We start from the raw sequence: 56912 nt of genomic DNA, 5'->3' as shown, positions 1-56912 counted from the left end.
TTCTAAATCTTTAAGGGTACAAAAACTTGTATTAACTTTTTTATCTTCATAATCCGGTTTTACTGTTTCTAAATCTTTAAGGGTACAAAAACTTGTATTAACTTTTTTATCTTCATAATCCGGTTTTACTGTTTCTAAATCTTTAAGGGTACAAAAACACAGTTGGACCCGTCTTTTTTTATTGAATTGTTTTACTGTTTCTAAATCTTTAAGGGTACAAAAACCGTCTCTCGACAATATCAATATATCACGAAGTTTTACTGTTTCTAAATCTTTAAGGGTACAAAAACTCAACAATTTGTTTATAGTCCATATAAACAGTTTTACTGTTTCTAAATCTTTAAGGGTACAAAAACCTTGTAAGGCTTTTAATTTTTCTGTTGATAGTTTTACTGTTTCTAAATCTTTAAGGGTACAAAAACCTCAAATTCAAAAAATAACTAAATATCTAATTAATCTTTCAAAAATTTGGTCTCCGTACTATTAAGTAAACTACATTCTAAGTTAAACGACGTCTCGTAACCTAAAATCTCATTTACTACTTTCAATAATACCAAATCTTTACTAGATATAAACATCTTTTTACTTGATCCAACAAGTGGAGCAATTCTCCTTATGGCATTTACTGTATCTTCAGGACTCCAATAGAAATCGGCTGGATAATGTAGCTTTATAGTTTCTAGCAAATTCTCAAAAGGTAACATTTGATGAAATTCGTCGGCCGCAATTACAATATTTTCGACATCATGCTCACAGATTGGAATATTCTCTAAGCTGTTGCCGATGACTATTAATTTCATATCGGATTCTGCTGCCATATTTTTTGCCTTCAAAACAAAATTGTACATCTCTTCAGCGGAAACAAAACTTTCTAAATTGTAAAGAATCAACCAAACTGTATGTCCATCATTATCAAGTTTAAATTTAAGGAAATTCAGAAATTCATCTAACAAGGCTTCTGTATCCATGAATTCCAAAGGATAGATACTGTTATCTAACTCATAATTCATCATCAAATTATTTTTCAATAAATCCGAATAAGTTTGCTCTTGAAAAGAAACTTTTAAATTATTAGAATTCTCATCCAAAGTATCTTGTAAATTCAACTCTATTTTTAATAGCTCGTCATTCATTCTTTCCAGATTATGATTGACTTCTATATTATCTGACTGACTATTCAGATAATCAAATAACAAGGAATTCTTTTTATAAATCATTTGGTTATAAATACTTTCTCTACTGTTAATAAAGTAGGTTTCATTATTTTTAACCGACATAGCCTCATCATCAAAAGTAATTTCAATTTTGTCATCACCATAAATATTCGTCGACAATTGTGGAGCTTTATTGAAGTAATAGTACAAACTACGAAAAATTTTCCACATTTGCTTCTGATTAGGACCAGTAATATATACTGATTCATCTAGATCAATATCTAAGAATTTTTGATTTTCTAATTCAATACTCAACATCATATGACTACCAGTTCCTTGTTTCCAACTAATAGCTCTTGCTTACTTCTATTGCCGACAAGCACTTGCATATCACCATATTGTTTCTCACTAACGTACACTAATCTAACCTCACCATGTGGTGGTAAATAGTTCTTTATATCATTTTCATATTTCTTAGCCGCCGCTCGATTTTGGACGGCTCGGCAATAAATTGAATACTGTAACATTGTAAAACCATTCTTCAACAAAGATTTTCGAAAGATTCGATAATTGCGCTTTTCATTTGTAGTTTCCATGGGTAAATCAAACATACACATCATTCTCATATTTTGATATTTCATCCTTTTTCACCTATAAAATTATTTAACGTAATTTTCACTAATAAAGTTGGATCAGTTTGATCGATAGCTGTAACAAAACTATTAACGTATTCTTGCATGGAATTACTGATCGTCATTTTCTTATTATTGACGACAATTTTTTGATTCATAAATTCAATAATCTTCAGTCTTGATTCATAAGTCAAATAGTCTTTATCACTTAGAGCAAACTCATTAACCCAATAATCCATCAATGGACGATATGGTTCCATCAAGTCGTCAGCCAGATTAAAACTATTAAACTCATTACGATGAAATATACCTAACATCGTTATTAATCCATTTCCGACCACAATTCTAGCCATACTAGATCGAATAATCGCATACCCAAAATTCATTGCTCCATTAATTAGACAATCTTCATCCCTTGTGAATGACTTTCCATAAAGTGAATCAAAATAAACTTTAGCAACGTGGCCTTCACGATTAGTAGAATCTCCGATTTCTAGTCCATCAATCAAGTCTTCTATCAATTCGATTCTGTCACTATCCACTCCGCAATATTTGATATATCCTAGTTGGTTATTCATTTTTTGGCCAACTACGGCTTTCCAAAGTATACCTTTTTGTTCAGGAGTCCATCCTGCTTGGTTAATAACCCTTTTAGAACAGTGATGGTACTGTCCGTACGGTAAATACATTCCGACAGGCAAATATTTATCATCACAAATTACTAAGCCAACATTATTCTGGCTTAAGCTGGATAATAGTTTTGTCGTAATTTTAGTTCGATTTCCTTCCAAAACAACCACTGAAATATCACTTAATGGAATATAAACCTTATCCTCCTTTTTACGCACCTCCAAATTATCTAATCTTAATCGTAATTCATCGCCTTCTTTGACATGGACAATTCTCCAAGCCATGATTTAACCTCCAAATTTTGATAAAAAAAAAACCACCTATTTTTTCAAATAGGTGGTAAATTCGGAATAAATCCTTATTTTTGTAGATCCTTAAAGATTTAGAAACAGTAAAACTAAAACTTTAAGCGAATGAATATTCAAACATATAAGGCGTCCCTTACAACTAAGATATTACCATATCAAAAGGATTAATCAAGAATATCTTTTGGATTTTCTCCTTCTTTTTCAAGGTAATATGGATCACCTAAAATATTTGTATTTACTTTCCAAATCTTACAATTTTTCGGAATCATTTTCTTTATAATCTGCCCTTTTGAATGCCCATAAATAGGATAGTCACCATCTTTATTGTCAAATTTATCAATCGGCTTCAATTCCGCATACCCACTACTTACAGCATTACGAGACCAAAACAGCAATTCAACCGATTCATGCGTCCCCAAATTCTCAACTTTAATCCGATCCTTACGATACAAACTAAACATGAATTCTGAAGTATCAGCCACTCCTTCACGTTTTTTAATCTCTAAGTATTTAGCTTTTTTAATTCCGTATCCTTCACCTTTATTGAACTTCAAATCTGAATATTTAATACCCATAATTTCATATTCATTGGTCTCGTGGTTAAAGTAGACATCTGTTCGCCAAGGTTTTAATGATTGTAGAACGACATGCTTATCCTTAGCGCTTTTTGGCGTGATATCAATATGAGAACCGAGCTTCTTATCCAAATATTTAAGTTGTTTAATTACTGGACCGTTATTTTTTTTCGCATATTTACGAACCATACCATGGTCAAGTCGATAACTTTCAAATGGACTGATGTCAAATACTTTAAATTTGCCATTTGCTTGTTCAACTTCTCTTTTATTTGGATAATTTTTCATTATCTCAACCAATTTATCAAAACTTCTTGGATCATATTTGGCTAATAAGAATTTCGTTTCATCTTTATCACAAAGAGCCTTAAATTTCTTATAGCCATCGACACTATAAATATCTTTGATTTTACCTACGACATACTCAGATTCTTGTTTGTCTTTTGCTAATTGACCTTTTCTTGTTGAATAAATCGTCGCATCGCTGACTTTACGATTCATCTTTTTATCAACTTGATGAGAAAACTTGATTCTATCATCTGCGTTATTCAATTCATTGAAGAAACCAGCATAAGGCTCACTGTACATCGTCTTATTAAAATTCTTATCGTCTAAAATTTCACCAGTAGTAATATCGATTGACGACTCACCAACATTTTTAGGGAAAATAGTACTGCCCTTTTTCCACATATTTAAAAATGGTGTTGCGGCAATAATTGAGGCATCAATGGCATGATGATGGAAAGTATCACGTGTCTTATTAATATTCCAGTGCTTACGCATGTTAGAAGTAAATTTTCCACGAATAACTGTCACTTTGGTTCCATCATTTTTTTCTTTGAAGAACTCTTGCAAACTGTTCAAAACTATTCTTGAAGAATATCTTGTATCAACCAAATTACGAGTGATGAATCTCTTTCTAGTATCAATATCATTGACATTTTCTTCAAACAAATAATTATCACGTTTAGCTTTACCGTAATTTTTATTACCTAAAATTATTTTTTTAAATTTATCATAACCGATACCATGACCTTCATTCATAAATTCGAATGGGGTCTTTTGTGCCTTAATCTGATTCATCGAAGCAAAACACAGTGTTTTATTGTTTAAACTATCATCAAAAGAAATCGATTGTGGAATAATGTGGTCAATTTCAAATTTATCTGGATTACTCAATAAATCATCTGGATCGATTAATTTATCACAATATGGATCTTTTTTCTCTTGCAAATACCACAATCGAATTTCAGTTTGTAACTTATGATTCCCGTACAAAGCAGCTTTAACCTTATTCTCATCCCCAATAGCATCAACAAAAGTTATATATGCCTTATCTTTTTGTTGCTTATTTTCCTTTTGGAATTTCTTAATTTGATCTTTTTCTTCATCCAGATTCTTATCTCGAGGCATTTCCACAACTAAATAATCAATTTTGCCATACTTTTTTAGCACGGCATTAACAATTTTTAAAGCTTCACGAACCGCTTTTGATGCAACTGGATTATAAATATCCTTAGCAATTTCTCGATAAGGTAAATATTTATTATTTTCAAAACGATGTTGATTTTTCTTAACCAGTCCTAATTCATTTAGGAGCGTCATCTGTTCAACTGGACGTTCTTCCATAATCGGAATCAATTCCTGCATTGTTTTAACTGAGAAACGATGCCATTTATGATTAGTACTAATTTTAAAGCTTGCTTTATGATCGATAATAAACTGAATTAAATCGTCAGTTAAAAATTTAAATTCAGGCTGCAAGCGATTTTTCAATTGTTTTCTTATTTCACCATTTTCAGTATTAAGCGTCACAATAAAACTCAAACGGTCGAGAAATTCTGCTGGCCAATCAGAGATATCAACTCCATCAGCTAGAAAATCTTTATGGACCTTTCGATAAATACTCATCGAACTTATCTCTGGTTTGTCCTTATCATCAACTCGAAAACCTTTAATATCATCTTTATCACAACCCGTAACTTTTTTAATTAAGTTAACCATTTGCACAGTTTTAACACTAGTTTTCAATTCATGAATAATGGCCTTTTTATTTTCAGTTGTGAGTTTCTGATCCTCTAAACTAAGAATTCGTAAATTATTCAAATCATTCAATAAATTAAACAACTGTGCCGTATAAGAAGCACTCGAGGCCCGTAATTCTTTAGGATGAACTTTGTCATGACCAATCAACTCTTCAAATAAATTATCAAGCGTTCGACCATCAGTTTTATAAATACCATAATCTGTTCGCGATAATTCATTTCCGGGACCTTCAAAGTAGCCTCTTTTACGAGTCAAAATTTTGGAGTATTGTTCAAAGAATTCACTCGTCAAAATTTCCGGATAAAATTGTTTTTGTTCTTCAATAATTTGCTTAGCTTCTTTTTCATAAGCACTAGTTGGAAATACATTTAGTAAAACAGTCTGGTTGTCATCTTCACCAACCACGACTTTTCCACGAACCGCTCCATATTCTTGCAATCTTTGTAATTGGATTTGAGCTGGAGTCATAGTCTTTAACTCATCACTATTGATTTTCAGACTCTTTGAATAATCATTGCCACTATCTTCATCCACATCGGCATCCTTTAAAGCGTAACTAATTCCACGATGCTTAATGATCTGATATAAAGCATAGGCTAATTCAATTTTTGATAATTGCTCACTCAATCCTTTGACCCGAATTTCATAAGGATTCCAGTTTTGATTAAATTCTGAGTCAAATTTAGAATCTTTAGCCAATAAACCAAATTCTTTAAATAGTTTCACTGTATCACTTCGTCTTTGACGATTACGATTTAAGCGTCTTCTGGCACCACGCATACCTCGACGTGTTTGATTTTCTTCAGCAATTTTAGCATTAAAGAGTCGCGAACCCAATTCAACAATTTTTGCTTGATCAATATTCAAGACACTGAAACCAACTGAAGCAACACCGATATCCAAACCTAAACTAATCTTATCTGCCATCTCTACATCCCCTAGGTAGCTCAATAAAAGCTCGTTATTTAATTCACTAGTTTGACTATAGCATATTTTAAACTTCCAAAATATCCAAAAAGACACCTATAAAAAAATAGGTGTCCGTCACTAAAATTATATTTATTAAAAGTCCAAACTAGGGTCAGCATTCAAATCCAAATCGGCAAAATCACCTTTGTCGTATTGAATTTGAGCCATTGCACCGATCATTGCGGCATTGTCTCCACAAAGGCGAAGTGGAGGAAAGACTAATTCCATATCTAAATTACGTTCTTTAATTTCTTGTGCCAAACGTTTTCTCAAACCTTGGTTAGCGGAAACTCCCCCACCTACGATCAATTGCTTAACTGGATGTTGTTTCAAGGCTCTGAAAGTCTTGTTACTTAAAATATCTAAAACTGCAGCTTGAAAACTGGCAGCTAGATCATTCTTATTGAGTTCTTCATGAACTTGATCAGCATGGTGAACGCGATTGATGAAGGCACTCTTCAAACCACTGAAACTAAAGTCTAAGTTATCTTCTTGAACCATGGCACGTGGAAAATCAAAGGTATCTTTACCTTTAGTAGCCATTTGGTCAACTTTTTTACCGGCTGGATAGTTAATGCCAAGAATTCGCCCAATCTTATCATAGGCTTCACCGACGGCGTCATCTCTAGTGTCACCAAGCGTCTGGAAAACTCCTGGAGCGGTAACTAAAACTATTTCAGTGTGACCACCAGATACCAAGAGTGACATGAATGGATATTGTAAATCAGTTACAAAATTTGCTGAATAAATATGTCCTGCCAAATGGTTAACTTTGATCAAAGGCAAATTGTGAGCAAAAGCGACCGTCTTAGCAGCCATGATACCGATCAATAATGAACCGACGAGTCCTGGTCCAAAGGTTACGGCCACGGCATCCAAATCTTGATAGCCAACTTTAGCCTCTTCTAATGCCAAATTGATACAATGGGTGATTTCTTCAACGTGGTGACGACTAGCTACTTCTGGAACTACGCCTCCAAAACGTTGATGACTCCTGATTTGTGTTGCAATTATGTTTGATAATATTTCGTTTCCATTTTTAATAACTGCGACAGAAGTTTCATCACAACTACTTTCAAATGACATGATTAATGTATCTTTTTTCAAAATAATCTCCTTAAAGGTCAACCATCATTTCTAAAGCGTCGTGATGATTTCTAAAATAATACCGTTTATGAACTGTTTTGACTTTGAAACCAAAGGCTTTATACAAAGCAATGGCTGAATCGTTAGTTACATCAACTTCAAGTGACATCTTTTTAAAGTTACGTTTTCGACAATAATGGAAAACTTGATTCAAAAGTAGATGGCCAATTCCTAATTTTTGAAATTCACTGTGAACCGCCAAATTAGTAATGTGTGACTCGACTTTATCGCTCAAGGAAATTCCAATGAAGGCAACTACTCCCTTTTTATTTTCCAATGACAAATAGAGCGCATTCTTATTACCAATTTCCATTTTCACAATATCGATAGGCCATGGTACAGGAATAGGATAAATGGTTTCTTGAATTCGCATGTATTCGATGGCATCTTGCTGGATAGCTTTACGCAAGGTGTATTCTTGTCCGTCAATCGTAACTAACTGCTTATCAAAATCAAACTTTTCCGTTTTACTACTTAAAATACTTTTAAACTTCTTCAACATAGGAAACATTCTTGTCTTCCTTATTACCTTTAGCATACCAGTCATGCTCTGCTTGCGTGAGACGCAAATAGGTTGGGATAAAGTTATCAATATCCTTAACTGCTGGTGTCGTCTCTGCAATTTTACTTAATTTAGCAGCATCTGGCAACGAATCCTCAGTAGAAATTATCGTTGCTTCAGGAAAATGATTTTGAATTAATTCGGTTAATCTTGGTGTTGCATTGATAAATTCCAATTCTTGTGATTCATATTGTTCTAAAGTTTCAAATAAATTTTTCATTGAAGTATGGTGGTCACTGATCACAGTTAATAGACGACCATCCCGATTATTAACGTAAACTCCGGCAAAAGCGTTGTCATTTCTAGCATCCATCAAAGGAACTAAGAGATGTTTCTTATCACCATTAGCAGCTAACAACTTCAAACTAGAAACACCGACTAATTTTTTATTCAAAGTATCCGCTAAAACTTTTGCAACCGTGACAGCAATTCTAACACCAGTATATGAACCAGGTCCTTTAGCAACTGCAATCAAGTCGATATCATCAACAGATAAATTGGCTTTTTCTAAACTTTTTTTAATATCTGGTAAAAGTGAAACACTGTGGGTCTTTTTCTCAGTTGATTCAATATGTGCTAAAACTTCGCCATCAACAACTACCGCAACGGATAATGGCTTATTGGATGTATCAAATGCTAATATTTTCATAATAATCCCTCATTCTTAATAGAATTATTTTAACACATAATTTTTATCCAAAAAAAAAATCGACCTATAGGCCGATTTTATTAAATTTTGAATTATCGATCCATTTAAGAACGATATACAAAAGTCCTGTTTGATAAACCAAACTAAATGCCTCTTTGGCAAGTCTTGGTACCAATAAAGTCATGACCGGTAAATTGGTCATCATCTGAATCCACAAGGTATTCATTGCTGTATTAACAATTACCGTAATCAATAACACGGTGATGAACGTTCTGAGAACTGTTACTTTGTGGTTGTGTAACATGTACCCATAAATCAAACCTGCCACAAGTGCTGACAAGGTGAAACCAAAGAAGAAACTACTACCTGAAGGCAAAACTGTATGACCAATAATATCTGCCAAGACGTTAGCAATTGCAGCCTTGTATGGTCCAAAATAATACCCCATCAAAGCAATTGCAATAAAACTAAAGCCTACCTTCAAAGTATTGCTACCGATTGATAACTTTCCTAAAACCATTTGTAAAGCTATCAACAGTGCCATCCACGTAACTTCTTGAACACTAATTACCTTTGTCCTACTGTTGTTCATAATCCGACATCTCCCAAACGGAGCTGCCACCGCATATAAAAGAGGCCTATATAAAGTGGCGAATGCGGAAACAAGATCGCGAGTAAACTCTTTGTCCGATGTTCACATTCCGTTCCATCAGCACTTAACGCCTTGAATCCTACTCCAAATAATTTTTAGTACCTCAATATAGTAGCACAAATATTTTTGGTTACAAGTGATTAGTTTGGATTTTATTTATTTCCCCACTCAAACTGAGCAGTAACGTTCAGTACGTCACCGTCTTTAATCCAATGAATAGATTTATTATTCGTATTATCAAGTTTTGCATAGGCTACTGGTTGACTATCCAAATTCAATTCTTTTTCGTATTTTATATCCATACTCTTAATTCGATGACTGGCAATAAAATCAGTATCAAGTGTATCGATCATCCAATCGAAATAATATGAATTATTAACATGTTTATTAACATCGATGTTGTAATAGCCAATATGTTGTTTCTGTTTGAAATCATAATCATCTGGAATTTTGATTCGGTTAAAGCGTTGAATCCGATTAACTTCTTCAGCTCCAAATTTGTTATCCAAACGATCCGCTGCACCGACGATTTTCCGTTCTTTAATATCGATCAAAACAAAAGCACTCTGAGCTTTAGCTAAGACGTTTCCATCTAAATCCTCGACCCAGAAGTTACGATAAAAGAAATATTTGTTATAACTCGTTGCTTGAGTCGTCACTTTCAACTTTTGACCCAAGGTAGGCATTTGTAAGATGTCTAAATGATATTGAACCACTACCCAACCTAAGCCATTGTTCTCAACCATCTCAGTACTATCAACATCAGCTTGATGCAACTGCTTTTCAGACGTCAACAGCATGATATCGATCAAAGCCGACAAACGAATATCACCTGTGAAATTTACAAAATAATATGGTACTTCTGTTTCAATTGAAAAGGTTTCTTTAGTCACTTTTCTTCTCCAATTCCATGATAAAGATTATAGACAGCTTGTTTCTTCAAGCCATTAGTCAAGGCAACTTCCTTAATTGCTTTGTTAGGTTTTTTACCAGAGGCAATCAAGTTATCTACTGCTGAGATCAGATCTTGGTCAGAACTTACCGCAACTTCTTCTTCCGGTTTTCCAGCAATTATCAAAACATACTCACCTTTAGGATCGTTGTCTTCGTAATAGGCAGCAACGTCTTTCAAACTTCCCCGTAAAAAGGCTTCGTGAATCTTAGTTAATTCCCGGGCTAAAGCAATCTGCCGGTCATCCCCGAATCGTTCGATCAAATCTTGAATCGTCTTCTTAACTCGATAAGGTGATTCATAGATAATCGTAGTCTCAGAACGCTTTGCCAAATCAGCTAGTGCTTGCGTTCTTTCCTTACCCTTTCGAGGTAAAAAGCCATAGAAGTAAAATGGCTGTGGCTCGATTCCTGAAGCAATCAACGCCGTGATTGAAGCCGTAGCACCTGGCAGCGGAATGACTGGGATCTCTTCTTTGATAGCTGCTTTGACTAATTCCTTACCAGGATCACTGATCGAAGGAGCTCCGGCATCACTAACTTGAGCAATTTTTAAACCGTCATTCATTTTTTCTATTAATTCTGGAATACGTTGCGCAGTATTATGTTCATGAAAACTTATTAATTCTGTTGGTATTTCAAAATGATTCAATAAATTCTTAGTATTACGAGTATCCTCTGCCGCAACCAAGTCTGCTTCTTTTAAAGTGTTGACAGCTCGAAAAGTCATGTCTTCTAAATTACCAATTGGTGTTGGCACTAAAAAAAGGCAGCCCTTCGAATTTTCAACAAAACTTTTTTGTTCCTTCATTCAAATAGCTCCCCTTACTTTTTAACTTTTTTATTCTTCTTCCAGTTCGTTCCGTACAAAACGTTCATACAGAATAAACATTCCTCATCATTATCACGATGAGATCCATAGTACTGTTGGCAAACGTGAAATCCTTTGCGATAAAGTTTTTCCAAATTCAATCGCGAATCAGACAACGCATTGCCATTAAAATCCTTTTCCTCATAGCCAACTTTTTCTAAGTGTTTCCGAAGATTTTGGTTCTCTAACTTAATTTCCTCGTTTTTCTCCAAAGTATCGGACAGTTCCTCTTTCAACAGAGAAACCTTTTTACTTATATCATTTAGTTGATTTGTGATTGTTTCAAATTCATCATATAAATCCTTCTCTGACATGATTTCACCTACTAATCCACAAATTTTAATGACAAATCTTCTAAAATAGCTTGAAAAGATACATTACTTTTCCACATCTGTTCGGCTGTGAATAAGTCATCAGACATTTCAACAATCTTTTTTATCCCCTTGTTGGAAAGTAAATCCTCAGTCGTCAATGTTGATTTTTCTAAATTGTACCTAATTGATAATATATCACTAAAAATCTGATTCAACATGTCGAAAACCAAATGTTGCTGATTTTTATTCTCTACTAAAGGCATGATATCAGTCTGTATATCAATAAAACTATTTATTTTTTGTTTATTAATTTCTCTCAACCAATTGGTGATTGCCGACAACATCGCTTGGTATTTATCACCGGTAATGCTATCCAAATATTTAATATCTGTAAATTTCAAAGCCTTCTGAGCTTGCGGTACTTTGAAACCGACTTCCACCAAACTCTTGATCTCATCTTCATTACTCTTATTCGACAAATGAAAAATCTGCACCCGTGATTGAATCGTTGGCAACAGCTGTTTAGCCGAATCCGCCAACAAAATAATCATCAAGTTACCTTCAGGTTCTTCAATCGTTTTCAACAAATTATTACTAGCTGCGTTAGTCATTTTCTCAGCTTCATCGATAATCAAAATTCGCCTTTTTCCCTGAGTGGCGGTCATATTGGCTTCTTTCTTGAAAAACTTGATATCGTCGACACCAATACTCTGCTTCTCGGTCTCCACTTCTAGGACGTCGGGATTATCACCCAAGGCAATCGTGCGACATTTTTGGCAAGTTTGATCCGGTGCGCCGTCTCGTAAGTTATCACAAAACTGACTTTGAGCTAACCAAATTGCTACCTGTTGGCGTATTTTTGATGATGCGCTATCGATCAAATAAGCGTGCGACAACATGTTTGAAGCAATTATCTTTTTAAATTCCGCAATCACTTTTGGTTGCTCGTCTTGTATTTTCATTTTAGAATCTCACAAATTTTTCCACAGGCAAGATGAAACAAGTTGCTCCACCGACTTGAACTTGAATTGGTTCTGCTAAACTACTTGCTGCTTCTGGCATCAAGAAAGTTGGAGTAACATATTGTGAACGAGTATGACAATTTTTCTTAATAATGCTCAATACATCGTCAACTTTTTCATCTTCAACACCGATAATAAACGTACAATTTCCGGCCTTCAAAAATCCACCAGTTGATGGCAATTTTGTCGCTCTAAAATTACTTTTGACAAGTTTCTCCTGCAATTGTTGACTATCTTTATCTTGAACTATGGCTAAAATTACTTTCATGACTATTCTCCTTTAGCAAAAGTTTTTGGGAATCTCTTAACGATTATATCCAAAACATCTTTGACAACTTGTTCAGGATTTTGATCAGCATTCACGCTTTGGATACGTTCTGGATTATTTTTAACAATTTCTTGATATGAATTATAAACTCTTTCATGGAAACTGAAAGCTGCCTTCTCAAGGCGATCCATTTGTCCCTCATGATCTTTTTTAATTCGAGCCAAACCTATATCAGGTGTGATATCGAAATAAATCGTTAAATCAGGAAAATGACCTTCAATCGCAAAATTATTAATTTCAGCAACTGCTTTAGTTCCAATCTCACGACCGCCACCTTGATAGGCAATCGAACTATCAACAAAACGATCACTGAGCATAATTTTATCTTGTTTAAGCGTTGGTAAAATAACATCAATCAGATGTTGTCGTCTAGCTGCTGCATACAACAAAGCCTCTGTTCGAGCGTCCATTTCTTCATTTTCTTTTTCTAAAATTATTTTTCTTATTTTTTCCGAAATTGGACTACCACCTGGTTCTCTTGACAAGATAACCTCTTTATCGGTTCTTGCTTGTAATAGTGGCATTAATTTTTTTAACGCAGTAGTTTTGCCTGCTCCGTCTGGTCCTTCAAATGAAATAAATATTCCTGACATATAAATAATCTCTCCTAGATGGTTACTACTATTTTACTTGAAATCGGTTATAAATGAAACTTCTTGGAGGTGGTAAATTGTATTTTTGAGGTTTGTTTAGTATGCCGTCCTCCGTACAAGCCCTGTGATTGGCTGGAACGCTGCCGGCACAACTTTGAGCTTTTGCAAAGTGCGCAAAATCTCAAAGATTGGCCTTATCCTAAGTGCTAAAGCACTAAGGATAATTTGGCGGCTGAGCCATCACAGGACTTGTACTCCGGACTGAATTTCATTACTATTGATTATTTGCTTTCCATTTATTTAGGAATACTAATTCTATTCTTATTCTTGACTTGGTATTTTAATGGGTTTATTGTGTTTCTTTATTCTAGATAGTGATAATAACTAGAAAAGTAACCTTGTCATTTTTTTATAAAAAAACCTCTATTCTCAACAGATTTAAAACTTATTAAAGTCTGTTTCAAATAGGGGTTATTCTTTTGTTTTAGAACTATTGTTCTTAGTTTTATAGTCAAAACGAGCTGCACAAGCCAGAAGTACTTACATAGCTACGCTTCCCAAATCGCCCGCAAAGTGCAGCGTGCAATTCGTGAAGCTAGGCTATGTGGTACTTCTAAGCGGCTTGTTACGCTCTCTAAATGAGCTACGTAAGGACAACTCCCTACAAGATAGAGGAACTAACCGTCCTTACTCCGCTCTCTGGTCTACCAATGTTTCTCCGCTCTACTAGGTTGCTTCAAAAATGTATCTTCGTCTCCGAAGATAATATTCGTTGTGGCCTTTGCAGTAGCTTTTCTTCTTCTTGCTTCTAAATACAAGAATTGATACTTCAACTGATCTAGTTTCAGTCTAATTCTAGTTTCGTCGTCTACGTCCACTGAATTGTTGATCATTCTTTGTGTATTACCGATTCGTTTTTGAATTTGGTGAATATTATCTAAAAGGCGATCATCTTCCATTTTTTGAACGGATACTTTATTTCTACCAAACATGTTAAATCTCCCTGCGACCTAGTACCGCACTCTTCAAAGTCATTTCGTCTGCATATTCGATATCAGATCCAACAGCTAGTCCGTGTGCTAGTCTAGTTACTTTTATTCCAGCTGGCTTAACTAATTTGGCTAAATATTGGGCAGTTGCTTCTCCTTCTGGGGTCGCATTTGTGGCAATTATCAACTCTTTTACGTGTTGATTTTCCTTTAAACGATTCAGTAACAGCTTAATATTTAAATCTTCTGGGCCAACTCCATCTACTGGTGATAAGACCCCTCCTAGCACGTGATATAAGCCATTGTAGCCATTCATATCGTCAAGCGACATGATGTCCTTAGCCTGTTCAACTACTAAAATAGTCGATTGATCACGACTCTTATCTTTACATATATTGCAAATATCCTCAGTGGTAATATTTCCACAAATTCGACAACTCTTTAAATCTGTTTTTGCGGAAATTAAATTATCAGCAAATTCTTGCACTTGATCTTTATCCATTCCAAGTGTAAAAAAGGCCATTCTGGTTGCAGTCTTACGACCGATTCCTGGTAACATCATGTAACTATCAATTAATTTTGATATTGGTTCTGGATATTTCATAAACTACATCAACCCGTTTGTGTATTTACCTAATTTAGCTTGTTTATCATTGTCAACGGCTTCAAAGGCATTATTTAAAGCATCGATTAACATATCTTGTAATGTATCTGGATCATCTGGATCGATAATCTTTTCACTGATTGTCATATCAGCGATTTTCTTGTCACCGGTAACTTTAACTGTGACAAAGTCATCAACTGACTTACCTGTGTATTCTGTCTTGTTCAATTCTTCAGTTGTTGCTTGAACTTCTTTTTGCATCTTTTGAGCTTGGCGCATGATGTTGGCCATGTTGCCACCCATTCCGCCCATATTTGGCATTCCTTTACTCATGAAAAAATCCTCCTAGTCATTTTTTATATCAACTATATCGTCACCAAATAATTTTACTGCTTCATCAACGGTGGGATCAGTTTTCTTTTTTGGTTCTTGCTTAGATTCTACTTTACCTTGATTGTTTAAATCAATATTGTTGTCGATATATTCTTTTCGAATCTTAGGCCAATCAGCTTTAGGAACAAGAACTATTTGACAGTCCTTCTTCAAAAGCCGACCAGCATTATTACTTAATTCAGTTAAAAATTCGGTATCATCTTGAGCTTGTTCAAACCACATTTCATAATCAAAAGCTACGACGATACCATCTTTTGAGGCCGCTACTGGTTCAGCGACTTTCATCATAGCACGTTGGGTGATTGAAAGCATACTCATTAAATCGGGCCAAATATCTCGAGCTTCCGACAAGTCCGACTTAGTGGCACTACCGAGGACTTTGTAAATAGCTGTCTTATTGAGACGAGTGTTATTCTTCGTCCGACGATGAGTCTTTTTAACGACCGGTTTTTTAACTTCACCAGTTGCTAAATCCTTCACTTCATTTTGCAAGTGTGACACTTCATCACGAAGTTTATCGATCACCTCATTGTCCATAGCAGCACTTGGTTCTTGAAGATTTGCTTGGGTTTGTGCCTGGGCAATTTTGGGTTCAGAAATCTTAACGGTCAAAATTTCCATATAAATGTCAGTTTGATTGGAATTCTTGAGATTCTTTTGGGTCGCACTGACTTGATCGACGATGTAAAACAAGCGCGCATTATCGAATTTATCAGCAATTGCCAACAATTCTTTGGTCATAACTGACTTATCCATTTTTTCGGACAAATCAGAATCCGAATTATACAAAATTAGGTTTCGACATACCCGAATGATCATCTCGGTGAATCTCAAAGCTGAGCGGCCACTGGCTAAAATTTGGTACAAACTAGTCAACGCTTCAGCGGGATTATTATCAGCGATAGCCTGCATGTACGAAGTGATTTGTTCATTACTCAAAGCACCGGTAACTTCTTGAGCATTCTTCAAGGTCAATTCGTCATCACCATATGATAAGGCTTGATCCAAAATACTCAAAGCATCACGCATTCCACCTTCAGCAGAGGCAGCAATGATATTCAGTGCCTCTTCATCAAAATCAATTTGTTTATCTTTTAAAATAAATTCCATTCGTTGCAAAATATCTTGTTTGGAAATTCTGCGGAAATTAAAACTCTGCGTCCGAGAAATAATTGTAGCGGGAATCTTTTGCGGTTCAGTTGTCGCTAAAATGAACATGACGTTCTCAGGTGGCTCTTCCAAAGTTTTCAACAAGGCATTAAAAGCACCTTGAGAAAGCATATGAACTTCATCAATAATATAGACTTTGAACTTAGCTTCTGTTGGTGCGTACTTAACTTTGTCACGAATATCACGGATCTCTTCAACACCATTGTTTGAAGCAGCATCGATTTCAATCACATCATTTAAACGATTCTCATTGGCAGCTTTACAAATCTCACATTCATTGCAAGGTTCACCGTCATGTGGATTAAGGCAATTCACCGCTTTGGCTAAAATTTTGGCACAAGATGTTTTCCCAGTACCACGGGGACCACTGAATAAATACGCGTGACTCGTCATGTGACTGGCGACCGCATTTCTCAAGGTTTGCGTGATGACATCTTGGCCGATTACATCAGAAAAAGTTTGGGGACGCCAAACTCGATAAAGTGCTTGATATGCCATATTTTCTCCTTTAAAAATCTAATATCTAAATTTTACCACAAGACTTTTGCCAAAGACCGTCTGGAAAAAATTACGCAAAATTTTTTGAGTAATCAAAAAAACTCCTAACCAAATTTGGTTAGGAGGCTAATATACATAACAAAAGGCACATGACACACCTTACTTAGTGCTGCTTCCTTCCGGATCTGACACGATTTGTAAGAGCACCATTGCCCTAAGGCCTTGCGGCAATAACTATGATACTATAAATAAAACATTTTTGCTACTTTTTCCGACGAATTTCCCGAAAGAAATTGCGTAATAAGTCGCCTGTTTCTTCTGCCTTAACGCCACCTAAAACCTCTGGTTGGTGATTGTAAGCCGTCTCAGCTAACAAATTATTGATTGAACCGACTGATCCAGCTTTCGGGTCACTCGCTCCAAAAATAACTTCTTCGATTCGACTGTTGATGATGGCCCCAGCACACATCGGGCAAGGCTCCAAAGTCACAAATAAACTCGTATGTTCCAATCGCCAGCTACCAATCTTTTCACAGGCAGCCTCAATGGCAATGATCTCAGCATGCTTGATAGCATTTTGAGTCTCTTCACGTTCATTGGAACCAACGGAAATAACTTCACCAGTGGTATTATCAACGATCACACAACCAATCGGCACTTCTCTTCTAGTCTCGGCCTTCTTGGCTTCGGCAATCGCTAGATCCATATATTGATTAATTTCTGTTTCTGAAAATATCATTTTAACTAATTAAATTGGTTACTTTCTTTTCTAAATATTGGGGAATGTTAGGAGATTTCAATTTCAATTGCTCTCTTTGTCTTTGTAATGAGTCAAGAATTTCAACCAATTCACGAACTTGACTATCAGACAAAGTTCCCACGAATTCCATTAATTTATCGTTACCGTGCAAATATTTATCAACCATTGCTTCTAATTTTTCACGGTCTTTTTTAATTGATTGGTCCTTTAAAAAATGAATTAATGCATAAATTGCTAAAAATAGTCCTGCTGAAACTACAGATAAAATTGATACGATCAAAATTTTCTTCTTCATATGTAAACGCCTCCAACAAGAATATAACATACTGCGCAAATTTTTAAATCAATTTACTTTTTAAAATATAATAACCCTTTGCCCGCGTGACGATTTCAACGTTTCCAAAAGTTTCATCCATCAACTTTTTAGCTGAAGGTGCACCTTGCTTCTTCTGTAGTACGATCCACAATTCACCGTTTTTGAGCAAGTGATCTTTCGCTTGTTGCAAAATAGCCGTCACAACTGCTTTACCAGCGCGGACTGGCGGATTTGATACAACTAGAGCATAGTTTGCTTGAACATTTTTGTAAACATCCGATTCGAAAATATCGACATTCTTAATATTGTTATTTTCAGCATTTTGCTTAGCTAAATCCAACGCTCTTAAATTAACATCAACCATCGTTACCGTCCGACTAGTTTGTTCCTTAGCCAAGGCTAAACCGATTGGTCCATATCCACAACCGACATCTAAAATATCGCCTTCAGGAACGTTTTGAAAATCAATTGCGTCGATCAAAACTCTAGAGCCGTAATCAATGGTTTGGCGTGAGAAAACTCCACTGTCAGAAATAAAATGTAAATTATGCTTTCTCAAAGTGAAATCGAATTTTTTTAACTCATGTTCTAGATCAGGCGTATTGTCAAAATATTGATTAGCCATAAGTTTCCCCTTTCCTCTATTTGAGGGTAAAAAAAAATCCTCTTACGAGGATTAATTTTAACATAAAGTTATTACTTCAATGTAACTGTTGCACCAACAGCTTCAAGTTTAGCCTTCATGTCGTCAGCGTCAGCCTTAGCAACGCCTTCCTTGATAACCTTAGGAGCACCATCAACAAGGTCCTTTGAGTCCTTCAAGCCAAGTCCTGTGATACCACGAACTTCCTTGATAACCTTAACCTTTTCTTGACCTGCTTCTGTAAGTTCAACATCAAATGAGTCTTTTTCAGCAGCAGCGTCTCCACCAGCAGCACCGGCAGCAGCAACTGGAGCAGCAGCCTTAACATCAAATTCTTCTTCAATAGCCTTAACAAGGTCGTTAAGTTCTAGAATTGAAGCATCTTTTAAATCATCAATAATCTTTTGTGTATCTAAAGCCATTATTGTATCCTCCAAATATTATGAGTTTTTTTTAAATTAAATTAAGCTTCTTGGCCTTCGTCTTCTTTATCTGCGATTGCCTTAACAACCATAGCAAAGTCACGAACAGGAGCTTGTAATACAGATACCAACATAGATAGCAAGCCATCTCTGTCTGGTAGTGTTGCAAGTTCTTGAATTTCTTCAAGAGAAGCAGCTTTACCTTCGATGATTCCACCCTTGATTTCAACGGATTCAACATCTTTGGCAAACTTAGCAGCTACTTTAGCAGGTCCAACAGGATCTTCTTCAGAATAAGCGATAGCTGTTGGTCCAACGAAGAACTTCTCTAGACCTTCAACACCAGCTTTTTCAGCTGCACGTCTCAAGATTGTATTCTTAACAACTTGCATAGTAGCATTTTGTTCACGTAATTCGGCACGCATTTCTGTTGCTTGTTCAACAGTTAGACCCAAGTAGTCAACAACGATAACTGACTTTGCGCCTGTAAGTTGCTTAGCAATTTCATCAACTTGTGCTTGTTTTTGTGCTAATACTTCTTGCTTCATTATTACGTTTCACCTCCACAATTTTTTAGTTAATATCTACAAATTAGGCTTAAAAATAATAAAATCTCTGTGCCCAAAGGACACAGAGATTAAGTGAAATAATCTTCTGGCCTCGGCAGGATATTAAGACTTTCATCACCTGAGTCTTCGGTAGAAATCAACTATATTAATCTATCATTATTTTGGTTATTAGTCAACATTAAGCGTTAATTTTTAGACCAGGTCCAAATGTAGATGTCAAGTTAACACTTGTTACATAATTACCTTTAAGTGATGCTGGACGGGCTTTAACAATAGCACCGTAGAAGGCATCAAAGTTTTGTGTGATCTTTTCTGTATCGAATGACAACTTACCAATTGGTGCGTGAATCAAACCATTTGGATCTACACGGTATGTAACTTGTCCGGCTTTAATATCATTAACAGCCTTTGTAACATCCATTGTAACTGTACCTGTCTTAGGGTTTGGCATCAAACCTTTAGGTCCAAGAACACGACCTAGACGACCAACTTTAGCCATCATAGGTGGTGTAGCAACGGCAACATCAAAGTCTAGCCAACCGTCTTGGATCTTTTCAACAAGATCATCTGAACCAACAACATCAGCGCCGGCTGCTTCTGCATCCTTTGCTTGTTGTCCTTCAGCGAAGACGATAACCTTTTGTGACTTACCTGTACCGTTAGGTAGGACAAGAGCACCACGAATTTGTTGATCAGCTTGCTTAGGATCTACATCCAAGTTGATGGCAACTTCAACAGTTGCATCAAATTTGGCATAGTTAACCTTCTTAAGTAAGTCAACAGCTTCTTCTGCAGTGTACTTCTTGTTTTTATCAACTTGTTTCATTGCTTCTAAATATTTTTTTCCATGCTTAGCCATGCTAAGTTCCTCCTTGCTTTGTGGTCTTTGCGAAGAATTTAAATTTTCTCCTCCCACTTGTTAAGAATGCTTTCACATTCTTTGTAAACTGCTCAATCTAGTCTTTTACTTTACTTCAAAGCCCATACTTCTTGCAGTACCAGCAACCATACGCATTGCAGCTTCAACGTCTGCAGCATTTAGGTCTTTCATCTTGGTTTCAGCAATTTCGCGAACTTGGTCTTCAGTAACAGTGGCAACCTTGTTTGTGTTAGGTTCGCCAGAGCCCTTTTCAACGCCAGCAGCTTTCTTCAATAGAACAGCAGCTGGTGGTGTCTTAGTAACGAAATCGAATGAACGATCTTCATATACTGAGATAACAACAGGGATAATCATACCCTTTTGATCTTGTGTACGCGCATTGAAGTCCTTTGTAAAGGCAACAATGTTAATTCCAGCTTGTCCTAGTGCAGGACCAACTGGAGGAGCTGGAGTAGCCTGTCCAGCAGGGATTTGTAATTTTACTACGTTAGCAACTTTTTTAGCCACGGTGCATACCTCCTTGTTCCGTGATGTGGTCATGATGAGAATGAAAATTTTCTCTCCCACATGTATGTGTCAAAAACATACCGTTATATAGTAGCACGGTCTACTAGTCTTAGCAATAACTATTTTTGCTTTTCAACTGATGTGAAGTCAACTTCAGCAGAAGTCATTCGACCAAACATATCAACGTCAACTTTAAGTTTTCTGTGTTCGTCATCAATTTCAGTGATTTTACCAGTTGTATCAGTAAAGGCACCGTCAGTGATCTTAACAGTTTCGCCAATTTCGAAGTCAGATGGTTTGTTTGCGCTCATACCATATTGCTTCATGATGTTGTCAATTTCTTCAGGTAATAATGGTGCAGGTTTACTACCAGAACCGTGACTGCCGACAAATCCGGTAACACCTGGTGTATTACGAACGATAAACCATGATTCATCACTCATAACCATTTGTACTAAAACGTAACCAGGGAAAGTTTTTTCCATTTCTTTCTTTTCTTTACCGTTCTTCATTTTTGTTTCTTCTTCTTCAGGAACAACTGCTTGGAAAATGTAATCTTCCATACCCATGGATTGGGCACGTGATTCGAGATTTTCCTTAACTTTATTTTCATATCCTGAATAGGTATGTAAAACATACCATTGTTTTTCGCCAGCTTCAGCCATAATTTCCTCCAAAAAAATCAAAATAAAAAAACTCCGAACCACAGTCGAAGTTTTCCCTATTGCTATTATCATAGCAAATTTTTTACACACTTACAAACTATTTACCACCCATGATAAATTTCTGTAGTAATGTAAGTAATCCCCAGTCAACTAATGCAAAGAAGACTGCGTACATTAATGATGTAGCGATAACTATCCATGTATCGCGTCTGTTTTCTTTAAATGTAGGCCAAACAACTAATTTCATTTCTTTTTTGACACTACCAAAAAATTTAAATAACTTCATGTATTCCTCCGCGATTATCTAGTTTCTTTATGTAATGTATGCTTACCACAATGCTTACAGAACTTCTTTACTTCTAAGCGCTCTGTTCTATTGGGGTTTTCAGTAATTGTGTAGTTACGTGAACCACAAACTGTACAAGCTAGTGCAACTTTTCTTAATCCCATGTTTATCTCCAAACGCAATTAATATCTTAATCTTATTAATTGTAAACTCTCAAACAGGAATTGTCCATTGCAAACTCATGACAAATATTTATCTAGTTTCCTTCTTGATCTTCTAATTTTCTTAATTTACTTTTACAACGTGCGATTGCGCGTTTAAGTTTTTGTTTTTCAAGTTTAGTTTTCTTACGGACCGTCTCAGCAGAGATGCCTCCTAATTCCACTTGAAACCCAATTAGTTCAAGGTGACTGAATTTAGGAATAGCCTTTTTTATTTCACTAATAAGTTCAACTGAATTATCTTCCGGAACTTTCAACTTATCAAGTTTCCCACTTCTAACTACAGTCTCAATACTTGTAGTTTGCTGATTAGCTTTTCGCTTAGCCGCATTTTCTTTTCTAATCAAATCAATCATATGATTCGTAAATCTCATTTTATAAAAGCTGCCGAACTTGGAACCATTACTGCCATCGTAATTTAGACATGTTACAAAACAAACTGAATAAGCTTCTTGATACCAATCGCTGCGCTCAAAACCTTCGATAAAGTATTGGCTATACAAGTTATCGATCATTGGTCGATACTTTTGAACCAATAAATTTAGTGCATCTGAATCTCGATATAGTTTAACTTGTTTAATCCATTCTGCTTCGGCTGTCATTCAAATGTTTAGATAATAACTTTGCACTTTGAAAATACCATATAAATCAGTTGCTTTTAAGCGAACGTATGTTTACAACAAATTAAATAGCCTAACGAAAGATAATTCGTTAGGCTATTATTTATAATTTTTATACTTTAATTATTGCGTGACGCAAATGCTTGATACAACAGGATTCCAGTTGCTACAGAGGCATTTAGACTTTGGACATGTCCAACCATCGGAATATTCAAAGTTTGGTCAGCTTGTTTCAAAACTAGTGGTGAAATTCCTTTACCTTCGTTACCAATGATTAGAGCGACTGCTCCTTTGGCGTTCCAGTTACGGTAATTGTCGCCTTCCATAGCAGTTCCAAAGACCCAAACGTTACGTTTCTTCAAGTCTTTGATGGTATTTACTAAATTAGTTACGCGCACAACTGGCACGTGTTCAATTGCACCTGTCGATGTTTTAGCAACAGTTGAAGTTAAACCAGTTGAACGATGCTTAGGTACGATGATTCCATCCACACCCACGGCATCAGCTGTCCGCATGATTGAACCGAGGTTATGAGGATCTTCAATTTTATCCAAAATCAAAATGAATGGATCAGTCCCCTTCTTTTCAGCACTCTTGAAGATATCTTCCATTTCGGCGTATTGATAAGGAGCCACATAAGCAGCCATCCCTTGATGGTTACCACCGTTACTAATATCATCCAATTTATTCTTAGGCACCTCTTGAACGATCAAGCGGTCACGTTTAGCCAACTTGATAGCTTCAGCGATGTGTTCACTAGAAAGCCCCTTTTGAACTAATACCTTGTTAACACGTTGGTCAGCAGTAGCGGACTTCAATAATTCAAGTACTGAATGCACACCATAAACTAATTCGTTTTCTTCTAAATTATTATTGTTACGTTTATTCGAATTTGCGGTCATCTGCTTCACCTGTTTCCACTTCATTTATGCACCATTGTGCTAGTTCTTGAACTCGTTTTTTGTCACCTGTGATATCTAAATAGCCAAATAAGGCTTCAAAACCAGTCGACATGTGATAAGTTACGACACTGGTATTCTTAGCTTTGGTATATTTTTTAGCATTACGGCCATTTTTGTAAATTCTAACTTCTTCTTCAGACAAAATTTCTTTATCGAGCATCAAAGTGATCAATGATGCTTGAGCTTTGGCTGAAACGTAATGTTTAGCTTGTTTTTGTAATTCGTTAACTTTGGTAATATCTTTACCCATCAAATGTTCACGAATAAATACTTCATAAACGGCATCGCCCAAATAAGCTAGTGCCACGCCGTTAAATTGTTTCACATCAGTCATTAATATGCCACCGTGTTCCTTGTGGTGTATCTTCGAGGATTACACCCATTTCTTTTAGTTGGTCACGTAATTTATCACTCGTGGCAAAATCTTTGTCAGCGCGCGCTTGATCACGTTTATCGACCATTTCCTGAATCTCTTCTGAAAGGTCTTGTTGATTGTCCAAGTTGATTCCGAGAATACTTGTCAAATCGGCCATAGCTTTTAGGATAACATTTACAGCATTTTTAGCAACCGCATCCCTTGCAGAGTAGTTGTTGGCAAAACTGACCAAATTGAAAATTTCTGTCAAACCATTTTGAACGTTGAAATCGTCATTCATCGCCGTTTTAAAGTCTTCAATAATTTGGTCGACTTGAGTATTTACCTCGTTATCATCGCCATCTTTGGCATCATCTAATCTAAATTTCAAATTGTTATAAGCTGTCTTGATCTTATCCAAATTATCAGCTGCTTTTTGCAGATTAGCTTGCGAATACTCGAGTGGTCGACGATAGTGAGTTGATGAAAGGAAGAATCGTAAAACTTGCGGATTCGTCTTTTGCACAAGGTCATGAACCGTCACAAAATTGCCCAAAGATTTACTCATCTTCTCATTGTTTTCAACTGTCACAAATCCATTGTGCATCCAGTAGTTGACAAACTTCTTACCAGTCTTGGCTTCACTTTGAGCAATTTCATTTTCATGGTGAGGGAACTCTAAGTCTTGGCCACCACCGTGAATATCAAAAGTATCACCTAAATATTTTGTCGACATAACCGAACATTCGATGTGCCAACCAGGACGGCCTTCTCCCCAAGGAGAATCCCATTTGATTTCACCTGGCTTAGCTTTTTTCCACAACACAAAGTCAATTGGATCTTGTTTTTTGGCGAATTCAGTTTCACCGATATGTTCACTGGCGCCTTCAACTAATTGGTCAATATTCTGGTCAGACAATTCACCATAGTGTTTGAACTTTCTAGCCCGATAGAAAACATCCCCATCAGATTCATAGGCATAACCTTTATCAATCAAAACCTTGACGAAATCAATAATGTCTTGAATGTTATCAGTAGCTCGAGGGTTAATTGTCGCCTTTTGAACGTTGATTGCAGCAATATCCTCATAGAAAGCTTTGATAAATCGGTCAGCTACTTCGGGAACAGTAATTCCCTCACGATTGGCTTCTTTGATCATCTTGTCATCGACATCAGTAAAGTTAGAAACAAATTTTACTTTGTATCCTAAAAATTCTAAATAACGACGAACGGTATCAAAAGCTACGATGGAACGGGCATTTCCGATGTGAATATAGTTATACACAGTTGGTCCACAGACGTACATATTAACTTGATTAGGTGTTATTGGTTTAAATTCTTCTTTTTCACGGGTCAATGTATTGAAAATCTTCAACATAATCTTCACCTATATAAAAAAGAGCTTGGAGGCAAACTAAGTTTTCCTTCAACCTCTTTTTCTTTTCTTTATTTTTTAATGCCGTCCTCCATAGCAAAGTCAATTTGGCTGGAACGATGTGGGCACGACTTGAAACCAACGAAAACCATGTTGTTTCCAAGCTCGGCCTTATTCTAAGCGCTAAAGCGCTAAGAATAATTTCACATCTGAGCCAATTGACTTTGCTATTCCGGACTAAATAGTTGTTCTATTTGTTATTGTCCATTCATTATAGAATCTAAATAACCATAGATAGAAAATAAATAACTATTCAATCTATTTGAAGATGGCTTTTAGTTCATTTCTGACAAAGTCTTGTCGATATTTGCGAGAGCTTGTTTCTTACCAAACAATTCGATTGTTTCAGCGATTGCTGGACCATGCATTGTTCTTGTTGTAGCGATTCTTGCTGGCATGTAGAGTTTTCTACCTTTAACACCAGTATCAGCTCTAACTGATTGGATTGCATCCATGATTTGTGCAGCTGTGAAGCGAGGCAATTTTTCTAACTTACCTTTTAGATCTTCAATAGCTGCTTTAGCATCATCGTCAGCTAATTCTTTTTGTTCATCATCTGTTAGGTGTTCTGGTTGATTGAAGAAGACGTCGGCTAGATCAACGATTTGTTGTGTATATGACATTTGTGGCATGTATAGTTCTGTTAAATGTCTTACCCATTGGATTTGGTCAGTTGATGGATCTGCTGGTACTCGTTTGGCTTCAATCAAGTTTGCTAAGACTAGGTCAGTGATTTCACTAACGTCAGCGTGTTTAACATATTGGTTGTTGACCCATTCGAGTTTCTTTTGGTCGAATTTAGCAGGTGATTTGCTCAAACGGTGTTCGTCAAAAATCTTGATGAATTGTTTGCGTGTGAATAATTCGTCTTCACCGACTGGTGACCAGCCTAGTAAAGTGATGAAGTTGAACATAGCTTCTGGTAAGTATCCTAATTCACGATATTGTTCGATGAATTGAAGGATCGATTCGTCACGTTTACTCAACTTCTTACCTGTTTCAGTATTAATGATCAATGTCATATGACCGAACTTAGGTGGTTCCCAGCCTAAAGCATCATAAATCATCAATTGCTTTGGTGTGTTAGCAACGTGATCATCACCACGAAGAACATGACTGATTTCCATCAAATGGTCGTCAATAACAACGGCAAAGTTGTATGTAGGCATACCATCACGTTTTTGGATAACCCAATCGCCACCGATAGTGTCTGAACCAATTGAAACTTTACCTTTTACGATATCGTCCCATTCATAGTTCTTACCAACTGGTACGTGGAATCTAACAACTGGTTGTAAACCTTTGTCTTCAGCTTCTTTGATCTTTGCTGCCTTTTCTTCTTCAGACATGCCTTCGAATTCGTATTCGTAATGAGGCATTTGACCATGAGCTTCTTGGTCTTCACGCATTTGTTGTAGTTGTTCTTCAGTCAGATATGATTTGTAAGCTAAACCTTTTTCAAGTAATTCATCGATGTATTTTTGATAAATTTCTTTTCTTTCTGATTGACGATATGGACCATAATCACCACCGACATCTGGACCTTCATCCCAATCAACGCCAAGCCATTTAAGGTTTTCTAGTTGACTCTTTGTTCCACCTTTAACGTTTCTCTTTGTATCTGTATCCTCGATACGGATTACGAATGTACCTTTGTGACTACGTGCAAATAGGTAGTTAAAGATAGCTGTTCTAGCGTTCCCAATGTGCAAGTGACCTGTTGGACTTGGTGCATATCTTACACGAATTTTGTTATCTGACTTTTTTGCCATTTCTATGTTCTCCCCTTTTATTTCTTGAGTTGTTTTTATTCGAATTTCTATTGCCATTATTGCGGTTACGGTTGCCATTGTTATGGTTGTTGTTTCCGTTATGGTTATTGGAATTCTCCTTGGCACTACTCTTTTCCTGGATACCATGCATTGAATGCTTAGGCTTTGCAAATATCATTTTACCAGCATCAGTTTGCAATGCACTAGTTACGACGATTTCAACTTCTTTATTGATGAAGTATTTACCTTCTTCAACAACGACCATTGTACCGTCCTCTAGGTATGCGACACCTTGCTCTCTTTCAGTACCCTCTTTAATAACTTTAACAGTCATTGTCTCGCCTGGCAAAACCATCGGTTTCAAGACTTTGGCTAATTCGTTAATGTTAAGTACTTGAACATTTTGAAATTCACTTACCTTACTTAAATTATAATCATTTGTGATGACAGCACCACCGATTTCTTTAGCTAATTTAAGCAATTTCATATCCACTTCTGGAATATTATCATAATCACGCGTCGTTGTTGTGTAATTGATACCTTTATCCATTTTCATTTCATTCAAAATATCAAGTCCACGGCGGCCACGTTCACGCTTTTGATTATCACTGGAATCTGAGATCAGTTGCAATTCATGCACCACGAAATCAGGAATCATCAGTTTTCCTTCCAAAAAACCTGTGTGAGCTAATTGGTGAATCCGACCATCGATTACAACAGAAGTATCCAAAATTTTGTATGGATAATATTCCTTTTTGTTGCTGCGACGAGTGACTTCTCCTTCAGATGCCAACTCTTCACCTTTTTCCGTCGTATTCTTGTTGTTGCGCTTAGTGATTGAGAAATTACTCCAATCGTTACGACGACTAGTTCCCATTCGAAAACCGATCCAACCAAAGACGATCATCAAGATGACTGGGATAACATTTGAAAACATGTTACTCATCAAATAGAACGGAATGGAAATGATGTTGGCTAAAACTAAACCACCAATTAAAAATGCCGCCCCGTAAATGATCCAACCTGGTGAACGAGAATTTAAATATTTCTCGATTTTTTGGTTTAAATTCATAATTGGTTTAACAAATAAGAACGACAAGAAATAAAATATAATGCCACCAATAAGTCCGTCAAAATAGCCGTTGTTAATAAAAGCAATTCCTGCTAAACCTGTTATTTCCCACAAAGTTGGCAAAACGGTAATTCCTACCGCGATACCAAGAAGTGCGAAAATTATATTAATTACTATCTTTCGCATAAATACCTCCTAGTTAAAAATTTTGTTCATTGCATCAGACACTGTGCTGACACCGATAATTTGAATCTTATTCTTCTTCGACCAATCACCTAAATTGTTCTTTGGAACATAGATTCGTTTGAAGCCTAATTTTTCAGCTTCATTGACTCTTTGATCAATTCGATTTACTCGTCTAATTTCACCAGTCAAACCAACTTCACCAACAAAGCAATCTGTTGCGGGGATTCCACGATTCTTATAACTAGATGCAATTGACATTGCTAGAGCCAAATCAATTGCAGGTTCATCTAATTTAACCCCACCAGTTGATTTCAAATACGCATCTTGATTTTGTAACATCAAATTACCACGTTTTTCTAGAACTGCCATGATGACGGAAACTCGATTGTGATCCAAGCCCGTTGCCGTTCTTTTAGCATTTCCAAAAATCGTTGGTGTAATCAAGGATTGGATTTCAACCAAAATTGGCCGTGTTCCCTCCATTGATACGACAACTGCAGAACCATTTGTATCAGCTAGACGTTCTTCCAAGAAAATCTCTGAAGGATTAGTTACTTCGACCAACCCTTTAGTTCTCATCTCAAAAATACCAATTTCATTAGTCGAACCGAAACGGTTTTTAACTGAACGTAAAATTCGATAACTATGATGAGTGTCGCCTTCAAAGTAAAGCACTGTATCAACCATGTGCTCCAAAATCTTAGGACCAGCAATGGCGCCGCCTTTAGTGACGTGTCCGACAACAAAAACGGTGATATTGTCTTGTTTAGCAATATTCATCAATTCAGCCGTGACTTCTCGTATCTGGGAAATACTGCCGACTGCCGAAGTGATCTCTGGCTCATCCATCGTCTGAACAGAATCGATGATCAAATAATCAGGTTTCATATCAGCTATCGTTTGACGGATGTAACTCATATCAGTCTGAGGGTAGAGATACAAGTTCTTGCCAGTGATACCAAGACGGTCAGCTCGCATCTTAATTTGTGACGCACTTTCTTCACCAGACACATATAATACTTTACCACCAGTTTTAGCAAGTTGACCTGAAACTTGGGTCAAAAGGGTCGATTTACCAATTCCTGGATCCCCACCAATTAAAATAAGTGATCCGGGAACGATACCGCCTCCGAGCACTCGATTTAATTCTGACAACTCAGTCTTGACTCGCGGTTCTTTTTCAAAGGAAACGTTATCAATACTGACCGGCTTAGATTCCAAATCACTCACACGACGGCTAGGTGTAGCTTTGGCCTTGACTGATTCTGGTTGATCGACTTCTTCGACCATTTGATTCCAAGCACCACAATTAGGGCAACGTCCTAAATATCTGGGTGACACATAGCCACAATTTTGACATACGAATTTTGTTTTTGCTTTAGCCAATAAAATAGTTCCTTTCTTATTATATTCCTGTCGTACCAAATCCTCCATTACGTTTCTTCAAACCACCTTGGTCTGAGTCAGTCGTTAGATATTTCATGAAGATTGCTTGGGCAAGACGTTCACCCTTCTTAACTTTATAGTCGACCGGGAAAAAGTTGATCAATTGGACGAATAATTCGCCTTCGTTATTTTCATTATTATAATAATCAGCGTCAACGACTCCAATACCATTAGGAATTGACAAACCACGTTTCAATGGATTGCTTGAACGACTGGCGATGATCATTACTTCATCTTCTTGCATGTAAGCTTTGATTCCAGTTGGTACGAGAACCGGTTTGATTGATTTTTGGATTTCATTAATTTTATCCTCATCCATTTTACCCTTGTTCAAGATAAATTTTAAAACATTTAAGAAACCAAATTTCCAAATTGAAGGAACGACAAAATCAGTCGCACTTTCTAGGTCATAGCCAGCGGCATTTTTAGTTTGACGAACTGGCAAATTGATACCTTTTCCCTCATACTTTTTCACAATTTCAAATCCACGTTTTTTAGCCAAATTGAAAACTCCTTTTGCATTAGATAACTAAAATAATAGCATTTTAGCCATTATAAAACTATTGATTCAACTGACTTTCTTCTTATAATAGAGTAATATTATATTAAACAATCGTGCAGGAGGTAATTTTATGGAATTAAATCATGAAAAGGGTCGCTTCTACTTAGTAGACAGCGACAAAACAATTGGTGAATTAACTTATTCTACTGTTGAAGATGGTGTGATTTCACTTGACCACACTTTCGTTGATGAAGAATATCGTGGACAGGGTCTAGCTAAAAGGCTACTCAATGCTGTCGTTGATTTTTCCGATTTAAAAGGATTAAAGATCGTTCCCGTTTGTGAATATGCCAAAACTGCTTTCAAGAACAGACCCGAAATCAGATTTATCCTTACCGAAAATTACCAAAAGCTCTTAAAGGGGGAAAATTAGTTGAACCAAGATGAATTAAAGAAAGCTGTTGGTATCAAATCAGTCGATTATTTCAAGAGTAATTCAATCGTCGGACTTGGCACTGGCTCGACTGTCTATTTTATGATTGAGGAACTCGGTCGCAGATTAAAAGCTGGTGAGATTGAAAATATCACCGCTGTAACAACTTCTTCTCGTTCGGAAAAACAAGCTAAAGAACTTGGCATTCCAACTAAAGATCTAAATGAGGTTGATCACATCGACTTAACGATCGACGGTGCAGACCAAATTGATAAAAATTATCAAGGTATCAAAGGCGGCGGTGGTGCTCACCTACTTGAAAAGATGGTCGCTACTAATTCTAATCGCAATATTTGGATCGTTGACCAATCAAAAATGGCTGACACTCTAGGTAGTTTTCCACTTCCAACTGAAGTAATTCCTTTTGGCTGTGAAAAAACTTTTAAAGATCTAGAAAAAGAAGGTCTAAACCCTGTTTATCGTCTTAACGAAGATGGCAGTCGTTTCTTGACCCACAATAAAAATTATGTAATTGATTTAAAGATTGGTACGATCAATCACCCTCATCTATTGGCTGATTGGTTAGATCATCAAGTTGGAATAGTTGCACATGGACTATTTCTTGATATAGTTAATACTATTATCGTCGGTTATGAGGATGGACCAAAAGTAATCGACAATATCAGATAAGAAGGAGAATTTTTGTATGACAAAAGAAATCACATCATCAGATTTAGATAAATTCCAAACAGCATTTGAAAATACACCAGGTTCTTCAGCTATTAAAAACGCTGTTGCTAATAACGGCCTTTTCAAATCAAGTGAAACTATGGCATCTAAAGTTGCTATGGATCCAACTTTCTCAGTTGAAATCGATACTGGTAAGGTTGCTGATCAAAAACAATCTGGACTTTGCTGGGTTTTCGCAGCTTTAAATACAATGAGACACCCTCTTCAAGATAACTTCAAGATCAAGGGCTTCGAACTATCTCAAGGTTACATGCTTTTCTGGGATAAACTAGAAAAATCAAATTACTTCTTTGAAAATGTCATCAACACAGCCGCACTTCCAACTGGTGACCGTAAAGTTGACTTTTTAATGGCAACACCTCAACAAGATGGTGGCCAATGGGACATGGTTATGGCTCTAGTTCAAAAATATGGTGTTGTTCCTAAGAGCGTTATGCCAGATACATTCAGTCGTACAAATTCTTCTGAATTAAATAACGTTCTTAATAAGAAATTACGTAAAGATGCAATTATCTTGCGTGACCTTGTAAATGACAACAAATCTGAAGAAGATATCGAACGTAAGAAGAATGAACTTCTTAGCGAAATCTACAAGATTTTAGTTTACACAGTTGGTGTTCCACCTACAAAATTTGACTGGGCTTACCGTGATGATGATAAGAACTATCACAAAGAAGTTGGTATTACACCACAAGAATTCTTCAAGAAGTATGTTGGTTGGGACTTAGATAGCTACATTTCAACTATCAACGCTCCAACAGCTGACAAACCATACAACCACGTTTACACAGTTGAAATGCTTGGTAACGTCGTTGGTGGCCGTCAAGTTCGTCACTTGAACCTTGAAAACTCTGACTTCAAGAAACTTGCTATCAAACAACTTCAAGCTGGTGAAACAGTTTGGTTCGGTAGTGATGTTGGTCAAAGTTCTGATCGTAAGATCGGTATCATGGATACAAACATCTATGACCTTGAAGGTTTACTCGACACAGATCTTTCAATGACTAAGGCTGAACGTCTTGATTACATCGAAAGTATGATGACACATGCCATGGTTATTACTGGTGTTGACCTTGATGAAAACGGCAACCCACTCAAGTGGAAGGTTGAAAACTCATGGGGTGAAAAAGTTGGTACTAAAGGTTACTTTGTTATGAGTGACTCATGGTTTGATGAATTCGTTTATCAACTAGTTATCAACAAGAAGTACTTGAGTGATGACCTCAAGAATACCTTCGAAACAGAATCTAAAGATCCTAAAGTTCTTGCTCCTTGGGATCCAATGGGTGCATTAGCTTAATTCTAATATTTTTTTAATAGTCCGCCAATTCTTATTTGAATTGACGGGCTTTTTGCATTACAGTTCTTTATAATAAGTTTTAATAATACTAATAATTTTAAGGAGTGTCATGTATGAAAAATAACCAATTTGCTATTCGTCCCACTGAATTTAAAGATCAACTTAAAGAATTAACCGAGATTGACTTTTTGGATAAGGACAATAATTCAGAAACAGATGCCATCAAATTATGGAAAAGTTTTTTGAGTAAAGCTTTTATCGAAGATAAAACTTCAACTAGTTTTGAACAAAAGTTGAGTACTTACATGGCAACTCCAACTCAAAATTTGAGCGAATATTTAGATGCTTCAACTGGTGTTTCAGTCGCTGCGTTTTACAATGTAGCGTTACAGTTATTGAAATTCAACCCGGATGTTGATTTCTCATTTGATAAACCACTTGCAGCAATGGAAAAAATCCAATTACTGATTGCTGATCACCAAGGTGACAATTTTACCATTCCCGAACTCAAATCAGCTTGGTACTGGTTGTTAGCTACTCACAACAAGGATGGTCAAACCTTTGTCGATTCACTGGCTTCAAAAGGCTACTTCACTAAATTTTATGGCAAGGTCACGAAACCACTACTTTTCAACGGTAAAACACTACCGGTTTTTGATCCTCACAAGTTGATTCGCGAAGTCGTTTACGTTGAATCTCCTCAAGACAGCGATCATGACGGAAAACGTGATCTTCTCAAGGCAGAAATTTTGCGTCCTTACGAAACTGAACATGGTCTAAAGGTGCCTGTTTTATACACAGCTAGTCCGTACAACCAAGGGACAAATGACGAAACTGGTGAAAAATTAATGCACAACGTCAACGTTCCTTTGACTCACAAAGAACCCAATAATCTTAAATATGAAGATATTGAATATCACAAGCCAAAGGTCAACTTACCTAATCCTCGCGTTATTAACGGTGAAACTAAAAAGGCTGAAGAAACTTTTGCTCGTGAAAGTTCTTATACCTTAAATAACTACTTCTTAGCTCGTGGTTTTGCGGTAATTTATATGGCGGGAATCGGTACTAAGGATTCTGACGGTTTCAGAACTACTGGCGACAAGGAAGAAACTATTTCAACTATTTCAATCATCAAGTGGTTAACTGCTGATCTACCTGCTTTCACCAACCGAATCGATAACATTGAAATTAAAGCTTGGTGGTCCAACAAAAAAGTCGCTATGACGGGACGTTCTTATCTTGGTACTTTAGCAACGGCTGCCGCAACTACTGGAGTTAAGGGCTTGAAGACTGTTATCAGTGAAGCTGCTATCTCTAGTTGGTACGACTACTATCGCGATGGTGGTTTAGTTATCGCTCCTGACGGCTTCCCTGGTGAAGATGCTGACGTTTTAGCGGAAGAAACTTTTAGTCGTCGCTTGCAACCAGGTGATTTCCACAATATTAAGGATGCCTGGAATAAACAAATCAAAGCCATTGATGCTGGTCAAGACCGTAACAGTGGTGACTACAATACTTTCTGGGATGCTCGTAATTATCACAAAGACTTCAAAAACATCACGGCCGATGTCTTCATGGTTCACGGTTTAAACGATTGGAACGTTAAGCCACGTAACGTTGAAAGACTTTGGAATGGCATTAAGCATAACGGCGTTACGCAAAAGATCATTCTCCACCAAGGACAACACATTTACATCAACGCCTTTCGTTCAATCGATTATAGCGACATTATCAACCTCTGGTTAACTAATGAATTACTAGGAGTCGATAATCAAGCTAAAGAAATCATTCCTAATGTAATCGTACAAGATAATGTTAAGCCAGAGACTTGGACAGCTTACAAAGATTGGAGTAACGCCGAAAATTCAGTTATCAACTATAACTTATCAAGTGATAAATTAACCACTGAAAAAACAACAGAATCGGCTGCTTCATTCAACGACCAATTAAAACCAGCTGATTTTGAATTGTATCGCGATAATAACGCTACATGGCAAAGTGACTTATTGGCTGGTAATGAAAAACTAGCTGGTCATCAGTTAACTTTCAAAACTGACTCCTTAACTAAAGACTTATTACTCGATGGTAAGATCAATGTGAATTTGAAAGTTTCTTCAAGTAAGGATTTAGGAATGCTGAGTTTTCAAGTTGTCGACTTTGGAGATGCTAAACGTTTAAATGTTTCCCCTAGCATTTTGTCCGCCAATAGTCTTGCTTCAACTTATGATTGGCGTGAAGATAACTTGCGTGAATTCACCCTTGGCAAGAAAACGTCCGCTAAAATGATCACAAAAGGTCACATTAATTTACAAAATCGCGAAAATAACTATAAAGTTGATGAATTAAAACCTAATATCTTCTACAATGTAAACGTTGACTTACAACCAACATTTTATAAACTTAAAGCCGGACACCAATTAGGCTTGATCGTTTATGCAACTGATTTTGGTATGACTGTTCGAGGAAATCAAAATATAGAATATACAGTTCAACTAGATCAATCGTCACTAATTGTTCCATTACACACAAACTAAAAAGCGGGTTAAGCCTTGATATGTTGGGAATTTAACTAGGCAAAAATAAGTGGTTCCATACCTCGGTGCTTAATGTTACAATACCCGTTGAACTGTTTATTTTTGGAGATTATTTATATGGAAAAGACACAACTAAATTCAATGAAGAATAACCCCCATTCAAAAATGAGCATTGCCGGATTCTTAATTGCTTTAGGAATCGTTTATGGAGATATTGGTACTTCACCTCTATATGTAATGCACTCATTAATGGTTGGGAATGGTGGACTTGAAAAAATGTCCACCAACTTTATTTTAGGTAGTGTTTCCTTAATTTTTTGGACACTGACCTTGGTTACAACAATTAAATACGTGTTGATTGCCTTACGGGCTGACAATAACGGTGAAGGTGGGATTTTTGCCCTCTACACATTAGTTAGAAAACGTGCTAAATGGCTGATCATACCGGCTATGATCGGTGGAGCAACCTTTTTAGCTGATGGAATGATGACTCCAGCTGTTACTGTTACAGCGGCGATTGAAGGACTCAAGGGAATCCAGATTCATAACGCCGTTTTAATTAGTACACAAAATCAAGTTATCATCGTGACAGTAATTATTTTATCAACACTGTTCTTTATTCAAAGATTTGGTACCCAAATGATTGGTCGAGCTTTTGGACCAATTATGTTAGTTTGGTTCTCATTTCTTGGGATAATCGGAATCGTTAACCTTTCCGGTGACTGGACAATCATCCGTGCTTTGAATCCTTACTATGCAATTGAACTTCTGAGAAGCCCAATCAATATTCGAGGCGTCTTCATCTTAGGTAGTATCTTCTTGGCTACAACTGGTGCTGAAGCTCTCTATTCAGATATGGGCCACGTTGGTCGTCCAAATATTTATACTAGTTGGCCTTTTGTTAAAATCTGCTTATTGTTAAGTTATTTAGGTCAAGCCGCTTGGATCATCAGTGTTAAAGACAATGCGACTTTGCAAAAGATGGGTTCATCTATGAATCCGTTCTATCAATCAATTCCAGCAGATTTTCGACTATTTGGGATTCTTTTATCAGCTGCAGCCGCTATCATCGCTTCACAGGCTTTGATCTCCGGTTCATACACTTTAGTATCTGAAGCAACTAAATTGAGAATGTTCCCAAGATTAAAGACTTACTACCCAACTAATTTCAAGGGACAACTCTACATCCCAACTGTAAATTCAATTATTTGGGTCGTTTGTTTATTCATCGTTTTCTATTTCAAAACTTCAGAAAACATGTCTAATGCCTATGGTCTAGAAATCACTATCACCATGTTAATGACTACGATCTTGCTTCACCAATGGTTATTGATGAAACGAGTCAACCGACTATTTACGACCGTGATCATCGCTTTCTTCTTCGTGATAGAAAGTATCTTCTTCGTAACAAATAGTAACAAGTTCTTGCACGGTGCTTATATCACAATGTTCATCGCCGCTGTTTTAATCGCCGTAATGTTCGTTTGGAGATACGGTGAACGACTCAAGGACGATAACACATACCGGAGCCATTTTGCTTCCCTACTGGCTTTTAAACGTCAATTAAACGATTTGAGAAAAGATCCAAGTTATCCACTCTACACAACTAACCTAGTCTACTTAACTCGTGTCCACGATGGCTATCGAATCAAGAAGAATATTCTTTATTCAATCCTCGATAAGCGGCCAAAGCGAGCTCAAGTTTACTGGTTTGTAACTGTCAACGTTACTGACGAACCATACACTGCAGCTTATAGTGTTGAAACTTTCGATACTGACTATATGGTCAGCGTTCAACTTTATCTTGGATTTAGAGTTGACCAAAAAGTCAATGTTTATCTTCGTCAAGTAGTTAACGACATGATGTCAAATGGTGAGATCAAATCTCAACCACAGAAATATACAACGATTCCTGACCGTGATGTCGGTGACTTCTCATTCGTTATTATTAAAGAAGTCCTTTCACCTGACACAAAGATCAGCAATCTCAAGAAGAGTATTATTCATTTAAGACTCTTACTTCAAAAATTCATTTCCCCAGCCAACTGGTTCGGACTCTCCTACAGTGATGTAGTTGAAGAAAGAGTTCCATTGGTACTCGGAAAAGTTTCACTCAATCGTCTACGTTTAGTTAGAAAAGATCGTTCTGCATTGAAAGATATTAAGATCGATGAAGAAATTGATGACGACGAAGATGACGAATAACATTTGTTAGTAGTTAATTGCCGTCTTCCGCAACAAACTAAATAGAAATAACAAAAAAGAAGCTGTACTGATGTAAATAACATTGGCACAGCTTCTTTTTTAGTCTCTCATAATCAAATTTACATTTACTATGAACAGAATCGTATCCCCTTCATAATTTACCAAATCAACTGCAAAAAATTTCTATCTAGTCTGGAACAACAGCTCTGTTAGACATTTTGGAACAACAAACACAATTATTTGTCTATTTTCATCCCCTGTTTATAATTTAAGACAATCAAAACTATAAGAGTTTTGATGAATTCTTCATAAAGAAGCGATTATTATGTTCACGTATATTCAAGTCATCGATAATAATTCAAAGAAATTTTGTGGCTATGTAGATTATCAATTTCATAAGAATCAGCTTTCTATGACGATTACCCGTGGTTTTAAAACTGCCCATCATATCAATATCTCTATTGATCAAATAACCGACCTTCTGATTGATAACTTCTATGGTTATGAACGTATCAGCTTTATTTATCAGAACAAGAAGTTCTACATCATCAACAGTGGATATGGTGAAGCTAACTACTTCAAGCATCATTTGATTCATCGTGTCAATGCTCAATAATAATCATGACCACAAAAAAACTGACATCTAAATGCCAGTTTTTTTATTTAATAAATATTGATTGATACCATACGCTACACCATCATGCTCGTTATCTTTAGTGATATATTTAGCGTGTTTTTTCAAACTCTCAAATCCATTTTCCATCACGATCGGGGTTCCTACATTTTGTAGCATTGAAAGATCATTTAAGCCATCCCCAAAAGCGGCTAATTCATTAGTCTGTAAGTTCTCTAAATCTTTAATATATTCAATTCCTAAATGTTTTTGAGCGTTGGTACTAGTTATCTCCAAATAAGTTGGTGTCGACTGATAGATGCTCAAATTTCCAGGATTAAATTGATTTAATTCGTTAACTAAATTTTCCATCTCAGTTTCATCAAAAGTTATCAGCATTATTTTGAACACGCTTAACTTTTGTTTAAAAAGTGAAGCAAATTCAGAGATAGTTGGTGTCTGTCCACCTACCTCAGTTTCATATTCAATTCCTTTATCGATTTTTTCCACATACCAATTATTTAAATCATAAAAACTGTAACTCGTCTTCTTAAATTTATCTTTAACAACTTGAATAATCCGCTCCACTTCGGAAAAATCAATCGTTTCACTTTTCAAAGATCGAATCTCTCCATCAACTTTTTGAAAAATTAATCCACCGTTAAAACCAATCTGTGGTTCTGTCAGATGTAATTTATCGATTACCTCGACCATTTCCTTAGGAGAACGGGCGGAAACTAGCGTGAAGGGAATTTGGCTATCTTCAATAGCTTTAACATTCCCATCACTGATCTGACAAGCGTTATTTAACAAAGTACCATCCATATCAGAAAAAATATGCTTAATCATTTTGATTCACCTCATTTTTGCTTTACTTCAGTCTACCAAACTACTGAACAAAAAAATAGACTAAAGTAAGCAAAGTACGATTACTTTAGTCTATTCCTAAGCAAATGAAGTAGCTACACTACCAACAACTATCAAAACAATTCCTAAAATTGTAAATTTCATCTCACGACTACTCTTCTTTTCTTTAAGAATGAAGATTCCACCAAAGGTTCCGATAATAACATTCAATTGGGTCCAAATGAAAGCTGAAGTATTTCCGTTAGCCTTGGCGGAGAAAATATAGGCGAAAGCTGCAATTCCCCAAGCTACACCAGCAAAGATGTTTAAATATTGTTCTTTTTGTTTAAATGATTTCACGTCTGTGAATAATGCATAAATCATTGCTCCAACGAGAATTCCCAACATTTCTGGTAAAAAGATAGCTGTACCGCTTTGATCCTTAACAATCGGCATATTTGGAAATGATGAATAAATCCAAAATCCAACTGTTGTACAAAGTAAGAACATGGCATCCTTGAATTCCATTTTATTGCCTTCTGTGCTATCCGAAACGGAGGCACCTGCCACAACGATCAATAAAGCTATAATACCGATTATTTTGGATTGTACGCCACTCCAATCACCAAAGATCAACATCCCAATAATTGAATTACCAACTAATTGAAAGACAGTTGATAAAGGAACCGTGCCTGAAACGCCAATTCGTTTGAAAGAAATGAATTGACCTATCTGACCAATCGTCCATAAAGCTCCACACAAAACTGAGAACCAAAAGGCGGTCGTATTAACCGCTGGTTGAGTAATTAGGTAAGCGATAAACCCAACTATAGTTGCTCCGGCACCAATTCCAAACATTTGATTAACTGGAGAACCACCAATTTTTCCAGTAATGATTGGCATAAAACCCCAACCTAATGCTGGTATCAGTGCAATTAAAATATTCATAAAAACTTCCTCTAATTCTAAAAATATTGATACTTTTACAAGTAATAATTTGTATGCGTTAAAAACATAAATTCTAGAATAACACATTTATTACTTTTTTTGTTTATTTTGTCTACTTGGCATAAAACCTTTTCAAATATCTAGACCATTTAAATAGTGTACCTCATAATCTATAAAATGAAAGCATTTTATTCTGAAGAAAGTAAATTTTTTAAATAAAAAATGTCTCCAAAGCTTTTCAACTTTAGGGACACTACTTATTTTGACGGTTACTATTAATAATATTTAAACGATCATCAAATTCATAAATCAAAGGCATGCCATTTGCAACTTCGACACCATCAATATCTTGATCACTAATACCCTCAATATATTTGATCAAGGCCCGAATCGTACTTCCATGAGCAACAATCAATTGATTCTTACCATCGAGCAAACGATTAGCAACATGATCTACATAATACGGAACGATTCGTTTATAAGCATCATACAAACTTTCTGCTACTGGCATTATTCTTGGTTCAAAATATTTATAAGGACCATCATTAGGATCTGGTTGAGCCAATTTAGGTGGAACTGAATAAAAGCTTCTTCTCCACAAATGAACTTGCTGTTCACCAAATTCTCTTCTCGTTTCATCTTTATTTTGCCCACGTAAGGCTCCATAATGTCTTTCATTCAAGCGCCAACTTTTAGTTATTGGCACATAATTAAGATTTAAATCATCTTGAATAATATAGGCTGTAATGATTGCTCGTTTCAAAACTGAGGTGTGAACGTGTTCAAATTCAAACCCCTGCAACTGCTTTGCGGCATAATGGGCTTGAACTCTTCCCTCAGTTGTCAAGCCAACATTATTCCACCCTGTATATTGATTCAAAGCGTTGGCTGTACTCTCACCATGTCTGACCATTACAAGTTTTACCATAAATAGACATTCCAACTTTCATATAAAATTACTTACTAATCTTAACACAATCTACCTTCAGGAATTAGTCTATCAACGAGTTATCTAAACCTCGAGAGCACTCTGCTTGTAAGGTTACATGAGTAATTTGAAATTTATCGAGCAACAATTTATCAACTACGTCATACAAATGGTCCAACTAATCCATATTGCAAGTTTTCTTCACATTGATGTGTGCATCCAGCATGATATGATTCTCGTCGATCATCCACAAATGAACATGATGAACCTTAACGATTTCTGGAACTGTCAAAATAGCTGCAGAAACGGCGTCTAAATCAATTTTAGGACTAGCTTCCATTAAGATATTGACTGTCTCAATAACAACGCTAAAGGCCTCCTTTAAAAGCCAAATTGCGATGATTATCGTAATCACTGGATCGACCCAATTCCATTTAAACAAAATGACAAAAATCGAGGCTACAAACACACCAATTGAAGACAAAGTGTCTGACAGCATATGTAAAAAAGTTGCTTTAATGTTCAAATTATTTTTTGAACCTGAAAAAAGAATCAACATCGACACAAAATTAGCCGCCAAGCCAATCAAGGAAACAACCATCATCAAAGATCCATTAATCGATTGTGGTTGCGTTAGTCTCTTAAAAGATTCAAAAACCATCATAACTGTAATAACTACTAAAATTATTGAATTAACAAATGCCGCTAAAATTTCAGCTCGCTTATAGCCAAAAGTTTTTTGGACGTCATTTTTCTTTTGTCCAATCACGTTTGCAACAAACGAAATCACAATTGAAAGTGAGTCCTCTAAATTGTGAAACGCATCTGAAATAAGACCCAAACTACCAGAAACAAAGCCGCCAACAAATTCCGTAATTGTAATAATCACATTCAAAGCTGTGACATAAAAAAAGCGTTTACCTGTTACTTTTTCATGATCCATAACTAAGCCTCCTGCTTCTATCATAACAATCACGTAACGGATTATAAAAAAATTGAACATTTTTCTTATGACGCAAAACGAAGCCAAATCAGTTAGATTTGACTCCGTCTTTTGAGTAGTTAATAAATTGTAAATTCTTATTTTGCAAGTTTTGCAACAACTTTAATGGGATGAGCGACATCTATGATATCAGAGAATCTGTTGGTAACATAATCTCTCATACCTTCACGAGCTTCCTTCTTGGAAACATTATGACAAATGCGCTTTTTAGCAATTTCTTGTCCCTCTTTGCTCAAGAAATTACAAGTAACTTCATAATCGCCATGATTTCTAAACAACATCATCATTGCGACCCCCTTCTTTAAAAATAACATCTCATCAATATCGACCAGATATTTATACCACTTTTCAAAAGTCGGTTCAACACTTTTATTTGATTTTCCTTTTTTAAAAAATTCTTAGCATTTTTTAGTTAATTAATTGACGGTTAATAAATATGCTATGATGGTGGTAAAACATTATAGTCGGATTATTTAACTGGGAGAAACGCTATGAATGGGCATAACAATAATTCTAGATCTAATATGACACGTGAAAGTTTTCGTCGTAAACACCTGCCGTTTTACAAAAGAAAGCCGTTTTATATAACAATTATTTTAATAATCGTTCTGATAATTGGTATAGTGACATTTTGGAAAGTCGATTCTAATAAAGAAGCTGCCAAGCCAACATCTGAAACTCATAAAATAGAAAAAGTTGAAACTAAAAAGAAAACCAAAAAAGTGTCACCCAAGAAAGTAACACCTAAAAAAGCAAAAGAACAAAAAGTTGAAAAAGAAACAACTCCTAAAGAGCAAAAAAGTGATAATCAACAAACCGAAAAAACTGAAAAGCAAACCCAAAATCAAATTAAAAATGCTGGGACTTATAACGATTTAACTTATGATACTGATTGGTATACCTTCAAAATTTCTAACGAAGTAAAATTAGTAAAAGATGCCAATGGTGACGCGGCTTTATTAGTCAAATATAACTACACTAACAAGACTTCCAACTCTGAAATCCCACAACGAGTACAAAATAATGCTATCGTCTTAAAACAAGATGGTGAAACACTTTCTCCAACGGGAGCCAAAGGTGATTATGCAGCACTGATCAATTCCAGTAACGGTGGCCTAGTTTTACCTGGCAAGAGTTTTGACGGAGCCTTAATCGTGAAAGTTAAAAATACTGATTCTGATGTCACAATGTATTTCAAAAATATTCAAACTAATGGATTTCTTGATATGACACAACCATTAAAATTAAAATAAAAAAGTCGGCGAAAGCCGGCTATTTTTGTACGGAAAAATTCTTTAATTGTTGATAAGAAATAAAAAAAGCTATCGCAAACATGACGATCGTAGTATAAAGTGTCACCATTGAAAACTGCATTTGACCAGCTTCTTTCATCAAACTAGGTGAAAACATCGGAAACATGTCCCGCAAAGCGTGAAGACCAATTACAATCCAAAGACTCTTCGTTTTAACATAAACGGTCCCAAACAACATTCCGATTGCTGAAGCGAAAATGACTTGTCCCGCAACGTAACCAATTGGCAATGAAGCCAAATTTGTTAAATGAAGACAACCAAATATGACACTGGAGAAAAGTACTGATCCTAAGACGTTTTGATGAAACAATTTCAATGCCAATCCTAATAAAAGTCCGCGACAAATATATTCTTCCGCCAGACCAATCGCTAAGCAAGTTAAAACTATTTTAAATTTAAAAGTCAGATCAGGTTCTGATAAGGTAGCCGAATTCATTAAGGCAATAAGAATAAAAGCTGGTAGTGCTGTGTATAATTGCTGAAAAATTGTCGTATCTTTTCCTATCCATGACACATTTTCATGCAGATACTTCCAATTTAATAAATAAGCAACTAGAAAAACTAACAAATCGACCATCATTTGCCAAATATCATTGTTAATCGTTTGGTAACGTAATATAAATGACATAACGACCATTGATACGGGAAAAATTAAACTTGTGACAACTATCTTGGTGATGTTACTCTTTAAAAATTTCATAAAGCCTCCTAACTAGATATACTAAGAATTATATAGAAAAACTTCTTGACATGAAACGCGTTCGATAAACTATTATTTAATTGTTGAAATACAGGTTTACCGCAAAACTAATCATGCCTTTAAAACCACCCTTCATGTATTTCGTAAATATTTATTTGTACAAAAATAGCCGCCAATCTAAATTAGCGACTATTTCTATTGTCTAAAATTGTTTTTATTAATTCAATTTGTGAAGATACGTTTTGTTCTCCAAATTGATTCCAAGTTAAATTAAGTCTTAAAGTCTCATCATCAGTTTGAATTATTAAGTATCGACATTGCGTAAATAAGGGAGTCTGTAAACTTCCACCATCGATTTTTTTTGTATTCATAATTTCATGTTTTTTTATAATTTGATACTTTTTGATTTTAACTAATGGCAGATTCTTCATTTTAGTATCGAAAGGTAGATATATTAAATGTACTTTCTTCCACCAGGAACTAGTATCAATATAATACAGGTCACTTTGATCAATAAACCAGCTTGTATCCAATTCTTTTGAATTCGGATATAAAACCAAGCTATCAATTAAAAAGCCACTTACTGCAAGAGCTACGCTTAATAAAACCCAATGAAAAATCACGAGTCCAATAATTCCAAGTGCTGCTCCTAAAAAAATACTGCCTAACAGAGGTTTGAAACTGGGTTTTCTGACGAATCGTAATCCGTTTTCCATATCAATCACCTTGACTGTTTTTGACTAACTTTAAGATAAGACATAATAGTTAATTTATCCAAAATTTTGTCCTAAAAATAGAAATTTTGTCGCTGGTTGGCATGAAATTTTTTGACATTACGTTCCGTTTTCCAACATAGCAATTTCTTCTTAAAACAAATAGCACCGGGTAATCAAAGGACGGTTCTTTATCAAGTTTGGTTGTAAAAATAAAAAAACTGAATTAATGCATGTAGCACTAATTCAGCTTCTTTATTTAGTTTTAGAGTTAAATATAATAAAACCTTCTATTTAGTCTGGAGCAACAAACTCTCCATCTTTATTTTCTTTTGAAAGCTCGTCTGACAACTTGGAAAAATGTCAACGATTTAACAATATTCTCTGGTTTTATATAAACTCGAATTGCCCTCAAAACTTTCTTTGGGTCCTTTGAAGAGAATGTAAACATCCCGTTACTCTTAGTTTGTAATGCGTAACGTGGAATCCATCTACCCCCAAACATTACTGAAACAACCACTTTTGTAACTTCTGTCCATGGTATTTGAATATAATTGTTTACATCACGGTCGTCATAAAATTCGAAGCCTTTATCTCCAACCATAATTTTCCCATAGTCAGTCAAACCTAAATGCGAAGTCCCTTGAATGACTAAATCCGATTTTGTATTCAACGATTGGACCAACTCATCACTTCCCTTACTTTGTTAAAAATATTATATAGCGAACATTTCATATTATCAAAAAAGAGTGAACTCTAAATGAGTCCACTCCATTGAAAGTTTCAAACAATTACATAATATGTAGAACGTGTAGGACAACACCAACAACGAACAAGCCAAGAATGATAACGATTGGAGAAACTTTCTTCTTTAGTAACCACATGCAGAATAATGTTAGTAGTAAAGCTGCTAAACCAGGAATCAATTGATCCAAGTTATCTTGCAATGTTGTCACTTTGTGTGCAGTCAATGATAGACCACTTTGTTGTTGAAGCAAAGCTTCCTTGATACCTTGTGCACCTGAAGGGAGTTTTGACCAATCAATGTAAGCACCCTTAGATAATTTAACGGTTGAAACTGTTGGCGTAAATTTAATAGTAACCCAACGGTTAATCAAGGAACCTAGAATAAACATACCTAGAATTGAAGCACCTTTTGTGATGTCTTGTAGAACACCACCAGAAACATCTTCAGTAATCTTTGAACCGGCTTTGTAGCCAAGTTCTTGTGTGTACCACATGAAGGCCATACGAATAGCATTCCATGCAACGAAATAAATGATTGGTCCAAGAATATTACCAGTCATAGCAAGTGATGCAGCTAAAGCACCGATAATAGGCTTAACAGTGAACCAGAACACAGGATCACCAATACCAGCCAAAGGACCCATCATACCAACTTTAACACCTTGGATTGTAACATCATCGATAGGAGCACCGTTTGCACGTTCCTCTTCCAAAGCCATTGTTACACCAAGAATAGGTGAAGTTAAGTATGGGTGACAATTATAGAATTCCAAGTGACGCTTCAAAGCAGCGGCACGGTCTTCTTTTGTCTTATATAATTTTTTCAAAACTGGGATCAATGAGTATGCCCAGCCACCGTTTTGCATACGTTCGTAGTTCCATGAACCTTGGAGGAATGTTGAACGCCACCAAACGGAGATTCTATCTTTTTTTGAGATTTTAACTTGATCTGCCATTTTTATGTTCTCCTCCCTTAATAGTTATCTATAATGTCGCCGACTGGATCACCGGTGTTGGAAGAACCTCCATCACCGTTTGAACCACCATTGCCACCTGATTTAGATAATTTCAAGTAGATGAGCGCCAATGAAACACCGATAGTACCAAGACCAATAAGTGTTAAATCTGTAACTGTTGCAAGTACGAAACCAATTGCAAAGAATGGCCATACTTCACGACTAGCCATCATGTTGATAACCATTGCGTAACCAACGGCAACAACCATACCACCACCGATTGACAAACCATCTGTCAACCAAGTAGGCATAGCATTTAACATAGCCTTAACAGGGCCAGCACCGATAGCTAAGATCAATGCTGCAGGGATAGCGATACGTAGACCTTGTAAACAAATAGCTACATATTGCCAGAAATCGATTTTTCTAAAACTACCTTCTTCGGCAGCTTTATCCATAATGTGAACAATACCAGTTGCAAGTGTACGAACAAGAATTGTTAGTAACAAACCAGCAACGGCTAAAGGAACGGCAATAGCAATAGCTGAACCGACACCTTTTTGTCCTTGACCACCAAGAACAAGAATAATAGCTGAAGCGACAGATGCCAAAGCGGCATCGGGTGCTACGGCAGCACCGATATTAGCCCAACCTAAAGCGATCATTTGTAGTGAACCACCTAGGATAAGGCAAGGTAACAATTGACCTGTAACTAAGCCGATTAAAGTACATGCGATAACTGGTTGATGGAAGTGGAATTGATCCAAAATACCTTCCATACCAGCTAGGAATGATACTAAAACGACAAGAATAATCTGAATAGCATTTAATTGCATGATTATTAATCCTCCGTTTTATTTCTGAATAAAAATTATTGTTTGTTCTTATCTAATTCTGCTTGGGCTTTCTTCATAATATTATCAAGATTGTCTTCAGAATCTGTTGGAACTTTACGAACATCGAACTTGATGCCTTGTGATTCCAATTTCTTAAATGTATCAATATCATTTTGGTCGAAAGCCAAAACCTTATTAGGTTGAACTTTACCAACTGAGTGAGCCATTGAACCAACGTTGATTGTCTTCAATGGAACTCCCCCTTCAACTGCTCTTTCAACATCTTGTGGTGTTTCGAACAATAGTAATGCACGTTCACCACCAAAATGTTTGTCATCCTTAGCAATCTTGATCATTTGCTTAATAGGAATAACGTGTGCGTGAACACCAACTGGTGCAGCTTGCATGATCAATTGTTTACGAAGATCATCTTTTGCAACATTATCTGAAACAACGATGATACGTGTAGGAACAACTGATTTAGACCATGCTGTAGCAACTTGTCCATGCAATAGACGTGAATCGATACGAGCAAGAACGTATTTCATTGAACCGGGTTTACCACCTGAAACTGTCTTAGGAGCAGCTTTTGGTGCTGCCGTCTTTGGTTGTAGTGATTCTGGACGAACCTTTACACCATCTTTGGCAGTTTCAATGATATGTGCAGCAATTTCGTGTGCAGATTTCATTGACATACGTGAAGCATAAGCTTCGATAAGCATAGGTAAGTTTAGACCAGCAACGATAGCCCACTTATCTTTATGTGCCTCGAACAAACCATTTACTTGGTTGAATGGAGTTCCACCCCAAAGATCTACTAGGAACAAAACTTGTTCTTGGTCTTCAAGCTTAGAAACAGCTTCTTCCAATTTTGCCTTCAAATCATCAGGCCCCATGCTTGGTTGCAATGTTACGGATTGAACATCTTTTTGTTCACCGAAAATCATTGAACCAGACATCTTGATGCCGTCGGCAAAGTCACCATGGCTTGCAATAATAATTCCAACCATGTTTCATCCTCCTTATGTATTTACATTATTAAAGCGCTTACTTTGACCACCTCGTAGTAGTCAATTAACAATTAATGAATAATATCTAAATAAATCGCTTTAATAGAGCTCACCCTTCATGTGAACCCTTACATAATATCATTTTTTCAGAAAAAAAACACCCCTTTTTATAAAAAAGTCTAGACCACAATTCAAATAAATAACTAATGGGCACTTTTGGCATTATTTTTGATCAAATTGGCACTCAAATTAAAGCCGAAATATCAATAATTATGCTTAAAATCAAAAAAGATAATAATTTTAATACGATTCTTTTTAGGCATTTTTTAGTTAAATTGTGATATTTGAAAGTCTTCTTATTTTTACAACATTTTCACTGTTACCGCTAACAATCATTGGAACTTAGCTAAATTGATGCTAAATGTCCATTTCATCAATATTACATTTTCAATTGTTTCCTTTGTATAACATGATGATGTTTGGTTTCAATAACATTTATGGACATTAAAAAAATCAAAGAAAAGAGTTGAATTTGCAGAAAACGGTCTATACCTATATTTACAAACACTTTTTCCCGAAATAATTTATGATCAGTAACAAAATTTTTCCTCGATTACTACTTAAAAAAATTTGAAAGCTAATTGCTGTCTCAACTAATCTCGTCGACGTCGACATTAAAAGAGTTAGTTTTTATAGGCCCAATCATTCAAAAAGTATTGGTTGGAAATCACTTTTCGGACAGTTAACCATTTCTACATACAATAAGGAAAAGAATCATCAAAAAACGATTTAGATGCTTACTGGAATGAAACTTCCCAACTTCTCAATCAAAAGATGATCCACAGGGCCTTAACTAGAGAGTAATCCCCCACCAATGATGATAAACACTAATCACATATTGGTAAAATTATTATTAGTAATAATAAAATAACATCAATTTTATAAAAACATTTACACTAATTACTTGTGGATTTCTTCACAACTGTTAAAGTATAATATAGTTAAAGAAATCACAAAGGAGTGGATATGATGAAAATTATCATCGCAGGTGCGGGTGCCATGGGTAGTCGCTTCGGAATTATGCTTCACAGAGGGGGCAATGACGTTACTCTAGTTGATGGCTGGCCAGCTCACGTTGAAGCTATTCGTCAAAATGGTTTGAAGGCTAACTTTAATGGTGAAGACATTACAGAACACATCCCAGTTATGCTTCAATCTGAAGTTAAGAGTGACACAAAAGCTAATTTGATTATTTTATTCACAAAATCAATGCAATTAGCTCAAATGTTACAAGATGTTAAACCACTTATCGCTGACAACACAAAGATTCTTTGTTTACTAAACGGAATCGGTCACGAAGATACTATCGAAAAGTACATTCCAATGAAGAATATCTTCATCGGTAATACTATGTGGACTGCCGGTTTAGTTGGACCAGGTGAAGTTAAACTCTTTGGTAATGGTTCAGTCGAACTACAAAATCTTGGTCAGGATCAAGAAAATGCAGCTAAAGATCTTGCTAAGACTTTATCCGAATCCGGCTTGAATGCTAAATATTCTGATAATATTCACTATTCAATTTATCGTAAAGCCTGTGTTAACGGAACAATGAACTGTCTTTGCTCAATTCTTGATGTCAACATGGCTGAATTTGGTGCTACAAAACCAGCTCACGACATCGTGGTAACTGTCGTAAATGAATTTGCTGCCGTTGCAAAACATGAAGGCGTTGACCTTGACGTTAAAGAAGTCGTTGAACACGTTGAATCTTGCTTCGATCCTGATACGATCGGTAAACACTATCCATCAATGTATCAAGATTTGATCAATAATCACCGTTTAACAGAAATCGACTACATCAACGGAGCCGTTTCTCGTAAAGGTAAGAAGTATGACATTCCTACACCATACTGTGATCTATTAACACAATTAATTCACTGTAAGGAAGATATTCTTGGTGCTAAATAACTAAAATTACAGGGGGTAATTGTTATGAACCAGAAATTAACAGCCAAAGTATTCTTAAACAAAATTTTATCAGGAACCGCTACCGGTATTATCGTAGGATTGATTCCCAATGCTGTTTTAGCTGCTATTTTAAAACTGTTCGGTAACAATCCTTTTGCTTTAGCCATTGGTCAAATGGCAATTATTTTTCAACTCGCTACACCATTATTAATTGGGGCTTTGATTGCCCTACAATTTGAATTTAAACCAATGCCGATGGTAGTTGTTGCCGGTGCTGCTTTTGTTGGTTCCGGAGTCATCAAGTTCGACAGTAAGGCTCAAGCTTACATCGGAGCTGGTACTGGTGACATCATCAACACTATGTTAACTGCCGCTATTGCCGTTGGTTTAATTCTTTTGATTGGTAATAAATTTGGTTCCGTGGCAATTGTATTAACACCAATCGTCGTCGGTGTCGGTGCTGGATTAATTGGTTTTTACCTCTATCCATACGTAACCGACATTACCAAAGCCATTGGTGATGGAATCAATTCATTTACTAACTTACAACCAATTATCATGTGTATCTTAATAAGTTGTGCTTTTGCCGCAATAATTATTTCACCAATTTCTACTGTTGCTATCGGTATGGCGATCCAATTGAATGGTATTTCAGCTGGGGCCGCAGCCATGGGCGTTGCCGCAACAACCATTGTCCTAGTAGTTAATTCATGGAAGATCAACAAGCCTGGTGTAACTATCGCCATCGCTTTAGGCGCAATGAAGATGATGATGCCTAATCTATTCCGCAAACCTATCATCCTCATCCCTTGTCTATTGACCGCCGCAATTTCTGCTATTCCAGTAGCATTATTCACAGTATCAGGAACTCCTGCTTCAGCTGGATTCGGTCTAGTTGGATTAGTTGGACCACTTGCCTCCATGGAAGCCGGTTTAAATATTCTACTAGTCCTAATCAGTTGGTTAGTCGTTCCCATTGTTGCTTCAATTGCTTTACAATTCTTACTAGAAAAAGTTCTACATTTATATAACAGAAAAGATGTTTTCGAATTTCTTGGATAATCAGAGAGTGGAACAGGCCGCTTAGGCTCAGACAGATAGCCTAATTTCACGAATTGCACACCGGGCTTGTGTGTGATTTGGGGAATGTAGCTATGTGGCTGAGCCTGGCTTGTGCAACTCGTTTTAATTAGAGAGTGGAACAAGCGCGCTTCATAAAAGCACAAAAAAAGAACCTTCAGATTTCTCTGGAGGTTCTTTTTAATTACTTAATTTTAACTTTGACAACTTCTTGATCTGCTTTAACAGCTTGATCCAAAACGTTGTACTTCATGTAAGCAACTCCTGGCATGTTAGTAACAATGACCATCATATCAGTCTTCTTACCAGCATCAGTGATTTGCTTCAAATCAACATCAGCAATTTGGTCACCATGTTTGACAACTTGGCCTTCAGCAACCTTGATATCAAATGGTTTACCTTTTAATTGAACGGTATCGATTCCCATGTGAACTAGAATTTCCAAACCATTTTCAGTCTTAATTCCTAGCGCATGTTTTGTTGGGAAAATTGAACTGATTGTTCCATCAACTGGGGCAACAATTTTTCCATCAGTTGGAACGACAGCATAGCCATCACCCAACATTTTTTGAGCAAAAGTAGGATCTGAAACTTCTTCGATATCCTCTACTTGTCCGTTTGCTACGGCATAGAAAGTATCAGTTTCTCCAGATTTGAAATCACCGACTGGCTTTTCCTCTACCGGAGCTTTTTCTTCTTTTGTAGGTGCAGAAACAGTCGCATTTTCATCGTACAATTTCTTCAAATCATCAGCGACGAATTGAACTTCGGTACCAACGATGATTTGAATATTAGTTTTATCCAAAACATTGATACCATTAACATTTGCGCTCATAATTTGTGACTTGTTAGCAAGTCCTGTATCTTTTAATTGTAGACGTAAACGTGTAGTACAGTTATCGATCACGCTGATATTATCGTGACCACCGATACCTGCATAAATCTTTTTAGCAGCAATCATATACTTGTCATCTTTATCAGATGTTGCTACTTCAACACTTTGGTCATTACTACTATCATCTAATGGTTCACGACCTGGTGTCATTAAGTTAAATTTCTTAATTGCAAAATCAAATACGAAGTAATAAATAAATGCCATCACAATACCTTGAACTAATAGCATATAAGGCTTATTAGCAATTGGCATGTGGAAACTTAAAATATAATCAACTAGCCCAGCACTGAAAGTGAATCCGGCTGTCCAATGCATAAATGCTGCAAAAGCCATTGATAAACCTGTTAAAACGGCATGGATCACATATAATGGCCAAGCGACAAACATAAATGAGAATTCAAGTGGTTCAGTAACACCGGTAAAGAATGAAGCAAAAGCACCGGCCATCATTAAACCAGCAGTTGTCTTCTTTCTTTCAGGTAAAGCATTTTTATAAATAGCTAAAGCTCCAGCAGGAAGACCAAACATCATCACTGGGAAATAACCAGCTAGATACATACCAGTTACACCTTTTGTTCCTTTGTTGGCCCAGAAATTACCGATATCATTGATACCAGCAATATTAAATTCGAACACTTGATTCAAAGCTTGATGCAAACCAGTTGGAATCAATAAACGGTTGAAGAATCCGAATAGTCCTGCACCGACAGCGCCAAGACTGACAAAGAATTTACCAAAACTAATCAAAGCATTGTATAGAACTGGCCAAATAAATAGTAAGACTACAGAAACTAATAACATTACCAAAGTAGCCAAGATTGGTACTAGACGTTTACCACTGAAAAATGATAAAGCCATTGGCAACTTTGTTTCATGAAATCGATCGAACAAAGCCGCTGCAATTAGTCCGGCAACGATACCAATGAAAACATTTCCCGCAATCGCATTGAAAGCTGGATCGACCGCCTTCACATTAATACCTTTTAATAAAGCAACTTGGTTGGGTGCTAAAACGTAAGTTGGAACAATGTAAGCGACAACCCCTGCCATCGCAGCTGCTCCATCTTTAACCTTTGACATTCCGATTGAAAGACCAATTGCAAACAACAATGCTAATTGACTTAAAATCGCAGTACCACCAACTTGCAAAAACTGTGACAAGCCCCAATTTTGTGGTAACCAGTGACCAATACCTTCAAGTAAAGCGGCAGCTGGTAAAACAGCTACTGGAAGTTGAAGTGATCGGCCCATCCGTTGAAGATAGGTTTTCATTTTCCTATTTTCCTCCTTGTGTGAGTAGAACATTTTTAACAAACCCTATGATACTGGTATACATTCAATGTTGCAAGAATTATATCTAAAAAATATGTGTCTGCAAGATTGTTAACCGCTTACATAAATACAATTGGGCTAGACTACCAATAAAATGGTATACTCCAAATTTACTGTTTGTATATTATTAGAAATATTTAATTCAGATTATAATATTGACATGATATAGAATTCTTGATATCTTTAGCTTACGCAAAAATTTGAGGGAGTGACATTTTAACTGAAAACGAAACTTTTCTATTTCTTACATCGAATTCGAAGCTGAGTTAGCACATTACTTTTTAGCAATGCGCTTTTTTTAAACTCAAAATTCAAGGAGATGTAAATTGAAACCTAAACCTTATCAGATAGGCTTTGACAAATTAAAAGAAATATATCAAACAAATGACTTAACTAAAGGACTTACTAGTCAAGAGGCTAAAGAGCGGCTGCTTGAAAATGGTCCTAATAAATTAGAATCACATAAAACACCAAAATGGAAAATTTTCCTACGCCAATTCAATAATATGGTGATTTACGTGTTGATTGCTTCAACCATCATCACGTTATTAATGGGACATTATTCCGACTCGATCATTATCGGTTTAGTAGTCGTTATTAATGCTATTATTGGCTACTACCAGGAAAGTAATGCTTCAGATGCCCTGGAAAAAATTAAACAGATGCTTTCAATTGAAGCAACCGTTTATCGAGATGGCCAAAGAAAAGATATCCCGGCAGAAGATTTAGTCGTCGGCGATACTGTTTTCTTAGAAGCTGGTGATAATGTACCGGCTGATTTAAGAATTATTAACTCTGACAATCTTCGCATCCAGGAGTCTGCTTTGACGGGTGAATCCAATTCAGTTGAAAAAACTAAAATTGCTTTGTCAAATGAAGAGATTCCGCTAGCAGAACAGACTAATATGGCCTTTGCTTCAACTGCCGTCACTAATGGTAGTGGTACAGGACTAGTGGTTGCTACTGCTGGTGATACAGAAATCGGTAAAATTTCCCAAGAAGTTAGTTCTGTAAAGCAACGAAAGACTCCGTTGATGGCGATTATCGATAGCTTAGGGACACGTGTCTCCTACTTTATCGTGATTGCCTCAATCGCTATTTTTATCATTGGCTTACTCTTTGACACATATGCTTTACCAGTTCTAGCTCTAGCCGTCGTTGCCATGATGGTTGGTGCTATCCCTGAAGGAATGCCCGCGACAACTTCGGTTATTTTGGCTAAAGGTGTTAGTGATATGGCCAAAAAGCAAAATACAATCGTAAAAACTTTACCTGCTGTTGAAACTCTCGGTTCAGTCGATGTAGTTGCAACTGATAAAACTGGTACTTTGACTAAAAATGAAATGACCGTTACCGACATTTTGATTGATGATCAAGAATTACAAGTCAGTGGAACAGGCTTTGAGCCAACTGGTCAAATCACTAATAATGGTCAACCTGTTGAAATAAATCAGAAATTGCAGTTACTTTTGGAGGCTGGCTATTACGCCAATGATACTGAGTTAATCAATGAAAATGGTCAATGGACTATCAGTGGTGAACCAACCGATGGTGCTTTCTTAACGCTTTATCACAAAGTTTTCCCTTATGGTGAAAAACCACACTACCAAGAACTAGATATCCTACCTTTCGATTCAGACTATCGCTACATCGGTAAAATCGTTAAAAATGACCAAGATGAGCGCATCCTCTTCGTCAAGGGTGCTCCTGATAAACTCTTGGAAATGGCTAAAACTCAAGATAGTAATTTCAATTACGATTATTGGGTTCAAAAAGTTGAATCTTTCTCTAAAGAAGGTAAACGTGTCATTGCCGTTGGTTTTGAAAAAGAACCTGACAATACTGATGAAGTAACTCATGAAATGATTGTCGATGGCTTGAATTTCTTAGGTTTAGTTGCTATCATCGACCCTCCTCGAGAAGAAGTTATCGAATCACTAAAAGTTATGCGTAGTGCCGGCGTTGAAGTTAAGATGATTACTGGTGACAATGCTATTACTGCTAAAGCTATCGGTGAAAAATTAGGATTAGCTGATGAAATTCATGCAATCACTGGTACCCAATGGGATGCTTTGACTGATGATGAAAAGATTGTTGCCGCTAACGATAACCAAGTCTTTGCTCGTACTACTCCAAGTAATAAATTAGAGATCATCGAAGCTCTTCAAAAAGATAACAAAGTCACAGCTATGACAGGTGACGGTGTCAACGATGCTCCTGCTTTGAAGAAAGCTGATATCGGTGTAGCTATGGGAATCAAAGGTACTGACGTTGCGAAAGATTCCGCTGACATGATTTTGACTGATGATAACTTTGCGACTATGTCTTCTGCTATCAAAGAAGGACGAAGAATTTTCGACAATATCAAGAAAAGTATTCTCTATCTTCTACCAATTTCCTTCTCTGAAGGTTTGATCGTTGCCTATGCCATTTTGACTAAACAAGAGATTCCACTTCAACCTAGTCAGTTGTTATGGATCAACATGGTTTCCGCAATTACGATTCAATTTGCTCTGATTTTTGAACCAGCTGAAGACGGCATTATGAAACGTAAACCTCGTAAAACTGGTAGCAAACTAATGAATCGACACGATATTTTCCAAATGACTTACGTTGCAATCTTAATTGCTGCGGTCAGTTTAATGATCGATGTCTTCCTACGAAGTCGTGGTGTTAATGATATAATCACTAGCACAACTATGGTGAACACTTTGATTCTCGGAAAAATTTTCTACTTATTTAACATTCGAACTCCAAAATTGGCTCTATCTAAAGAATTATTCTCCAATTCAAAAGTTTTCGTCTTTGTCGGTTTAATGATGATCTTGCAACTGATTTTGACTTACGTTCCTTTCATGCAAACAATCTTTTCAACTGGACCGATTTCAATGTTGGAATGGGGACTGGCAACTGCTGCCGGTGCAATTGTTTTACTTGTCACTGAAATTGATAAGATTATTCGATTAAAACTGAATAGATAAAAGAGCGGGACAGGACATAGTCAACTCTCGAACATTAAGGCAAATAGACCAAGGTAATTGAAGTGCTTCATAATTGTTAGACAAGAAATCTAATGATTATGGAGCACTTTTTGTATGGTTAAATATAGTTTTGATTTGAAAGC

At 36.3% G+C, this 56912-nt stretch carries 58 protein-coding genes, 1 other RNA gene, 1 CRISPR repeat array, 1 riboswitch and 1 other annotated feature; of the genes, 10 read left to right on the top strand and 49 right to left on the bottom strand.

Annotation, left to right across the window (positions count from 1 at the left end; translation table 11 throughout):
• Window positions 1-56: 56 nt before the first annotated feature.
• Window positions 57-422: a CRISPR direct-repeat array (repeat unit 36 nt; unit sequence GTTTTACTGTTTCTAAATCTTTAAGGGTACAAAAAC).
• Window positions 423-452: 30 nt separating this feature from the next.
• The 37 genes from csn2-St to U8521_RS11120 all read right to left on the bottom strand — a co-directional run bounded on the left by csn2-St (window position 453) and on the right by U8521_RS11120 (window position 30675).
• Window positions 453-1475: a CRISPR-associated protein Csn2-St gene (csn2-St, locus tag U8521_RS11300; protein WP_334352769.1), complete on the bottom strand. Its 1023-nt coding sequence runs from the start codon at window positions 1473-1475 to the stop codon at window positions 453-455.
• Window positions 1472-1780, bottom strand: coding sequence for a CRISPR-associated endonuclease Cas2 (cas2, locus tag U8521_RS11295; RefSeq protein ID WP_334352768.1), 309 nt, complete (start codon window positions 1778-1780; stop codon window positions 1472-1474). The genes csn2-St and cas2 overlap by 4 nt, the downstream gene beginning before the upstream one ends.
• Window positions 1781-1791: 11 nt before the next feature.
• Window positions 1792-2700, bottom strand: a complete 909-nt coding sequence (gene cas1, locus U8521_RS11290; protein ID WP_334352767.1) for a type II CRISPR-associated endonuclease Cas1 — start codon at window positions 2698-2700, stop codon at window positions 1792-1794.
• 188 nt (window positions 2701-2888) lie between these two features.
• Window positions 2889-6272 (bottom strand): type II CRISPR RNA-guided endonuclease Cas9, encoded by a 3384-nt coding sequence (gene cas9, locus U8521_RS11285; protein WP_334352766.1) that lies wholly within the window; start codon window positions 6270-6272, stop codon window positions 2889-2891.
• Window positions 6273-6407: 135 nt separating this feature from the next.
• A complete protein-coding gene (tsaD, locus tag U8521_RS11280; protein ID WP_334352783.1) occupies window positions 6408-7400 on the bottom strand; it encodes a tRNA (adenosine(37)-N6)-threonylcarbamoyltransferase complex transferase subunit TsaD in 993 nt (330 codons plus the stop codon).
• Window positions 7401-7431: 31 nt separating this feature from the next.
• On the bottom strand, window positions 7432-7971 hold the full coding sequence (gene rimI / locus U8521_RS11275) for a ribosomal protein S18-alanine N-acetyltransferase (protein WP_334331641.1): 540 nt from the start codon (window positions 7969-7971) through the stop codon (window positions 7432-7434).
• Window positions 7946-8671 carry a tRNA (adenosine(37)-N6)-threonylcarbamoyltransferase complex dimerization subunit type 1 TsaB gene (gene tsaB / locus U8521_RS11270; RefSeq protein WP_334352765.1) on the bottom strand — a complete coding sequence of 242 codons (726 nt, stop codon included), beginning with the start codon at window positions 8669-8671 and terminating at the stop codon, window positions 7946-7948. The genes rimI and tsaB overlap by 26 nt, the downstream gene beginning before the upstream one ends.
• A gap of 64 nt (window positions 8672-8735) precedes the next feature.
• A complete protein-coding gene (locus U8521_RS11265; protein WP_334331643.1) occupies window positions 8736-9263 on the bottom strand; it encodes a folate family ECF transporter S component in 528 nt (175 codons plus the stop codon).
• A gap of 54 nt (window positions 9264-9317) precedes the next feature.
• A riboswitch (THF riboswitch) is annotated at window positions 9318-9412 on the bottom strand.
• A 63-nt stretch (window positions 9413-9475) separates the two neighbouring features.
• Window positions 9476-10216: an acyl-[acyl-carrier-protein] thioesterase gene (locus tag U8521_RS11260; protein WP_334352764.1), complete on the bottom strand. Its 741-nt coding sequence runs from the start codon at window positions 10214-10216 to the stop codon at window positions 9476-9478.
• Complete coding sequence (rsmI, locus tag U8521_RS11255; protein ID WP_334352763.1) at window positions 10213-11085, bottom strand: 16S rRNA (cytidine(1402)-2'-O)-methyltransferase; 873 nt, start codon at window positions 11083-11085, stop codon at window positions 10213-10215. The genes U8521_RS11260 and rsmI overlap by 4 nt, the downstream gene beginning before the upstream one ends.
• A gap of 14 nt (window positions 11086-11099) precedes the next feature.
• Window positions 11100-11459 (bottom strand): DNA replication initiation control protein YabA, encoded by a 360-nt coding sequence (locus tag U8521_RS11250; RefSeq protein ID WP_135372020.1) that lies wholly within the window; start codon window positions 11457-11459, stop codon window positions 11100-11102.
• Between the two features lie 11 nt (window positions 11460-11470).
• The gene (locus tag U8521_RS11245) at window positions 11471-12421 is read right to left on the bottom strand and encodes a DNA polymerase III delta subunit-related protein (RefSeq protein ID WP_334352762.1); all 951 of its coding nucleotides are present in this window, start codon (window positions 12419-12421) and stop codon (window positions 11471-11473) included.
• A gap of 1 nt (window position 12422) precedes the next feature.
• Entirely contained in the window at window positions 12423-12749 is a 327-nt protein-coding gene (darA, locus tag U8521_RS11240; RefSeq protein ID WP_334331647.1) for a cyclic di-AMP receptor DarA, read from the bottom strand.
• Between the two features lie 2 nt (window positions 12750-12751).
• Window positions 12752-13402, bottom strand: coding sequence for a dTMP kinase (tmk, locus tag U8521_RS11235; protein WP_334331648.1), 651 nt, complete (start codon window positions 13400-13402; stop codon window positions 12752-12754).
• 704 nt (window positions 13403-14106) lie between these two features.
• The gene (locus U8521_RS11230) at window positions 14107-14394 is read right to left on the bottom strand and encodes a YaaL family protein (RefSeq protein WP_334331649.1); all 288 of its coding nucleotides are present in this window, start codon (window positions 14392-14394) and stop codon (window positions 14107-14109) included.
• A gap of 1 nt (window position 14395) precedes the next feature.
• Window positions 14396-14995: a recombination mediator RecR gene (gene recR / locus U8521_RS11225; protein ID WP_334331650.1), complete on the bottom strand. Its 600-nt coding sequence runs from the start codon at window positions 14993-14995 to the stop codon at window positions 14396-14398.
• 3 nt (window positions 14996-14998) lie between these two features.
• Window positions 14999-15307, bottom strand: a complete 309-nt coding sequence (locus U8521_RS11220) for a YbaB/EbfC family nucleoid-associated protein (RefSeq protein ID WP_218960995.1) — start codon at window positions 15305-15307, stop codon at window positions 14999-15001.
• A gap of 33 nt (window positions 15308-15340) precedes the next feature.
• Complete coding sequence (dnaX, locus tag U8521_RS11215; RefSeq protein WP_334352761.1) at window positions 15341-17056, bottom strand: DNA polymerase III subunit gamma/tau; 1716 nt, start codon at window positions 17054-17056, stop codon at window positions 15341-15343.
• Window positions 17057-17192: 136 nt separating this feature from the next.
• Window positions 17193-17275, bottom strand: an RNA gene (ffs, locus tag U8521_RS11210) — signal recognition particle sRNA small type.
• Between the two features lie 43 nt (window positions 17276-17318).
• Window positions 17319-17795 carry a nucleoside deaminase gene (locus tag U8521_RS11205; RefSeq protein ID WP_334352760.1) on the bottom strand — a complete coding sequence of 159 codons (477 nt, stop codon included), beginning with the start codon at window positions 17793-17795 and terminating at the stop codon, window positions 17319-17321.
• Window position 17796: 1 nt separating this feature from the next.
• Window positions 17797-18111: a hypothetical protein gene (locus U8521_RS11200; RefSeq protein ID WP_334352759.1), complete on the bottom strand. Its 315-nt coding sequence runs from the start codon at window positions 18109-18111 to the stop codon at window positions 17797-17799.
• A gap of 43 nt (window positions 18112-18154) precedes the next feature.
• Entirely contained in the window at window positions 18155-18757 is a 603-nt protein-coding gene (locus U8521_RS11195) for a class I SAM-dependent methyltransferase (RefSeq protein ID WP_334331654.1), read from the bottom strand.
• Window positions 18758-18828: 71 nt separating this feature from the next.
• On the bottom strand, window positions 18829-19197 hold the full coding sequence (gene rplL / locus U8521_RS11190; protein WP_057867318.1) for a 50S ribosomal protein L7/L12: 369 nt from the start codon (window positions 19195-19197) through the stop codon (window positions 18829-18831).
• Window positions 19198-19238: 41 nt separating this feature from the next.
• Complete coding sequence (gene rplJ / locus U8521_RS11185; RefSeq protein ID WP_135373539.1) at window positions 19239-19745, bottom strand: 50S ribosomal protein L10; 507 nt, start codon at window positions 19743-19745, stop codon at window positions 19239-19241.
• Window positions 19746-19794: 49 nt separating this feature from the next.
• Window positions 19795-19914, bottom strand: a sequence feature (ribosomal protein L10 leader region).
• A 30-nt stretch (window positions 19915-19944) separates the two neighbouring features.
• On the bottom strand, window positions 19945-20625 hold the full coding sequence (gene rplA, locus U8521_RS11180; RefSeq protein ID WP_135373537.1) for a 50S ribosomal protein L1: 681 nt from the start codon (window positions 20623-20625) through the stop codon (window positions 19945-19947).
• Between the two features lie 105 nt (window positions 20626-20730).
• Entirely contained in the window at window positions 20731-21153 is a 423-nt protein-coding gene (gene rplK / locus U8521_RS11175; protein ID WP_334352758.1) for a 50S ribosomal protein L11, read from the bottom strand.
• A gap of 119 nt (window positions 21154-21272) precedes the next feature.
• Window positions 21273-21818 carry a transcription termination/antitermination protein NusG gene (gene nusG / locus U8521_RS11170; RefSeq protein ID WP_135373536.1) on the bottom strand — a complete coding sequence of 182 codons (546 nt, stop codon included), beginning with the start codon at window positions 21816-21818 and terminating at the stop codon, window positions 21273-21275.
• A gap of 97 nt (window positions 21819-21915) precedes the next feature.
• Window positions 21916-22104, bottom strand: a complete 189-nt coding sequence (gene secE, locus U8521_RS11165; protein ID WP_334331655.1) for a preprotein translocase subunit SecE — start codon at window positions 22102-22104, stop codon at window positions 21916-21918.
• A 14-nt stretch (window positions 22105-22118) separates the two neighbouring features.
• Window positions 22119-22268 carry a 50S ribosomal protein L33 gene (rpmG, locus tag U8521_RS11160; RefSeq protein ID WP_075887434.1) on the bottom strand — a complete coding sequence of 50 codons (150 nt, stop codon included), beginning with the start codon at window positions 22266-22268 and terminating at the stop codon, window positions 22119-22121.
• 92 nt (window positions 22269-22360) lie between these two features.
• Window positions 22361-22927: a hypothetical protein gene (locus U8521_RS11155; RefSeq protein ID WP_334352757.1), complete on the bottom strand. Its 567-nt coding sequence runs from the start codon at window positions 22925-22927 to the stop codon at window positions 22361-22363.
• Window positions 22928-23064: 137 nt separating this feature from the next.
• On the bottom strand, window positions 23065-23847 hold the full coding sequence (gene rlmB / locus U8521_RS11150; protein WP_334331657.1) for a 23S rRNA (guanosine(2251)-2'-O)-methyltransferase RlmB: 783 nt from the start codon (window positions 23845-23847) through the stop codon (window positions 23065-23067).
• Window positions 23828-24241 (bottom strand): Mini-ribonuclease 3, encoded by a 414-nt coding sequence (locus U8521_RS11145; RefSeq protein ID WP_135373532.1) that lies wholly within the window; start codon window positions 24239-24241, stop codon window positions 23828-23830. The genes rlmB and U8521_RS11145 overlap by 20 nt, the downstream gene beginning before the upstream one ends.
• Window positions 24234-25640 (bottom strand): cysteine--tRNA ligase, encoded by a 1407-nt coding sequence (gene cysS / locus U8521_RS11140; RefSeq protein ID WP_334352756.1) that lies wholly within the window; start codon window positions 25638-25640, stop codon window positions 24234-24236. The genes U8521_RS11145 and cysS overlap by 8 nt, the downstream gene beginning before the upstream one ends.
• Before the next feature lie 332 nt (window positions 25641-25972).
• Window positions 25973-27469, bottom strand: a complete 1497-nt coding sequence (gene gltX / locus U8521_RS11135; protein ID WP_334331659.1) for a glutamate--tRNA ligase — start codon at window positions 27467-27469, stop codon at window positions 25973-25975.
• Window positions 27450-28727 (bottom strand): PIN/TRAM domain-containing protein, encoded by a 1278-nt coding sequence (locus tag U8521_RS11130; RefSeq protein WP_334331660.1) that lies wholly within the window; start codon window positions 28725-28727, stop codon window positions 27450-27452. Before U8521_RS11130 ends, gltX begins: the two co-directional genes overlap by 20 nt.
• A 9-nt stretch (window positions 28728-28736) precedes the next feature.
• Entirely contained in the window at window positions 28737-30113 is a 1377-nt protein-coding gene (gene radA / locus U8521_RS11125; protein WP_334331661.1) for a DNA repair protein RadA, read from the bottom strand.
• A 19-nt stretch (window positions 30114-30132) separates the two neighbouring features.
• Window positions 30133-30675, bottom strand: coding sequence for a dCTP deaminase/dUTPase family protein (locus U8521_RS11120; RefSeq protein WP_334331662.1), 543 nt, complete (start codon window positions 30673-30675; stop codon window positions 30133-30135).
• A gap of 130 nt (window positions 30676-30805) precedes the next feature.
• Between U8521_RS11120 and U8521_RS11115 the strand changes: the two genes are divergently transcribed.
• From U8521_RS11115 to U8521_RS11090, 6 genes are all read left to right on the top strand, one after another.
• On the top strand, window positions 30806-31108 hold the full coding sequence (locus tag U8521_RS11115; protein WP_334352755.1) for a GNAT family N-acetyltransferase: 303 nt from the start codon (window positions 30806-30808) through the stop codon (window positions 31106-31108).
• Window positions 31109-31798: a ribose-5-phosphate isomerase RpiA gene (rpiA, locus tag U8521_RS11110; RefSeq protein WP_334331664.1), complete on the top strand. Its 690-nt coding sequence runs from the start codon at window positions 31109-31111 to the stop codon at window positions 31796-31798.
• 16 nt (window positions 31799-31814) lie between these two features.
• Window positions 31815-33158, top strand: a complete 1344-nt coding sequence (locus tag U8521_RS11105; protein WP_334331665.1) for a C1 family peptidase — start codon at window positions 31815-31817, stop codon at window positions 33156-33158.
• 113 nt (window positions 33159-33271) lie between these two features.
• Window positions 33272-35695: a Xaa-Pro dipeptidyl-peptidase gene (locus tag U8521_RS11100; protein WP_334352754.1), complete on the top strand. Its 2424-nt coding sequence runs from the start codon at window positions 33272-33274 to the stop codon at window positions 35693-35695.
• A gap of 117 nt (window positions 35696-35812) precedes the next feature.
• Window positions 35813-37900: a KUP/HAK/KT family potassium transporter gene (locus tag U8521_RS11095; RefSeq protein ID WP_334331667.1), complete on the top strand. Its 2088-nt coding sequence runs from the start codon at window positions 35813-35815 to the stop codon at window positions 37898-37900.
• 325 nt (window positions 37901-38225) lie between these two features.
• On the top strand, window positions 38226-38516 hold the full coding sequence (locus tag U8521_RS11090) for a hypothetical protein (RefSeq protein ID WP_334331668.1): 291 nt from the start codon (window positions 38226-38228) through the stop codon (window positions 38514-38516).
• Window positions 38517-38543: 27 nt separating this feature from the next.
• Here U8521_RS11090 and U8521_RS11085 read toward each other — a convergent pair whose 3' ends face one another.
• From U8521_RS11085 to U8521_RS11065, 5 genes are all read right to left on the bottom strand, one after another.
• The gene (locus tag U8521_RS11085; protein ID WP_334352753.1) at window positions 38544-39362 is read right to left on the bottom strand and encodes a Cof-type HAD-IIB family hydrolase; all 819 of its coding nucleotides are present in this window, start codon (window positions 39360-39362) and stop codon (window positions 38544-38546) included.
• A gap of 96 nt (window positions 39363-39458) precedes the next feature.
• Window positions 39459-40307 carry a GRP family sugar transporter gene (locus U8521_RS11080; protein WP_334352752.1) on the bottom strand — a complete coding sequence of 283 codons (849 nt, stop codon included), beginning with the start codon at window positions 40305-40307 and terminating at the stop codon, window positions 39459-39461.
• A gap of 253 nt (window positions 40308-40560) precedes the next feature.
• Window positions 40561-41235, bottom strand: a complete 675-nt coding sequence (locus U8521_RS11075) for a 2,3-bisphosphoglycerate-dependent phosphoglycerate mutase (protein WP_334331671.1) — start codon at window positions 41233-41235, stop codon at window positions 40561-40563.
• A 178-nt stretch (window positions 41236-41413) separates the two neighbouring features.
• Window positions 41414-42178, bottom strand: coding sequence for a cation diffusion facilitator family transporter (locus tag U8521_RS11070; RefSeq protein ID WP_334352751.1), 765 nt, complete (start codon window positions 42176-42178; stop codon window positions 41414-41416).
• Window positions 42179-42315: 137 nt separating this feature from the next.
• Window positions 42316-42525 (bottom strand): hypothetical protein, encoded by a 210-nt coding sequence (locus U8521_RS11065; RefSeq protein WP_246013822.1) that lies wholly within the window; start codon window positions 42523-42525, stop codon window positions 42316-42318.
• A 204-nt stretch (window positions 42526-42729) separates the two neighbouring features.
• Between U8521_RS11065 and U8521_RS11060 the strand changes: the two genes are divergently transcribed.
• Window positions 42730-43491: a DUF5067 domain-containing protein gene (locus tag U8521_RS11060; RefSeq protein ID WP_334352750.1), complete on the top strand. Its 762-nt coding sequence runs from the start codon at window positions 42730-42732 to the stop codon at window positions 43489-43491.
• A gap of 19 nt (window positions 43492-43510) precedes the next feature.
• Here the strand turns inward: U8521_RS11060 and U8521_RS11055 are convergent, their stop codons facing one another.
• The 6 genes from U8521_RS11055 to U8521_RS11030 form a co-directional block, all read right to left on the bottom strand.
• On the bottom strand, window positions 43511-44251 hold the full coding sequence (locus U8521_RS11055) for a CPBP family intramembrane glutamic endopeptidase (RefSeq protein ID WP_334331674.1): 741 nt from the start codon (window positions 44249-44251) through the stop codon (window positions 43511-43513).
• Between the two features lie 182 nt (window positions 44252-44433).
• Window positions 44434-44967 (bottom strand): hypothetical protein, encoded by a 534-nt coding sequence (locus tag U8521_RS11050; RefSeq protein ID WP_334352749.1) that lies wholly within the window; start codon window positions 44965-44967, stop codon window positions 44434-44436.
• A gap of 319 nt (window positions 44968-45286) precedes the next feature.
• Window positions 45287-45649, bottom strand: a complete 363-nt coding sequence (locus U8521_RS11045) for a DUF956 family protein (RefSeq protein WP_334331676.1) — start codon at window positions 45647-45649, stop codon at window positions 45287-45289.
• Between the two features lie 106 nt (window positions 45650-45755).
• Window positions 45756-46667, bottom strand: a complete 912-nt coding sequence (locus U8521_RS11040; RefSeq protein ID WP_334331677.1) for a PTS system mannose/fructose/sorbose family transporter subunit IID — start codon at window positions 46665-46667, stop codon at window positions 45756-45758.
• Between the two features lie 17 nt (window positions 46668-46684).
• Entirely contained in the window at window positions 46685-47503 is an 819-nt protein-coding gene (locus U8521_RS11035; RefSeq protein ID WP_334331678.1) for a PTS mannose/fructose/sorbose transporter subunit IIC, read from the bottom strand.
• A 35-nt stretch (window positions 47504-47538) separates the two neighbouring features.
• Window positions 47539-48513 (bottom strand): PTS sugar transporter subunit IIB, encoded by a 975-nt coding sequence (locus tag U8521_RS11030; protein WP_334352748.1) that lies wholly within the window; start codon window positions 48511-48513, stop codon window positions 47539-47541.
• Window positions 48514-49542: 1029 nt separating this feature from the next.
• Between U8521_RS11030 and U8521_RS11025 the strand changes: the two genes are divergently transcribed.
• Both U8521_RS11025 and U8521_RS11020 read left to right on the top strand, forming a co-directional pair.
• The gene (locus U8521_RS11025) at window positions 49543-50481 is read left to right on the top strand and encodes a 2-dehydropantoate 2-reductase (protein ID WP_334352782.1); all 939 of its coding nucleotides are present in this window, start codon (window positions 49543-49545) and stop codon (window positions 50479-50481) included.
• A 24-nt stretch (window positions 50482-50505) separates the two neighbouring features.
• Window positions 50506-51543 carry a PTS sugar transporter subunit IIC gene (locus U8521_RS11020; RefSeq protein ID WP_334331680.1) on the top strand — a complete coding sequence of 346 codons (1038 nt, stop codon included), beginning with the start codon at window positions 50506-50508 and terminating at the stop codon, window positions 51541-51543.
• A gap of 202 nt (window positions 51544-51745) precedes the next feature.
• On the opposite strand, the gene nagE is transcribed toward U8521_RS11020, so the two are convergent.
• A complete protein-coding gene (nagE, locus tag U8521_RS11015) occupies window positions 51746-53728 on the bottom strand; it encodes an N-acetylglucosamine-specific PTS transporter subunit IIBC (protein ID WP_334331681.1) in 1983 nt (660 codons plus the stop codon).
• 386 nt (window positions 53729-54114) lie between these two features.
• Between nagE and U8521_RS11010 the strand changes: the two genes are divergently transcribed.
• Window positions 54115-56769: an HAD-IC family P-type ATPase gene (locus tag U8521_RS11010; protein ID WP_442886155.1), complete on the top strand. Its 2655-nt coding sequence runs from the start codon at window positions 54115-54117 to the stop codon at window positions 56767-56769.
• The last annotated feature ends 143 nt before the right edge of the window (window positions 56770-56912 follow it).

The organism is Companilactobacillus miaonis (assembly GCF_036913615.1).
Lineage (GTDB): Bacteria > Bacillota > Bacilli > Lactobacillales > Lactobacillaceae > Companilactobacillus.
Note: the sequence above shows the minus strand (reverse complement) of the source record. Positions and strands in the feature narration are given on the sequence as shown.

Coding starts and splice junctions, on each gene's coding strand:
- csn2-St (WP_334352769.1), bottom strand. CDS start 1,475: ATGATGTTGAGTATTGAATTAGAAAATCAAAAATTCTTAGATATTGAT.
- cas2 (WP_334352768.1), bottom strand. CDS start 1,780: ATGAGAATGATGTGTATGTTTGATTTACCCATGGAAACTACAAATGAA.
- cas1 (WP_334352767.1), bottom strand. CDS start 2,700: ATGGCTTGGAGAATTGTCCATGTCAAAGAAGGCGATGAATTACGATTA.
- cas9 (WP_334352766.1), bottom strand. CDS start 6,272: ATGGCAGATAAGATTAGTTTAGGTTTGGATATCGGTGTTGCTTCAGTT.
- tsaD (WP_334352783.1), bottom strand. CDS start 7,400: ATGTCATTTGAAAGTAGTTGTGATGAAACTTCTGTCGCAGTTATTAAA.
- rimI (WP_334331641.1), bottom strand. CDS start 7,971: ATGTTTCCTATGTTGAAGAAGTTTAAAAGTATTTTAAGTAGTAAAACG.
- tsaB (WP_334352765.1), bottom strand. CDS start 8,671: ATGAAAATATTAGCATTTGATACATCCAATAAGCCATTATCCGTTGCG.
- U8521_RS11265 (WP_334331643.1), bottom strand. CDS start 9,263: ATGAACAACAGTAGGACAAAGGTAATTAGTGTTCAAGAAGTTACGTGG.
- rsmI (WP_334352763.1), bottom strand. CDS start 11,085: ATGAAGGAACAAAAAAGTTTTGTTGAAAATTCGAAGGGCTGCCTTTTT.
- U8521_RS11250 (WP_135372020.1), bottom strand. CDS start 11,459: ATGTCAGAGAAGGATTTATATGATGAATTTGAAACAATCACAAATCAA.
- U8521_RS11245 (WP_334352762.1), bottom strand. CDS start 12,421: ATGAAAATACAAGACGAGCAACCAAAAGTGATTGCGGAATTTAAAAAG.
- darA (WP_334331647.1), bottom strand. CDS start 12,749: ATGAAAGTAATTTTAGCCATAGTTCAAGATAAAGATAGTCAACAATTG.
- tmk (WP_334331648.1), bottom strand. CDS start 13,402: ATGTCAGGAATATTTATTTCATTTGAAGGACCAGACGGAGCAGGCAAA.
- U8521_RS11230 (WP_334331649.1), bottom strand. CDS start 14,394: ATGTTTGGTAGAAATAAAGTATCCGTTCAAAAAATGGAAGATGATCGC.
- recR (WP_334331650.1), bottom strand. CDS start 14,995: ATGAAATATCCAGAACCAATATCAAAATTAATTGATAGTTACATGATG.
- U8521_RS11220 (WP_218960995.1), bottom strand. CDS start 15,307: ATGGGCGGAATGGGTGGCAACATGGCCAACATCATGCGCCAAGCTCAA.
- dnaX (WP_334352761.1), bottom strand. CDS start 17,056: ATGGCATATCAAGCACTTTATCGAGTTTGGCGTCCCCAAACTTTTTCT.
- U8521_RS11205 (WP_334352760.1), bottom strand. CDS start 17,795: ATGATATTTTCAGAAACAGAAATTAATCAATATATGGATCTAGCGATT.
- U8521_RS11200 (WP_334352759.1), bottom strand. CDS start 18,111: ATGAAGAAGAAAATTTTGATCGTATCAATTTTATCTGTAGTTTCAGCA.
- U8521_RS11195 (WP_334331654.1), bottom strand. CDS start 18,757: ATGGCTAATCAATATTTTGACAATACGCCTGATCTAGAACATGAGTTA.
- rplL (WP_057867318.1), bottom strand. CDS start 19,197: ATGGCTTTAGATACACAAAAGATTATTGATGATTTAAAAGATGCTTCA.
- rplJ (WP_135373539.1), bottom strand. CDS start 19,745: ATGAAGCAAGAAGTATTAGCACAAAAACAAGCACAAGTTGATGAAATT.
- rplA (WP_135373537.1), bottom strand. CDS start 20,625: ATGGCTAAGCATGGAAAAAAATATTTAGAAGCAATGAAACAAGTTGAT.
- nusG (WP_135373536.1), bottom strand. CDS start 21,818: ATGGCTGAAGCTGGCGAAAAACAATGGTATGTTTTACATACCTATTCA.
- secE (WP_334331655.1), bottom strand. CDS start 22,104: ATGAAGTTATTTAAATTTTTTGGTAGTGTCAAAAAAGAAATGAAATTA.
- rpmG (WP_075887434.1), bottom strand. CDS start 22,268: ATGGGATTAAGAAAAGTTGCACTAGCTTGTACAGTTTGTGGTTCACGT.
- U8521_RS11155 (WP_334352757.1), bottom strand. CDS start 22,927: ATGACAGCCGAAGCAGAATGGATTAAACAAGTTAAACTATATCGAGAT.
- rlmB (WP_334331657.1), bottom strand. CDS start 23,847: ATGACCGCAAATTCGAATAAACGTAACAATAATAATTTAGAAGAAAAC.
- U8521_RS11145 (WP_135373532.1), bottom strand. CDS start 24,241: ATGACTGATGTGAAACAATTTAACGGCGTGGCACTAGCTTATTTGGGC.
- cysS (WP_334352756.1), bottom strand. CDS start 25,640: ATGTTGAAGATTTTCAATACATTGACCCGTGAAAAAGAAGAATTTAAA.
- gltX (WP_334331659.1), bottom strand. CDS start 27,469: ATGGCAAAAAAGTCAGATAACAAAATTCGTGTAAGATATGCACCAAGT.
- U8521_RS11130 (WP_334331660.1), bottom strand. CDS start 28,727: ATGCGAAAGATAGTAATTAATATAATTTTCGCACTTCTTGGTATCGCG.
- U8521_RS11115 (WP_334352755.1), top strand. CDS start 30,806: ATGGAATTAAATCATGAAAAGGGTCGCTTCTACTTAGTAGACAGCGAC.
- U8521_RS11105 (WP_334331665.1), top strand. CDS start 31,815: ATGACAAAAGAAATCACATCATCAGATTTAGATAAATTCCAAACAGCA.
- U8521_RS11100 (WP_334352754.1), top strand. CDS start 33,272: ATGAAAAATAACCAATTTGCTATTCGTCCCACTGAATTTAAAGATCAA.
- U8521_RS11095 (WP_334331667.1), top strand. CDS start 35,813: ATGGAAAAGACACAACTAAATTCAATGAAGAATAACCCCCATTCAAAA.
- U8521_RS11090 (WP_334331668.1), top strand. CDS start 38,226: ATGTTCACGTATATTCAAGTCATCGATAATAATTCAAAGAAATTTTGT.
- U8521_RS11085 (WP_334352753.1), bottom strand. CDS start 39,362: ATGATTAAGCATATTTTTTCTGATATGGATGGTACTTTGTTAAATAAC.
- U8521_RS11080 (WP_334352752.1), bottom strand. CDS start 40,307: ATGAATATTTTAATTGCACTGATACCAGCATTAGGTTGGGGTTTTATG.
- U8521_RS11075 (WP_334331671.1), bottom strand. CDS start 41,235: ATGGTAAAACTTGTAATGGTCAGACATGGTGAGAGTACAGCCAACGCT.
- U8521_RS11070 (WP_334352751.1), bottom strand. CDS start 42,178: ATGGATCATGAAAAAGTAACAGGTAAACGCTTTTTTTATGTCACAGCT.
- U8521_RS11065 (WP_246013822.1), bottom strand. CDS start 42,525: ATGATGATGTTGTTTAGAAATCATGGCGATTATGAAGTTACTTGTAAT.
- U8521_RS11060 (WP_334352750.1), top strand. CDS start 42,730: ATGAATGGGCATAACAATAATTCTAGATCTAATATGACACGTGAAAGT.
- U8521_RS11055 (WP_334331674.1), bottom strand. CDS start 44,251: ATGAAATTTTTAAAGAGTAACATCACCAAGATAGTTGTCACAAGTTTA.
- U8521_RS11050 (WP_334352749.1), bottom strand. CDS start 44,967: ATGGAAAACGGATTACGATTCGTCAGAAAACCCAGTTTCAAACCTCTG.
- U8521_RS11040 (WP_334331677.1), bottom strand. CDS start 46,667: ATGGCAGATCAAGTTAAAATCTCAAAAAAAGATAGAATCTCCGTTTGG.
- U8521_RS11035 (WP_334331678.1), bottom strand. CDS start 47,503: ATGCAATTAAATGCTATTCAGATTATTCTTGTCGTTTTAGTATCATTC.
- U8521_RS11030 (WP_334352748.1), bottom strand. CDS start 48,513: ATGGTTGGAATTATTATTGCAAGCCATGGTGACTTTGCCGACGGCATC.
- U8521_RS11025 (WP_334352782.1), top strand. CDS start 49,543: ATGAAAATTATCATCGCAGGTGCGGGTGCCATGGGTAGTCGCTTCGGA.
- U8521_RS11020 (WP_334331680.1), top strand. CDS start 50,506: ATGAACCAGAAATTAACAGCCAAAGTATTCTTAAACAAAATTTTATCA.
- nagE (WP_334331681.1), bottom strand. CDS start 53,728: ATGAAAACCTATCTTCAACGGATGGGCCGATCACTTCAACTTCCAGTA.